The organism is Xanthobacter aminoxidans, assembly GCF_023571765.1.
Lineage (GTDB): Bacteria > Pseudomonadota > Alphaproteobacteria > Rhizobiales > Xanthobacteraceae > Xanthobacter > Xanthobacter aminoxidans.
In genome coordinates, this window is record NZ_JAMJXC010000002.1 from 507,042 (window position 1) to 561,998 (window position 54,957).

General features: G+C 68.9%; 54 protein-coding genes (2 of these 54 running past the window's edge). 26 read left to right on the forward strand and 28 right to left on the reverse strand.

Features of this window, described 5'->3' with window-relative positions; genetic code table 11:
* The 4 genes from EJ105_RS05105 to EJ105_RS05120 all read right to left on the reverse strand — a co-directional run.
* Nucleotides 1-417 carry the 5' portion of a PhoH family protein gene (locus EJ105_RS05105; protein WP_245279435.1) on the reverse strand. It extends 582 nt beyond the left edge of the window, so 417 of the gene's 999 nt are visible here — the first part of the coding sequence; the start codon lies at nt 415-417; its stop codon lies off the left edge, out of view.
* A 131-nt stretch (nt 418-548) separates the two neighbouring features.
* Entirely contained in the window at nt 549-1,937 is a 1,389-nt protein-coding gene (gene miaB, locus EJ105_RS05110) for a tRNA (N6-isopentenyl adenosine(37)-C2)-methylthiotransferase MiaB (RefSeq protein ID WP_250165510.1), read from the reverse strand.
* 137 nt (nt 1,938-2,074) lie between these two features.
* Nucleotides 2,075-3,223, reverse strand: a complete 1,149-nt coding sequence (gene queG / locus EJ105_RS05115) for a tRNA epoxyqueuosine(34) reductase QueG (RefSeq protein ID WP_250165567.1) — start codon at nt 3,221-3,223, stop codon at nt 2,075-2,077.
* Entirely contained in the window at nt 3,220-3,909 is a 690-nt protein-coding gene (locus EJ105_RS05120) for a glutathione S-transferase family protein (protein ID WP_024281411.1), read from the reverse strand. The genes queG and EJ105_RS05120 overlap by 4 nt, the downstream gene beginning before the upstream one ends.
* Nucleotides 3,910-4,261: 352 nt before the next feature.
* Between EJ105_RS05120 and EJ105_RS05125 the strand changes: the two genes are divergently transcribed.
* Nucleotides 4,262-5,068 (forward strand): undecaprenyl-diphosphate phosphatase, encoded by an 807-nt coding sequence (locus EJ105_RS05125; RefSeq protein ID WP_024281410.1) that lies wholly within the window; start codon nt 4,262-4,264, stop codon nt 5,066-5,068.
* A 7-nt stretch (nt 5,069-5,075) separates the two neighbouring features.
* On the opposite strand, the gene EJ105_RS05130 is transcribed toward EJ105_RS05125, so the two are convergent.
* The gene (locus EJ105_RS05130; RefSeq protein WP_024281409.1) at nt 5,076-5,270 is read right to left on the reverse strand and encodes a DUF1674 domain-containing protein; all 195 of its coding nucleotides are present in this window, start codon (nt 5,268-5,270) and stop codon (nt 5,076-5,078) included.
* Nucleotides 5,271-5,431: 161 nt separating this feature from the next.
* Between EJ105_RS05130 and secB the strand changes: the two genes are divergently transcribed.
* The 15 genes from secB (at nt 5,432) to EJ105_RS05200 (ending at nt 18,441) form a co-directional block, all read left to right on the forward strand.
* Nucleotides 5,432-5,911: a protein-export chaperone SecB gene (gene secB / locus EJ105_RS05135; protein ID WP_024281408.1), complete on the forward strand. Its 480-nt coding sequence runs from the start codon at nt 5,432-5,434 to the stop codon at nt 5,909-5,911.
* A 182-nt stretch (nt 5,912-6,093) separates the two neighbouring features.
* A complete protein-coding gene (locus EJ105_RS05140) occupies nt 6,094-7,704 on the forward strand; it encodes a sensor histidine kinase (protein WP_250165511.1) in 1,611 nt (536 codons plus the stop codon).
* An 85-nt stretch (nt 7,705-7,789) separates the two neighbouring features.
* Nucleotides 7,790-8,485, forward strand: coding sequence for a response regulator transcription factor (locus tag EJ105_RS05145; protein ID WP_024281406.1), 696 nt, complete (start codon nt 7,790-7,792; stop codon nt 8,483-8,485).
* 155 nt (nt 8,486-8,640) lie between these two features.
* Nucleotides 8,641-8,718, forward strand: a complete 78-nt coding sequence (gene pqqA, locus EJ105_RS28070; RefSeq protein ID WP_081437156.1) for a pyrroloquinoline quinone precursor peptide PqqA — start codon at nt 8,641-8,643, stop codon at nt 8,716-8,718.
* A 50-nt stretch (nt 8,719-8,768) separates the two neighbouring features.
* Nucleotides 8,769-9,668 (forward strand): pyrroloquinoline quinone biosynthesis protein PqqB, encoded by a 900-nt coding sequence (gene pqqB / locus EJ105_RS05150; protein WP_029556348.1) that lies wholly within the window; start codon nt 8,769-8,771, stop codon nt 9,666-9,668.
* Nucleotides 9,665-10,486 (forward strand): pyrroloquinoline-quinone synthase PqqC, encoded by an 822-nt coding sequence (gene pqqC, locus EJ105_RS05155; protein WP_250165512.1) that lies wholly within the window; start codon nt 9,665-9,667, stop codon nt 10,484-10,486. The genes pqqB and pqqC overlap by 4 nt, the downstream gene beginning before the upstream one ends.
* A gap of 1 nt (nt 10,487) precedes the next feature.
* Complete coding sequence (pqqD, locus tag EJ105_RS05160; protein WP_029556350.1) at nt 10,488-10,763, forward strand: pyrroloquinoline quinone biosynthesis peptide chaperone PqqD; 276 nt, start codon at nt 10,488-10,490, stop codon at nt 10,761-10,763.
* 17 nt (nt 10,764-10,780) lie between these two features.
* Complete coding sequence (gene pqqE / locus EJ105_RS05165) at nt 10,781-11,935, forward strand: pyrroloquinoline quinone biosynthesis protein PqqE (protein ID WP_250165568.1); 1,155 nt, start codon at nt 10,781-10,783, stop codon at nt 11,933-11,935.
* Entirely contained in the window at nt 11,932-12,654 is a 723-nt protein-coding gene (locus EJ105_RS05170; protein WP_250165513.1) for a hypothetical protein, read from the forward strand. Before pqqE ends, EJ105_RS05170 begins: the two co-directional genes overlap by 4 nt.
* On the forward strand, nt 12,635-12,988 hold the full coding sequence (locus EJ105_RS05175; RefSeq protein ID WP_024281400.1) for a hypothetical protein: 354 nt from the start codon (nt 12,635-12,637) through the stop codon (nt 12,986-12,988). Before EJ105_RS05170 ends, EJ105_RS05175 begins: the two co-directional genes overlap by 20 nt.
* A gap of 324 nt (nt 12,989-13,312) precedes the next feature.
* Complete coding sequence (locus tag EJ105_RS05180; RefSeq protein ID WP_250165514.1) at nt 13,313-14,626, forward strand: molybdopterin-binding domain-containing protein; 1,314 nt, start codon at nt 13,313-13,315, stop codon at nt 14,624-14,626.
* On the forward strand, nt 14,623-16,272 hold the full coding sequence (locus EJ105_RS05185) for a formylmethanofuran dehydrogenase subunit A (protein ID WP_029556354.1): 1,650 nt from the start codon (nt 14,623-14,625) through the stop codon (nt 16,270-16,272). The genes EJ105_RS05180 and EJ105_RS05185 overlap by 4 nt, the downstream gene beginning before the upstream one ends.
* Nucleotides 16,269-17,201 carry a formylmethanofuran--tetrahydromethanopterin N-formyltransferase gene (gene fhcD / locus EJ105_RS05190; protein WP_250165515.1) on the forward strand — a complete coding sequence of 311 codons (933 nt, stop codon included), beginning with the start codon at nt 16,269-16,271 and terminating at the stop codon, nt 17,199-17,201. The genes EJ105_RS05185 and fhcD overlap by 4 nt, the downstream gene beginning before the upstream one ends.
* 17 nt (nt 17,202-17,218) lie before the next feature.
* The gene (locus EJ105_RS05195) at nt 17,219-18,004 is read left to right on the forward strand and encodes a formylmethanofuran dehydrogenase subunit C (protein WP_250165516.1); all 786 of its coding nucleotides are present in this window, start codon (nt 17,219-17,221) and stop codon (nt 18,002-18,004) included.
* Between the two features lie 44 nt (nt 18,005-18,048).
* A complete protein-coding gene (locus EJ105_RS05200; protein WP_024281394.1) occupies nt 18,049-18,441 on the forward strand; it encodes a c-type cytochrome in 393 nt (130 codons plus the stop codon).
* A gap of 12 nt (nt 18,442-18,453) precedes the next feature.
* Here EJ105_RS05200 and EJ105_RS05205 read toward each other — a convergent pair whose 3' ends face one another.
* The 10 genes from EJ105_RS05205 to EJ105_RS05250 form a co-directional block, all read right to left on the reverse strand.
* Nucleotides 18,454-19,473 carry a hydantoinase/oxoprolinase family protein gene (locus EJ105_RS05205; protein ID WP_250165517.1) on the reverse strand — a complete coding sequence of 340 codons (1,020 nt, stop codon included), beginning with the start codon at nt 19,471-19,473 and terminating at the stop codon, nt 18,454-18,456.
* A complete protein-coding gene (locus EJ105_RS05210; RefSeq protein WP_250165518.1) occupies nt 19,470-20,420 on the reverse strand; it encodes an ATP-grasp domain-containing protein in 951 nt (316 codons plus the stop codon). The genes EJ105_RS05205 and EJ105_RS05210 overlap by 4 nt, the downstream gene beginning before the upstream one ends.
* A gap of 18 nt (nt 20,421-20,438) precedes the next feature.
* The gene (locus tag EJ105_RS05215; protein WP_250165519.1) at nt 20,439-21,335 is read right to left on the reverse strand and encodes a RimK family alpha-L-glutamate ligase; all 897 of its coding nucleotides are present in this window, start codon (nt 21,333-21,335) and stop codon (nt 20,439-20,441) included.
* A gap of 1 nt (nt 21,336) precedes the next feature.
* On the reverse strand, nt 21,337-22,329 hold the full coding sequence (gene mch / locus EJ105_RS05220) for a methenyltetrahydromethanopterin cyclohydrolase (protein WP_250165520.1): 993 nt from the start codon (nt 22,327-22,329) through the stop codon (nt 21,337-21,339).
* Between the two features lie 91 nt (nt 22,330-22,420).
* Entirely contained in the window at nt 22,421-23,323 is a 903-nt protein-coding gene (locus EJ105_RS05225) for an NAD(P)-dependent methylenetetrahydromethanopterin dehydrogenase (protein ID WP_250165521.1), read from the reverse strand.
* A gap of 341 nt (nt 23,324-23,664) precedes the next feature.
* Nucleotides 23,665-25,275 carry a malate synthase A gene (aceB, locus tag EJ105_RS05230; protein WP_250165522.1) on the reverse strand — a complete coding sequence of 537 codons (1,611 nt, stop codon included), beginning with the start codon at nt 25,273-25,275 and terminating at the stop codon, nt 23,665-23,667.
* Between the two features lie 98 nt (nt 25,276-25,373).
* The gene (gene thiE / locus EJ105_RS05235; protein ID WP_250165523.1) at nt 25,374-26,024 is read right to left on the reverse strand and encodes a thiamine phosphate synthase; all 651 of its coding nucleotides are present in this window, start codon (nt 26,022-26,024) and stop codon (nt 25,374-25,376) included.
* 146 nt (nt 26,025-26,170) lie between these two features.
* Nucleotides 26,171-27,490: a glycolate oxidase subunit GlcF gene (glcF, locus tag EJ105_RS05240; RefSeq protein ID WP_250165524.1), complete on the reverse strand. Its 1,320-nt coding sequence runs from the start codon at nt 27,488-27,490 to the stop codon at nt 26,171-26,173.
* Between the two features lie 49 nt (nt 27,491-27,539).
* A complete protein-coding gene (glcE, locus tag EJ105_RS05245; protein ID WP_250165525.1) occupies nt 27,540-28,751 on the reverse strand; it encodes a glycolate oxidase subunit GlcE in 1,212 nt (403 codons plus the stop codon).
* Nucleotides 28,752-28,784: 33 nt separating this feature from the next.
* Complete coding sequence (locus EJ105_RS05250) at nt 28,785-30,293, reverse strand: FAD-linked oxidase C-terminal domain-containing protein (RefSeq protein ID WP_250165526.1); 1,509 nt, start codon at nt 30,291-30,293, stop codon at nt 28,785-28,787.
* 154 nt (nt 30,294-30,447) lie between these two features.
* On the opposite strand from EJ105_RS05250, the gene EJ105_RS05255 reads away from it, so the two are divergent.
* The 3 genes from EJ105_RS05255 (at nt 30,448) to EJ105_RS05265 (ending at nt 32,720) form a co-directional block, all read left to right on the forward strand.
* Nucleotides 30,448-31,395 (forward strand): LysR family transcriptional regulator, encoded by a 948-nt coding sequence (locus EJ105_RS05255; RefSeq protein ID WP_029556368.1) that lies wholly within the window; start codon nt 30,448-30,450, stop codon nt 31,393-31,395.
* A 307-nt stretch (nt 31,396-31,702) separates the two neighbouring features.
* The gene (locus EJ105_RS05260) at nt 31,703-32,413 is read left to right on the forward strand and encodes an AzlC family ABC transporter permease (protein WP_029556369.1); all 711 of its coding nucleotides are present in this window, start codon (nt 31,703-31,705) and stop codon (nt 32,411-32,413) included.
* The gene (locus EJ105_RS05265; RefSeq protein WP_029556370.1) at nt 32,403-32,720 is read left to right on the forward strand and encodes an AzlD family protein; all 318 of its coding nucleotides are present in this window, start codon (nt 32,403-32,405) and stop codon (nt 32,718-32,720) included. Before EJ105_RS05260 ends, EJ105_RS05265 begins: the two co-directional genes overlap by 11 nt.
* Before the next feature lie 238 nt (nt 32,721-32,958).
* Here EJ105_RS05265 and EJ105_RS05270 read toward each other — a convergent pair whose 3' ends face one another.
* Entirely contained in the window at nt 32,959-33,648 is a 690-nt protein-coding gene (locus tag EJ105_RS05270; RefSeq protein ID WP_250165527.1) for a thioesterase domain-containing protein, read from the reverse strand.
* Between the two features lie 414 nt (nt 33,649-34,062).
* Between EJ105_RS05270 and EJ105_RS05275 the strand changes: the two genes are divergently transcribed.
* Nucleotides 34,063-34,200: a hypothetical protein gene (locus EJ105_RS05275; protein ID WP_250165528.1), complete on the forward strand. Its 138-nt coding sequence runs from the start codon at nt 34,063-34,065 to the stop codon at nt 34,198-34,200.
* A 48-nt stretch (nt 34,201-34,248) separates the two neighbouring features.
* Here EJ105_RS05275 and EJ105_RS05280 read toward each other — a convergent pair whose 3' ends face one another.
* The 4 genes from EJ105_RS05280 to EJ105_RS05295 all read right to left on the reverse strand — a co-directional run bounded on the left by EJ105_RS05280 (nt 34,249) and on the right by EJ105_RS05295 (nt 37,868).
* A complete protein-coding gene (locus tag EJ105_RS05280) occupies nt 34,249-34,932 on the reverse strand; it encodes a LutC/YkgG family protein (RefSeq protein WP_250165529.1) in 684 nt (227 codons plus the stop codon).
* Entirely contained in the window at nt 34,932-36,386 is a 1,455-nt protein-coding gene (locus EJ105_RS05285) for a LutB/LldF family L-lactate oxidation iron-sulfur protein (protein ID WP_250165530.1), read from the reverse strand. Before EJ105_RS05285 ends, EJ105_RS05280 begins: the two co-directional genes overlap by 1 nt.
* The gene (locus EJ105_RS05290; RefSeq protein WP_250165531.1) at nt 36,383-37,183 is read right to left on the reverse strand and encodes a (Fe-S)-binding protein; all 801 of its coding nucleotides are present in this window, start codon (nt 37,181-37,183) and stop codon (nt 36,383-36,385) included. Before EJ105_RS05290 ends, EJ105_RS05285 begins: the two co-directional genes overlap by 4 nt.
* Before the next feature lie 133 nt (nt 37,184-37,316).
* Complete coding sequence (locus tag EJ105_RS05295) at nt 37,317-37,868, reverse strand: L,D-transpeptidase family protein (RefSeq protein WP_250165532.1); 552 nt, start codon at nt 37,866-37,868, stop codon at nt 37,317-37,319.
* A 110-nt stretch (nt 37,869-37,978) separates the two neighbouring features.
* On the opposite strand from EJ105_RS05295, the gene EJ105_RS05300 reads away from it, so the two are divergent.
* Both EJ105_RS05300 and EJ105_RS05305 read left to right on the forward strand, forming a co-directional pair.
* On the forward strand, nt 37,979-38,665 hold the full coding sequence (locus EJ105_RS05300) for a response regulator transcription factor (RefSeq protein WP_024281375.1): 687 nt from the start codon (nt 37,979-37,981) through the stop codon (nt 38,663-38,665).
* Nucleotides 38,666-38,712: 47 nt separating this feature from the next.
* A complete protein-coding gene (locus EJ105_RS05305) occupies nt 38,713-39,192 on the forward strand; it encodes a Crp/Fnr family transcriptional regulator (protein ID WP_250165533.1) in 480 nt (159 codons plus the stop codon).
* Between the two features lie 24 nt (nt 39,193-39,216).
* On the opposite strand, the gene EJ105_RS05310 is transcribed toward EJ105_RS05305, so the two are convergent.
* From EJ105_RS05310 to EJ105_RS05320, 3 genes are all read right to left on the reverse strand, one after another.
* The gene (locus EJ105_RS05310) at nt 39,217-40,488 is read right to left on the reverse strand and encodes a methyl-accepting chemotaxis protein (protein WP_250165534.1); all 1,272 of its coding nucleotides are present in this window, start codon (nt 40,486-40,488) and stop codon (nt 39,217-39,219) included.
* Nucleotides 40,489-40,631: 143 nt separating this feature from the next.
* On the reverse strand, nt 40,632-41,891 hold the full coding sequence (gene chrA / locus EJ105_RS05315) for a chromate efflux transporter (RefSeq protein ID WP_250165535.1): 1,260 nt from the start codon (nt 41,889-41,891) through the stop codon (nt 40,632-40,634).
* Nucleotides 41,892-42,026: 135 nt separating this feature from the next.
* A complete protein-coding gene (locus EJ105_RS05320) occupies nt 42,027-43,391 on the reverse strand; it encodes a dicarboxylate/amino acid:cation symporter (protein WP_250165536.1) in 1,365 nt (454 codons plus the stop codon).
* Between the two features lie 281 nt (nt 43,392-43,672).
* Here EJ105_RS05320 and EJ105_RS05325 point away from each other — a divergent pair, with 281 nt between their 5' ends.
* Both EJ105_RS05325 and EJ105_RS05330 read left to right on the forward strand, forming a co-directional pair.
* Nucleotides 43,673-45,541, forward strand: coding sequence for a sensor histidine kinase (locus EJ105_RS05325; RefSeq protein ID WP_347881302.1), 1,869 nt, complete (start codon nt 43,673-43,675; stop codon nt 45,539-45,541).
* Nucleotides 45,538-46,896, forward strand: coding sequence for a sigma-54-dependent transcriptional regulator (locus EJ105_RS05330; protein ID WP_250165537.1), 1,359 nt, complete (start codon nt 45,538-45,540; stop codon nt 46,894-46,896). Before EJ105_RS05325 ends, EJ105_RS05330 begins: the two co-directional genes overlap by 4 nt.
* A gap of 256 nt (nt 46,897-47,152) precedes the next feature.
* Here the strand turns inward: EJ105_RS05330 and EJ105_RS05335 are convergent, their stop codons facing one another.
* The 4 genes from EJ105_RS05335 to EJ105_RS05350 form a co-directional block, all read right to left on the reverse strand.
* Nucleotides 47,153-47,938, reverse strand: a complete 786-nt coding sequence (locus tag EJ105_RS05335; RefSeq protein WP_250165538.1) for a GNAT family N-acetyltransferase — start codon at nt 47,936-47,938, stop codon at nt 47,153-47,155.
* Between the two features lie 72 nt (nt 47,939-48,010).
* A complete protein-coding gene (locus tag EJ105_RS05340; protein WP_250165539.1) occupies nt 48,011-48,754 on the reverse strand; it encodes a pyrimidine 5'-nucleotidase in 744 nt (247 codons plus the stop codon).
* A gap of 14 nt (nt 48,755-48,768) precedes the next feature.
* Complete coding sequence (locus EJ105_RS05345) at nt 48,769-49,116, reverse strand: lysozyme inhibitor LprI family protein (protein ID WP_250165540.1); 348 nt, start codon at nt 49,114-49,116, stop codon at nt 48,769-48,771.
* A 48-nt stretch (nt 49,117-49,164) separates the two neighbouring features.
* Nucleotides 49,165-49,986, reverse strand: coding sequence for an MOSC domain-containing protein (locus EJ105_RS05350; RefSeq protein ID WP_250165541.1), 822 nt, complete (start codon nt 49,984-49,986; stop codon nt 49,165-49,167).
* A 326-nt stretch (nt 49,987-50,312) separates the two neighbouring features.
* Between EJ105_RS05350 and clpB the strand changes: the two genes are divergently transcribed.
* Nucleotides 50,313-52,952, forward strand: a complete 2,640-nt coding sequence (gene clpB, locus EJ105_RS05355; RefSeq protein WP_029556386.1) for an ATP-dependent chaperone ClpB — start codon at nt 50,313-50,315, stop codon at nt 52,950-52,952.
* A gap of 227 nt (nt 52,953-53,179) precedes the next feature.
* On the opposite strand, the gene EJ105_RS05360 is transcribed toward clpB, so the two are convergent.
* Complete coding sequence (locus tag EJ105_RS05360; protein ID WP_250165542.1) at nt 53,180-54,538, reverse strand: hypothetical protein; 1,359 nt, start codon at nt 54,536-54,538, stop codon at nt 53,180-53,182.
* A 100-nt stretch (nt 54,539-54,638) separates the two neighbouring features.
* On the opposite strand from EJ105_RS05360, the gene EJ105_RS05365 reads away from it, so the two are divergent.
* Nucleotides 54,639-54,957 carry the 5' portion of a DUF2267 domain-containing protein gene (locus tag EJ105_RS05365; RefSeq protein ID WP_250165543.1) on the forward strand. 101 nt of this gene lie beyond the right edge of the window, so the window shows 319 of its 420 coding nt (coding positions 1-319); it begins with the start codon at nt 54,639-54,641; the stop codon falls past the right edge of the window.

The window sequence follows — 54,957 nt, forward strand, 5'->3', positions numbered from 1 at the left end:
CTTGCCGGTGCCGGCGGGACCGTTGCCGAACACCAAAGTGTGCCGCTTCAGGGCGCGGATATAGGCATCCTGCGCGGCGGTGCGGGCGCGCACCGGACGGCGGCGCAGATGGATCTCGTCGAACGACTGGCGCTGCTCGGCCGGGTCGAAATCGAACAGGGAGCCCTGCGAGGTGACTTCGCGGATGGCGCCGTCCACGTCGCCCTGGCTGATGTCGCGGCCCTTGCGCAGCGCCTCATAGAGGTGCTCCAGCACGGCGCGGGCCTGCTCGCAGGCATCGCGCTCGCCTTCCAGCGTCACGTGATTGCCGCGCGAATCCGCCTTCACCCCCAGCTTGCGCTCGATGAGGGCGAGGTTGCGGCCGTAATGGCCGAACAGCTGGGTGGCGAGCCGGTTGTCGTCGAAGGCCAGCACCACATGGGCCGCCGGAGGCTCGTCCGGATCGGCCCACGGGGCCGTGACCGCCGCGCGGGCGGGGCCGGGGGAAGCCTGCGGCGCTGCGGCCGCCAGGGGACGATCACGGTTGTCGCTGCCGGATCTGCGCAAGCTCAGGCCTCCATGGCCGCAAGCGGCCGGGACAAAGCGGGGGAAAGGGGCGTCTCGGCCGGAACGCCGGCGAGGCTGTTCGGGCCGACATCGGTGATGGTGACGGTGAGCAGCTCGCCGATGCCGGCGGGCGGATCGTTCACCACCACGCTCTGGAGATAGGGCGAGCGGCCGATGAGCTGGCCCGGCTGCCGGCCGGGCTTCTCCAGCAGGATGTCGAAGGTGCGGCCGCGGCAGGCGGCGTCGAAGGCCGTCTTTGAGGCTTCGAGCAGGCGATGCAGCTCCGCGAGGCGCTCGGCCATCACCTCCTCCGGCACCTGTCCCTCGTGCTCGGCGGCGGGGGTGCCGGGGCGCGCGCTGTACTTGAAGGAATAGGCGCTGGCGAAGCCGACCTCGCGCACCAGATCGAGCGTGTCCTCGAAGTCGCGGTCCGTCTCGCCGGGGAAGCCGACGATGAAGTCGGAGGAGAGGGCGAGGTCCGGCCGAGCGGTGCGCATCTTCTCGATGAGCGAGAGGAACAGGTCGCGGCCGTGCTTGCGGTTCATGGCCGCGAGGATGCGGTCGGAGCCGGACTGCACCGGCAGGTGCAGATAGGGCATCAGCTGCGGCAGGTCGCGGTGGGCGGCGATGAGGTCTTCGCCCATGTCGCGCGGATGGGAGGTGGTGTAGCGCAGGCGCGCCAGCCCCTCCATCTGAGCGAGCCGCTCCATCAGCCGGGCGAGGCTCCAGACCTTCCCGTCCGGCCCCTCGCCGTGGAAGGCGTTGACGTTCTGGCCGATGAGGGTGATCTCGCGCACGCCCTGGTCGAGGAGGCGAGCCGCCTCCTCGAGGATCTTCGTGACCGGGCGCGAGACTTCGGCGCCGCGGGTGTAGGGCACCACGCAGAAGGTGCAGAACTTGTCGCAGCCCTCCTGCACCGTCACGAACGCCGCCGGACCGCGCTTGCGGGTGGCGGCGCGGGTGGGCGCGGGCAGGTGATCGAACTTGTCGTCTGCGGGAAATTCGGTGTCCACCACCCGCTTGCCGGTCTTCGCCTCGGCGAGCAGCTCGGGCAGGCGGTGGTAGCTCTGGGGGCCGACCACCACGTCCACCACCGGCGCGCGACGCATGATCTCGGCGCCCTCGGCCTGGGCGACGCAGCCGGCGACGGCGATCATGGTGTCGGAGCCGGCTTCCTGCTTCTGCTTCCTCAGGCGCCCGAGCTCGGAATAGACCTTCTCGGCGGCCTTCTCGCGGATATGACAGGTGTTGAGGATCACAAGGTCGGCCTCGGCCGGGTCCTGCGTCTCCACATATCCCTCGCGTGCCAGCGTGTCCGCCATACGATGGGAATCGTAGACGTTCATCTGGCAGCCGAAGGACTTCACATAAAGCTTGCGGGGCTCGTGCATGTCGCCTGTTCTGTCGCCGTCGATCTTCGCGTGTGGGCGCGACGCGATCGTGACGCCAGCTCTTGTCGCCCCCTTGATGGTTCCGTGAGGCTTTGATCCTACCGGCAAACCCGGCGGATGGAAATGGGCGGCGGGTCTTAGTCGGCTGATGCGGCTGCCCTCCACTCGGCGAGGACCGCGGGATCGGTCTCCACAGGTACCCGTCGGGTGGCCTGCCGCGTGATCGCTGCGGCATCCGAAAGCCGCCCCAACGCCCACACCGCAGCACCTCTGACCAGAGCGGATTCATCCGCCAGCCGCGCTTCCACCAGCGGCAGGAGCGCGGCATCTCCTGAATTGCCGATGGCGATCAGCACGTTGCGCACGAAGCGGTCGCGGCCGATCCGTTTGATCGGGCTTTTGGGGAAGCGGGCGCGGAAGGCGGCGTCGTCCAGCGCTACCAGCTCGGCAAGCGGCGGGGCGTCGTTCTCCGCGCGGGCGGCGAGCTTCGCCTCCTGGCCCATCTGGGCGAACTTGTTCCAGGGGCAGGCGGCGAGGCAGTCGTCGCAGCCATAGATGCGGTTGCCCATGAGCGGGCGCAGCTCGGCCGGGATCGGCCCCTTGTGCTCGATGGTGAGGTAGGAGATGCAGCGGCGCGCATCGATGACGTAGGGCGCGGGAAACGCTGCGGTCGGGCAGGCATCGAGACAGGCGCGGCAGGAGCCGCAATGGTCTTTCTCCGGCGCATCGGGATGAAGCTCCAGCGTGGTGGCGATGGCGCCGAGGAACAGCCAGGAGCCGAATTCCCGCGAGACCAGATTGGTGTGCCGCCCCTGCCAGCCGAGCCCGGCTGCGGCGGCGAGCGGCTTCTCCATGAGGGGCGCGGTATCCACGAACACCTTCACGTCTGATGTGACGCCGCGCCGTCCGGCCTCCGCCAGCAGCGCGCGAGCGACGCGCTTGAGCTTCGGCTTGATGATGTCGTGATAGTCCTCGGCCCGCGCATAGACCGAGATGGCGCCGGCGCTCTTTTGTGCGAGCACCGCGCGGGGGTCTTCCGAAGGGCCGTAATTGAGGCCGAGCAGGATGACGCTGCGCATGTCCGGCCATAGCGTCAGGGGATCGGCGCGGCGGTCCAGCGTCTCGGCCATCCAGCCCATGTCGCCGTATGCGCCGTCCGCGACCCAGGCACGGAGCTTCGCTCCGGCGGGCGCGGCAGCCTCGGGCCGGGCGATGCCTACGGCATCGAACCCTTCTTCACGGGCGAGGCGGCGGACGATCTCCTCCAGGCCGCCCGCGTCCGTCAGAAATCGAGGTCCGCGTAGGTCTTGGAGGGGGGCATCCCCGGGATGCTCTCGGTGAGCAGGGCGCGGAAGGTCGGGCGCGACTTGATCCGCGCGTACCAGTCCCTCGCGTGCTCGTCCTCGTCCCACGGTACATCGCCCAGATAGTCGGCCACCGAGAGATGCGCGGCGGCGGCAAGGTCGGCCTGGCTCAGCTTCTCGCCGGCGAGCCATTTGCGCGCCTTGGCCAGCCAGCCGATGTACTTCAGATGATAGCGCAGATTGGCACGCGCCATACGCAGCGAGGTCGCGTCCGGCGAACCGCCGCCCTGCTCGCGCGTCATGTAGCGCTTGTGGATGCGCTCGCGCACCAGCGGCTCGGTCGATTCGACATACATCTTCTCGTTGAACCACTGGGTCAGCCGGCGCACCTCCACGCGGCCGGCGGGGTCCTCCGGAAGAAGCCGGTGGGTGCCGAGGGCGAGGCCCCGGGTTTCATCGAGATATTCGGCGATGATGAAGGCGCCCGGCACCGAGGCCGCCATCTCCTCCACGATCACCGGCGTCTCCCCCGACGGATTGAGCGCGAGGAATCCCGGCCGTCGCTCCCACACGCGCTCCTCCACCAGCTCCGGCTCCAGGCCGTACTCGGCGAGCAGCAGGCGGACGAATCGGGAATGTGGGCAGAAGGGATGATGATGCAGGTACATGGGCCGATTTCGCCGGGGGTCGAAGGGAGGGGGCGAGGCACCCGGCGTGTCCTATGATTAGAAGCCGAACCTTTCCGATTGGTTCCTCCCTGCTGCAGCGCGGGCCGACGCCCTGTCGCTGTCGCATTTCGCATTTCGATCATGGTAAGCGGATCGCTAACGACGCGGTGCAGGCAGCAATCCCTTGCCGTGAGGTTATTTGCCGGGCTGTTGCGACGCGGCCACAGCTTGGCCTGAAAAGCGCCGGCGGCCTCGGCCCTCCCCTTCCGTTGCGGCGCACCACGTTGCACCCGCGAAGGCAAGCGGAGAGGATGGCGCCCGTCTCGTTCCCGCCTCCCGGATTTTCTCACCCATGACTCTCGGCGACATGCTCGAAGCGCTCGTTCTCGGCCTGCTGGAAGGGCTGACGGAATTCATCCCCGTCTCTTCCACCGCCCACATCCTGCTGGCGGGGCATTTCCTCGGCTTCGAGAGCAATGGCCACACGTTCGAGGTGCTGATCCAGCTCGGCGCGGTGCTTGCCATCCTCACCGTCTATTTCCAGCGCTTCCTGCGCGTCGCCCAGCAGCTGCCCACAAATCCGGGGGCGCGGCGCTTCGTCATCGGCGTCCTCATCGCCTTCCTGCCGGCGGCCGTGATCGGCGCGGCGGCGCACGGCTTCATCAAGAGCGTACTGTTCGAGACGCCGGTGCTGATCTGCGGCACGCTGATCTTCGGCGGCATCATCCTCCTGTTCATCGACAAGGTGGTGCCGGCGCCGCGCTACAACAACGCCATGGGCCTGCCCTGGCACATCGCGCTCATCATCGGCTTCTTCCAGTGCCTGGCCATGATCCCGGGCATGTCGCGCTCCGGCTCGACCATCGTCGGCGCCATGCTGATGGGCGTGGACAAGCGGGCGGCGGCGGAATTCTCGTTCTTCCTCGCCTTGCCCACCATGTTCGGCGCGTTCGCCTACGACCTCTACAAGAACCGCGGCAACCTCTCGATGGACGATGGCCTGCTCATCGTCATCGGCTTCGTGGCGGCGTTCTGCGCGGCGGTGGTGGTGGTGAAGTCGCTGCTCGATTTCGTGTCGAAGCACGGCTATGCGCCATTCGGCTGGTGGCGCATCGCGGTGGGCATCGCCGGCCTCATCGGCCTCGCGCTGGTCGGCTGAGGCGGCCTCAGAAGTCGGTGGCGATGCCGCCGACTTCCCAGTCGCCGTAACGCACGGGCTCCGGGCCGTCGCGGCCGTTGATCTCCTTCGGCCGGTCCTTCTGCGCCGCGTCGATGGCCGCACGACGGGCCTCGGCCTCCGCCAGCGCGCGCTTGGCCGCCTCGCTCAGGGGCTTGCGCGGCTCCGTCTTGTCCTCGTCCATGGTCCCGTCTCCAAACACGGCGCGAGGCATCCTTCCGGTTGAGGATCGGCCTACCTCACCCGTTCGCAACCTTGCACCCACCGCGGAAAGCATGCTAGCAGCGCCGCGCTTTCCGGTCGTGCCCGCGGGGCCGACCCAACACCCCACGGATGGAGATGCGCATGGCCTCGCAGAATGGCGGCCCCAACCCGAATGCGGCGCCGTCGCTGAATGTGCTCGCGCAATATATCAAGGATTTCTCCTTCGAGAATCCCAATGCGCCGCGCTCCCTCGCCGCTCCTCCGAGCCAGCCCGACGTCAACATCCAGATCCACGTCAACGCCAAGCCGGGCGGCAATGGCGAGTTTGAGGTCGAGCTGAAGATCGACGGCGGCGCCAGCATCGAAGGCAACACCCTGTTCGCCTTCGAGCTGGTCTATGCCGGCGTGTTCCGCATCCTCAACATTCCGGAGCAGAGCCTGCAGCCGGTGGTGCTCATCGAGTGCCCGCGCCTGCTCTTCCCGTTTGCCCGCCAGATCATCGCCGACGCGGTGCGCAACGGCGGCTTCCCGCCCCTGATGATCGATCCGGTCGACTTCGCCGCGCTCTACCAGCAGCGTCTGCAGGCGGAAGCCGAGCGTCTCCAGGCCGGCCAGGCCTGAGCCTCGCCCCGTCCTGATCTTCGACAGAGCCCGCCGCCGCAGCGCCAGACGCCTGCGGCGGCGGGCTTTTTCGTGCGGTCCTTTTCCTTTTGCCCGCGCCCGTCATTGTGGCAGGCTCCGCCGCGCCGGAGCGGCGCCAGTGGTGGCGCCGCGGGGGCGCGGGAGGCATTCCGGGCGCGGCGATGCGATCCATCCGTTTCAAGCTGGCCGCGCTGGCGGGCGCCACGGCGATTCTCGCGGTGCTTGCGGGCTTCAGCGTGCTCATCGCCCTGCGTGCCGTGGACGGGGCGCTGGAGGCGGCGGTGTCGGCCCAGCAGCGGCTCGATGTGCTGACCGAGATTTCCGCCCGCCTCTCCGAGTACGGCCTTGCCGCCATTGCCGCCACCGAAAGCCCCACCGCGGGCGCCGGCCGGCTTGAGGACGCGCGTTCGCGCGTTTCGGCCCTGCTTGAGGCCTCGACCGTGAAGGCGGTCCAGGCGGCGCCCGACGCGTCGAGCGGCCTCAGGCCGCAGGAACGCCTGCTGGCCCGTCTCAGGGCGGATTTCATTTCCCTCGACCGGCAGATCACCGCCGCGACCCGTGATCCGGATACCGTGCGCCGGGGCGACCGGGTGCGCGGCTCCCTTAACGCCTTCGCCGCCTCGGCCGGGCCGACGCTCTCCCTGCTGGTGGAAAGCGAGCGTCGCGGCGTCACGGCTGCGCGGGAGGAGGCGGTGGCGCTGGCGGATCGGCTGCGGATCGGCGCGGTGGCCATTGCGCTGGCCGTGTTCGCCGCGGCGCTGGTGCTGTATCGCGCGCTGGCCCAGCCGCTGCTCGGCCGGCTCAAGGAGATCGACCGCGCGGCCGCCGCCATCGGCCGCGGCGATCTCTCCGCCCGCCTCGCCATCGGCCAGCGGGACGAACTGGGCGTGCTGATGGCCCGCTTCAACCGCATGGCCGCCCTCCTGGCGCGCCGCGAGCGAAAGGTGGCGCAGGACCGGGCGGGACTGGAGAAGACGGTGGCGGACCGCACCGCGGACCTCACCGAGGCAAACGCCCGTCTTGGCGCCATCGATGCGTCCCGGCGCCGCTTCTTCACCGATGTGAGCCATGAATTGCGCACGCCGCTCACCGTCATCATCGGCGAATGCGACGTGACCCAGCGGGCGCCGGCCATCCCGGAGTCGGTGAGCCGCGCGGTGCTCACCACCATCCGCAAGCGCGCCGGCATGCTTCACCGCCGGGTGGAGGATCTGCTGCGGGTCGCCCGTTCCGAGAGCGGGGAGATCGAGCTGGTGTTCCAGGACACCCCCCTCGCGCCCCTTCTTACCGATGCCGTGGCGGGGCTGGAGCCGGTGGCGCGGCGGCAGGGCGTCGCGCTGGTGCTTCACGCGCCGGAGCCGGGCCTCGTCGTGCATGCGGATCGCGAATGGCTCCGGCAGGTGGTGGAAGGCCTGATCGACAACGCCCTGCGTCACGGTCGCCCCCTCACCCGCGTCACCGTTTCGGTCGGGCACGGGGCCGATGCGGAGGGGCATGCGGTCGACATCATCGGCATCACGGACGATGGATGCGGCATTCCGCCCGAGGCCCGTGCCCGGCTGTTCGAGCGTTTCGCGCGCGGCGGCCGGCTCGGCGATGCCTCTGGCTTCGGCCTGGGGCTGGCCCTCGCCGATTGGGTGGTGACGCGGCACGGCGGACGTATCACACTGGAGGACGGCGAGGCGGGAGGCACCCGGGTGGTGATCGCATTGCCGCAGGCCGCAGCGGCCGGGGCGAGCGAACCCGCGGCAGAGCCCGGCCCCGCGATCTGACCGGCAACCCAACGCCGGCATTTCCGACAGGGCCTGCGGGCCGCGCACGCGGTCCGGGACAGCCCGAACGGGCACAGGAGGAACCATGAACATCCTGGTGGTGGAAGACGACAGCGACATCGGCGCCATGCTGAGCCGCGGCCTCTCCGCCGAGGGGTTCGACGTGACCGTCGTGGGACGGGCCGACGAGGCCCTCGAGACGGCGCGCCAGTACAATCCCTGCGCCGTGGTGCTCGACATGATGCTGCCGGACGGCTCCGGCATCGACGTGTGCCGGGCGCTGCGCGGCGCCGGCCATTCCGGCCCGATCCTGTTCCTCAGCGCCAAGGACGAGGTGCACGATCGCGCGGAAGGCCTCGGCGCCGGGGCGGACGACTACATCGTCAAGCCGTTCGTCTTCGGCGAGCTGGTGGCGCGGCTGCGCACCCATCTTCTGCACCGCCTCGGCGAAAGCCATTCCGACCGCGTCATGGCGGGGCGGCTGGTGCTCGACCCCTCCACCCGCACCGCGAAGTTCGGCGAGGTGCATGTGCGGCTCACCGAGCGCGAGGCCGATCTCCTGGCCCTGCTCATGGCCAGCCCGAATCGTCCCATCGCCCGGGGCGAGATCTTCGACCGGCTCTGGGCCAGCCAGGGCGGCGCCTCGCTCAACGTGGTGGACGTCTATGTGGGCTACCTGCGCACCAAGCTCGCGCCGGTCGGCCGAGCCGGCGGCCCCCAGGTGGCGACCGTGCGGGGGCGCGGCTTCATGCTCGACCTCTCCGCACCGTCAGCTCATTGATGAGCTCTAGAAGTATTGCAATGCAGCAAAAGATTTCACTTGCGGGAACCGATTCGGCTGCCAATATTTGACTCCGTTGTAGCGAAAAACCTCGTTACTTCAATTTCTTATGATCTTCTTATGAAGGTCGTGAGAGAACTCAGGAGGAAAGCATCATGCGCTGGAACAAGCCCCAGGTTTGCGAAGTCTGCGTCGGCATGGAAGTCACCGCTTACCTGCCGGCCGATTTCTGATCGACGGAGGTCGGGAGCCGCGAACGATTGGCAGGAGCGTCCGTCGCGTCATGCAGGTGATCGTTCTCGGTTCAGCGGCCGGCGGCGGCGTTCCCCAGTGGAACTGCCGCTGTCCGGTGTGCCAACTGGCTTGGAAGGGTGATCCACGGGTCACGCCCCGAACCCAGTCGAGCATCGCCGTCTCGGAGGACGGCGCCTCGTGGGTGCTCCTCAACGCTTCGCCCGATCTTCGGGCCCAGATCGCCGCGACCCGGTCACTTCAGCCCCGGGTGGATGGCCGCGACAGCCCCATTCGCGCCGTCGTCCTCACCAATGGTGACGTGGACCACATAGCCGGTTTGCTGACGCTGCGGGAGCAGCAGGCGTTCGAGGTGTACGGCACGGCCGACACGCTCGCGCTGATCGAACAGAATCAGGTCTTCGACGTGGTTTCCAAGGCGCTGGTGCGCCGGGAGCCGGTTTCGTTCGAAGTCCCGTTCTCGCCGGTTCCGGGGCTGACCATGGAATTCTTCACCGTGCCCGGCAAGGTGCCGCTCTGGCGCGAGGATGCCTCCCTCGTCATCGGCGAGGAGTCCGGCTCAACGGTGGGCGTGACGATCACCTCGGCCGGCAGCCGCCTCGTCTACGTGCCCGGCTGCGCCGCCGTGACGGACGCGCTGCGTCAGCGCATCTCCGGCGCCGACCTGCTGTTCTTCGACGGCACGCTCTATCGCGACGACGAGATGATCGCGGCCGGGATCGGCACCAAGACGGGCGCCCGCATGGGGCACCTGTCCATGTCCGGCGCGGACGGCACGGTGGCGCTGCTCGCCGACCTGCCTGTGGCGCGCCGGGTGTTCATCCATATCAACAACACCAATCCCGCGCTGATCGATGGCTCCGAGGAGCACCGCGCCGTGGAAGCGGCTGGCTGGACGGTCGCCCGGGACGGAATGGAGTTCTCCCTATGAGCGCGCAAGCCGCCGTCCGGGTGCTGGCCGAGGCCGCCGATCTTCCCACCGATTTCCCTGCCCTGCCCTCGCCGCAGGAGCCCCTGTCGCCCGAAGGTCTGGAGGCCGCGCTGCGCGCGGTGGGCGCGACGCGCTATCACAACCTGCATCCCTTCCATAAGCTGCTGCATTCCGGCCGGCTGAACCGGGATCAGGTGCGCGCCTGGGCGCTCAACCGCTACTGCTACCAATCCGCGATCCCCCGCAAGGATGCGGCGCTGATGGCGCGCTGCGACGACCGCGAGCTGCGCCGGGAATGGCTGCACCGCATCACCGACCACGACGGTTTCGGCGAGGATACGGGCGGCATCGAGCGCTGGCTGGTACTCACCGACGGCCTCGGCCTCAACCGGGCCTACGTGGTCTCGAAGGAAGGGGCGTTGCCTGCCACCAAGTTCGCGGTGGAGGCCTATGTGCGCTTCGTCGCCGAGAATACGCTGCTGGAGGCGGTGGCTTCTTCCCTCACCGAGCTGTTCGCGCCGGGCATCCATGCCGAGCGCATCTCCGGCATGCTGGAGCACTACGACTTCATCAACGAGAAAGTCGTCGCCTATTTCCGCCGCCGCCTCGATCAGGCGCCGAAGGATGCCGATTTCGCCCTCGAATATGTGAAACAGCACGCCCGCACGGCCGCCGAGCAGCGCGCCGTCATCCGCGCCCTCACCTTCAAGACCGAGGTGCTGTGGGCGCAGCTCGACGCGCTCTATCTCGCCTATGTGGCGCCGGGCTGGCCCGCGCCGGGTGCCTGGCGACCGGGCGTCGCCATCGTCGGGGAATGAGATGCGCGCCGAGGAAACCGACGTCCCGCGCCTGCCGCGGGGCGTGAAGCTCAAATACGATCAGGTGCGCGCCCGCCATGTGCTGCTGGCGCCGGAGCGGGCGTTCGACATCGACGAGACCGCCGCCGCCGTGCTGGAACTGGTGGACGGAAAGCGCACCTGCGCCGAGATCGTGGACGCCCTCGCCGCCCGTTACGACGAGAAACGCGAGGTCATCGCCGATGACGTCAAGGATATGATCGGCGGCCTGATCGCGCGCCGGGTGATCGAGACATGAACGAGACCGTGGCCGAGATGGAGACGAGGCAGTCCCCGCAGCCCGTGGCGACGCCTCCGGTCGGCCATCCCATCGGCATCCTCGCCGAGCTGACCCATCGCTGCCCGCTCCGCTGCCCCTATTGCTCGAATCCGCTGGAGCTGGAGCGCCGCGAGACGGAGCTCGACACCGCCACCTGGAAGCGGGTGCTGAGCGAGGCCGCCGCGCTGGGCATTCTCCACGTCCATCTCTCCGGCGGTGAACCGACCGCCCGGCCGGACCTCGTGGAGTTGACCGCCCATTGCGCCGCCGAGGGGCTCTACACCAATCTCATCACCTCCGGCATCGGCCGCGCCTCCGGCATGATCGACGCGCTGTCGGAGGCCGGGCTCGATCACGTCCAGCTCTCCGTGCAGGGCGCGAGTGCCGAGACCGGGGATCGCATCGGCGGCTACAAGGGCGGCCATGCGGCGAAGCTGGAATTTGCCCGGAAGGTCACGGACCTCGGCCTGCCGCTGACGCTCAATGCCGTCATCCATCGCGGCAACATCCATGAGGTGGAGGACATCATTGCCCTCGCCGTGGCGCTGAAGGCCCGCCGGCTGGAGGTGGCGCACACCCAGTATTACGGCTGGGCCTATGTGAACCGCGCCGCGCTGATGCCCGCCCGTCCCGACGTGGATCGCTCGGTGGCGCTGGTGGAGGAGGCGCGCCGGAGCCTTGAGGGCATCCTCGTCATCGACATGGTGATCCCGGATTATTACGCCCGTTATCCCAAGCCCTGCTCCGGCGGCTGGGGCCGTCGCACGCTGAATGTCACCCCCACCGGCCGGGTGCTGCCCTGCCATGCGGCGGAGAGCATCCCGAACCTCGAATTCTGGTCCGTGCGCGACCGCGCCCTGGGCGACATCTGGCGGTCTTCGCCGGCGTTCAACGCCTTCCGCGGCACCGACTGGATGCGCGAGCCCTGCCGCAGCTGCGACCGGCGCGAGATGGATTTCGGCGGCTGCCGCTGCCAGGCCATGGCGCTGGCTGGCGACGCGGCAGCGACCGACCCGGCCTGCTCGCTCTCGCCCTTCCATGCCCGCGTCGAGGCGCTGGCGACGGAGGAGGCCGCGGCGGTTGCGCCGGACTACATCTATCGCACCATCGGCGGAGCGCCCGGGAAGGCGTCCGAAGGAGCCGCATCGTGAGCCTGCGTCACGCGTTGGGCCTCTGGCTCGTCCTCATGGCCGCCCTGTTCTCGGGCGGCGCCCTCGTCATGCCCCAGGCGGCGAGCGCGGCCGAGGCGCCGGCCGCATCCCAGCCAGCCACCCCGGATGCGGCGACGCTGCTGTTCGAGGCCCCGCAGCTGGCCAACACCAATGCGGGCCAGACGCTCACCTACAAATATTCCCGCAAGGTGGCCGATCCGGAACTCGGCGCGAGCTTTGAGGATCGCGTGGTGCTGATGATCGCGGCGAGCGCCAGCAGCAGCGGCGACGCCCGCGACGTCAGGGTCGATTTCTTCACGCCCGAGCGCCACCACGCCGCTGGCCCGTTCGAGGGCGTGACGACCAATCCCATGCTGCTTTTGTTCCTGGAGAACCACCTCGGGGACCTTGCCGGTCGGCTCAAGGGCAATCCGCGCTATTTCAAGACCGCCATCCGCACCGCCTTGCGCGACGCCGCCACCGTGACCGCAGCTGATCTCACCGTCGGCGGCCAGACGGTGAAGGGCTGGCGCGTCACGGTGACGCCGTTCAAGGGCGATCCCAATGCCGTGCGGATGCGGGGGCTCGATACCCTCGCCTATACGTTCGAGGTGTCGCCGGACGTGCCGGGCCAGATCGTGCGCATGGACATCAAGGCCGACGCGCCAGGGGGCACCCTGTGGGAGGAGAGCATCGCCTATGATCCGACGAGCCATTGAGGCCGGCGCCCTGCTGCTCGCCCTCGGCGGGGCGGCGGCTGCGGCGACTGCAAGCGACAACGATTACCCCACCTCCGCCCGCGTCGATTACGTGTTCGGCTGCATGGCGGCCAACGGCCAGACCCGGGAGGCCATGGCCCGCTGTTCCTGCTCCGTGGACACCCTCGCCTCGATCCTGCCGTACGATCACTATGTCGCGGCCGAGACGATCCTTTCCATGCGGCAGGGCGTGGGGCAGGCGGCCAATATCTTCCGCAACACGCCCCAATATGACGACACGATTGCAGAACTGCGCCGGGCGCAGGCAGAAGCAGAAATCACCTGCTTCAAGTAGAGCGATTTCGCGTCGCACAAATCATTCTCGCAGGCGCCGCACATGTGACGGGTTTTCGGCCCCGCTTCACTGTGTTAGCTTCCCCGCCAAGAACAGACGCATGGCGCACGGATTTTTCCGAAGCGCACTGCAACGACAAGCGGGCAACCGCCGCGGCGTCTTGATTGGGTCCGTCAATCCCCAAGGCAAAGCCATGGCCAGTTACCGCTTGAGTTCCGTTCTCTCTCCACTTGTCCCACGTTCTGGAGCCGGCTTCGCGCCGCCGCGCGCCCTTTGTCTGCCGGCCTTGCCGCGCGGCCTCTCTTCCGCGCAGGGGTGAGCCTCATGTCATCGGGTGAAACGACCGAAGCCGGTGCTGCCCGCATCGTGCGAGACGTGGTGTGTGGCTTCTGCGGCCTCGGCTGCGACGACATCGAGGTGTCCGTCGCCGGCCGCGTGGTGACACCACGCAAGGCCTGCGCCGATGCCGCCCGCCTGCTGGCGCGTGGCGATGCGCCTCCGCCCTCTCCCCGCGTCAATGGCGCGCCGGCCAGCCTCGCCGAGGCGGCCTCCGCCGCGGCCGCCCATCTGAAGGCGGCGCGGTCCTCCGTTTTCTCCGGCCTCGGCGCCGATCTCGAAGGGCTGCGGCGGCTCTACGATATCGCCATGGTGGCGGGGGCGAGCATCGACCATTCCGCCTCGGGCGGCCTGTTCGCCAATCTCGACCGCCTCGCCCGCCGCGGCTGGATCGCCGCGACCCTCGCCGAGGTGCGCAACCGCTGCGACCTGCTGGTGGTGTTCGGCGACGACCCTGCCGCGAGCTTCCACCGCCTGTTCGAGCGCATCATGCCGGTGCGTACGGGGGAGGGCGGCGACGCCGCCCCCCTGTTCGCGCCCTCCGGCCGGCGTGTGGTGATGATCGGAGCGCCGTTCTCAGACGCTTCGCGCAAGGTCCTCGCCGGCCACGAGCTGAGCGAGATCCTGCTGCCGCCCGAACAGGTTGCCACCGCCGCCGCGCTGCTGGCGTCGGCCCTGGCCGGCCGCGATATCGGTGCCGTGGACGTGCTGTCCGGCACGGCTGGTGCCTCGCTGGCGGAGCTTGCCGACCTGCTCCGCGCCGCGCGCTACAGCGTTTTCACCTGGAACGCCGCAACCCTGCCGCAGGCGGATGCCGCTGCCGTCGCCAGCTCGGCCTCGGAGGCCGTGGACCTGCTGTCGCCGACCACCCGCGCGGCGGTGTTGCCGCTGGGCGGCCGCGACAACGTCACCGGCGCGCACCAGCTCGCGCTCTGGCGCTTCGGCTATCCCCTGCGCACGGCGATCGGTGCCGGAACCGCACGCCATGCGCCCGATCTCTACGCCACGGCCGCGGCCCTGAAGGACGGCGACCTGCTGCTCCATGCCAGCGCCTTCCGGCCTGATCCAGCGCCCGAATTCAGCGCCGGTCCGGTGATCGCCCTCGCCCATCCCGACACGTCGTTTGCCCGCGAGCCGGACGTGTTCATCCCCGTCGGAACGCCCGGCGTCGATCATCCAGGGCATGTCTTCCGCATGGATTCCGTTGTCTGCCTGCCGCTCCAGGGCCTTCGCCCGGCCGAGCTTCCGAGCCTCGCCGAGGCGGCTTCCGCCATCCTCGCCAATCTCGGGAGGGGCGCATGAGAAAGCGCGTCACCGGCGGGCGGGTGTTCGATCCCGCCAACGGCATCATCGATCAGGTCCGCGACGTGGTGCTTGAGGATGGGCGCATCATCGCCGATCCGGGGCCGGGCGGCAGCGAGGAGGTGGTGAACGCCTCCGGCTGCATCGTGCTCGCCGGCGGCATCGACCTGCACAGCCACATCGCCGGCGGCAAGGTGAACCTCGGCCGTCTCCTCATGAACGAGGACCGGGCGCTGTTCCCCGAGCCGTTCGGCGATTTCTGCGGCTGCGGCGGCGGGCGCGCGGCGCCGACCACCCACGCCACCGGCTGTCGCTATTCGCAGATGGGCTACACGGCGGTGTTCGAGCCTGCGGTCGTGGGCGCCAATGCCCGCCATGCGCATCTCGAGATGGCGGACATCCCGAACATCGACACCGGCGGCTTTCTGGTGCTCGGCAACGACGACTTCCTGCTGCGCCTGATCGCCATGGGCGAAGGCCAGCAGGCGATCAACGATTATGTGGCCTGGATGCTCAAGGCGACCCAGAGCTGCGCCATCAAGATCGTCAATCCCGGCGGCATCAACGCCTTCAAGTTCAACGGCCGCAACCTCGATCTGGACGAGGCCGGCCCGTTCTACGAGCTGACGCCCCGACGCATCCTCAACACGCTGCAGCGGGCGGTGACGGAGCTGGGCGTGCCCCACCCCATCCACCTGCACGGCTGCAACCTCGGCATTCCCGGCAACGTGAAGACCACGCTCGCCACCATGGGCGCCACGGAGGGCTTCCCCCTCCACCTCACCCACATCCAGTTCCACTCCTATGGCACCGAGGGTGACCGGCACTTCTCCTCCGGCGCGGCCGAGATCGCGGAGGCGGTGAACGCCATGCCGCACATCTCGGTGGACGTGGGGCAGATCATGTTCGGCCAGACCGTGACCGCCTCGGCCGACCTCATGTCGCAGTACCGCAACCACTCTATCGCCGATCCCAAGAAGTGGATCGGCATGGATATCGAGATGGACGCGGCCTGCGGCGTGGTGCCGTTCAACTATCGCGACACGTCCTTCGTGAACGCGCTGCAATGGGCCATCGGGCTGGAGCTGTTCCTGCTCATCGAGGACCCGTGGCGGGTCTATCTCACCACGGACCATCCCAACGGCGGCCCCTTTACCTCCTACCCGCACCTCATCCGCCTGTTGATGGACAAGCCCTTCCGGGACCATCACTTGCGCCAGATTCACAAGGCGGCGCGGTCCCATACCCGGCTCGAAAGCATCTCCCGCGAGTACACGCTGGAGGAGATCGCCGTCGTCACCCGCGCCGCGCCGGCCCGCACCCTCGGCCTCAAGGATCGCGGCCACCTCGGCCCCGGCGCGCGGGCGGATGTGGTGCTTTATGAGGATCAGCCGGACCGGGAAGCCATGTTCGCCCACCCGCGCATCGTGATGAAGGACGGCGAGGTGGTGGTGGTGAACGGCGAGATCGTCGCCCTCACCGAGGGGCGGACCTATGCGGTGCATCCCCCCTCCGACCCCTTGATGGACAAGAGGCTGGAGCGCTGGTTCGACGAGGCGGTGGGCCTGAAATCCAGCCATTACCAGATCGCCGACGGGGAAATCCGTGGCGGCCAAGGCCCTGAAATCGTGGAGCTGAAGCCGTGAGCGCACCAGCCCCCCTTCTCATCAACGGCGTCGAAATCCGCGACAGCTTCGCCGAAGCGTTTCCCATGGCGGGAACGCGCCTCATCATCACCGCCGATACGCCGCGCTGGGCGCACACCGCTGCGGCGAGCCTCACCGGGTTTGCCACCTCGGTGATCGGCTGTGGTTGTGAGGCGGCTATCGAACGCGAAATCCCCGCCGCCGAAACCCCGGACGGCCGGCCCGGCTATGCCGTGCTCATCTTCGCCATGTCGCTGAAGGACCTGAAGAAGATCGTGCCGCTCCGTGCCGGGCAATGCGTGCTCACCTCGCCCACCTCGGCGCTCTATTCCGGCCTGGAAGGCGGCTCCGCCGTCCCGCTCGGAAAGGCGCTGCGCTATTTCGGCGATGGCCACCAGATGTCGAAAAACCTTGGCGGCAGCAGGATCTGGCGCATTCCCGTGATGGAAGGCGAGTTCGTCTGCGACGAGATCGTCGGCTCCACGACGGCAGCGGTAGGCGGCGGCAATTTCCTGATCCTCGCCCGCTCGCGTCCTGCGGCGCTGGCGGCGGCGGAAGCGGCGGTCGCGGCCATGGGGCAGGTGCGCGGGGCCATCATGCCCTTCCCGGGCGGGGTGGTGCGGTCCGGCTCCAAGGTTGGCTCCAAATATGCCGGCCTGATCGCCTCCTCCAATGACGCCTACTGCCCGACGCTGCGGGGCATTGCCAAAACTGCTTTGCCGGCTGAAGTCGAGAGCGTGCTGGAAATCGTCATCGACGGACTCAGTGAGGGCGAGGTGGCGGACAGCATGCGCGCGGGCATCACGGCGGTGTGCGGCCTTGGCGCCGCGGGAGGAGTGGTGGCGGTGGATGCCGGCAATTACGGCGGCAACCTCGGGCCCTTCCATTTCAAGCTGCATCAACTGATGGCGCAGGAGGCGGGACGATGAATGGCATCCGCCTGACATTGAAGGCCCCGCTCACCGCGCGGGTTGATGCGTCGAACCTTCTGCCTGCTGCATTTGCAGGTGCGAGCGCAGCCGAGGTCGCCGCGCGCACGGTTCCCTTCGGCACGGGCGTCGCTCTGGTGGGGGACCTCTTTGAAGTCGCCGCCAGCGAAGGCGATGCGCTGGTTCTTTCCGGTGACCCCCGGCTCGACTATGTGGGCGCGGGCCTTGCCGCTGGCGAGATCCGCGTGGAAGGCAGCGTCGGCGCGGCCGCCGGGTCGGGCATGAGCGGTGGGCGTCTGGTGATCTCCGGCGATGCCGGCGACGGGCTGGCGGCTGGCCTAACCGGCGGACGGATCCAGGTTTTCGGCAATGCCGGCAAGAATGTCGGCGGTCCGAGGCCGGGTGAGCGTCAGGGCATGCGGGGCGGGGTCGTCTCCATTGCCGGCCGGGTGGGGGATGGCCTCGGCGCGCGGTTGCGCGGTGGCCTGATCCTGGTGGCCGGCGATGCCGGGGCGGGTGCGGCGGATGGTCTGTTAGCCGGCACACTTGCCGTGGCGGGTCGGCTCGGTCCCGGCGCCGGACGTGGCATGAAGCGCGGCTCCATCCTCGTTTCCTCGGCGCCGGAGGCTCTGGCCCCTGGCTTTGCCGAGGCGGGACCGCAGGATTTCGTGGCCTTGAGGCTGCTGGCGCGGCGCGTGCCGGAGCTGGCCGCGCTGTTCGGAGGAGAACTGTCCGGCCGGGCCGTGCGCCTTGTCGGCAACCGGTTGGCCGGCGGGGAAGGCGAAATTCTCGTCCTGAGCTAAGCCGGCGAAATATCAGATCAAGAAACCAGAAGAGGAACGCCCCGATGCGCACATTGTTCGTTTCCGCTCTCCTCCTCGCCGCCGCAACCGGCTCGGCCTATGCCGATCCGGACGTGGCCAAGGGCGAGACCGTTTTCAAGAAATGCATGGCCTGCCATGCTATTGGCCCGGATGCCAAGGTGAAGGTCGGCCCGCCGCTGAACGGCATCGTCGGCGCCAAGTGGGGGCATTTCGAGGGCTATGCCTATTCCCAGGACATCAAGGACGGCGCCGCCGCCGGCAAGGTCTGGGACGTGGCCACCCTCAACGACTATATCGAGAACCCCAAGCATCTGGCCCCGAAGGGGAAAATGGCCTTCGCGGGGGTCAAGAGCGAGTCGGAGCGGGCGGACCTCATTGCCTTCCTCGCCCAGTTCAAGCCCGACGGCAGCAAATGACGATATAGCCGGCTAATTGAATGCGAGACGCGCCACGGCCACGGCCGGGGCGCAGTCGGCCGCTAGGCCCGCGAGGCGGGTGTCGCCGGCGAGCAGCAGTCCGGCATGACGGTAGGGGCGCCCCGTTCGTTGCGCCAGCCGGCCCACCAGGAAACGACCCACACCGGCCCCGATCAGAGGGGCATCGGGCGCGACACCTCCGGCGGACGAGACCTGGGCCAGAGCCATGTGGAGGCGGTGCATCTGCACCTCCGCCGCCGCCGCCGCGAGGGCCTTTGCTTCCTCCATGGTTGAGGGTCCGAGATCGCGCCCCACCATCCGCAAAAGCCGGCGGGCACTGGCGTCGTACGTCTTGTCGCCGCCATCGGCGGCGGGGTGGAGATCGGCCCCATCGGGCAATTCACCGGTCAGTCGATGCACGTCCGCCGTGGTGGCGAAATACTCCGCCATGAGGGGCACGAGCCGCCCGCGAAACGGCAGGGCCTGCGCCAGCGCCATCACCGGTGTGCGGGCTGCGCCTGTATAGACCAGCTCCCCGGTCTCCAGCCGCGCGGCATCCGAATAGCCGCGAAAGCAAAGTTGCGAGCCGGCAAATGGAATGAGATCGGTGGTGGTCGAGCCGATGTCCGCGAGGATCCCGTCACCCGCAACGGCGGCCAGCGCCGCGGCGGTGGCGTGCCAGTTGGCGGAAGCGATGTTCGTGGTATTCAGATGGGCTTCGGAGAGACTGACAAAGCCGGCTCTGCCCGCATAAATGCGGGTGTCAGGCCCCAGTAACCCCCCCAGTTCGGTGGCAATATCGATGACGCCAGTTGCCCTGTCAGGCCACAGGTCGACAAGTTCGCCCGTCATCGTCACCACGGAGCGACCCGACGTGGGGGGCATGGTCGCCATCGCCTCCCGCAGTCGGTCGAGACCCTGCCAGAGGGCACAGGGCGCCAGGTGGATGGATACCAGCGCGCCGTCCGGTCCCAGGACTGCCCGCTTGAGATGGGCGCCGCCCACGTCCCAGCCGATCAGGAGGTCGCTCATGCCAGGGCCAGCTCCACGGGCGCGGGATGAAGGGGCGCCTCGCCGGCCCCTGCCGCAAGGGCGGGGAGGAGGGTGGCGGGGTTGACGCCCAGCGCCTGCCGGAGGCCGGCATAGGCGGTGGTGAGGCGGGGATTGATCTCCACCACCACCGGTCCCTCTTCGGTCAGGATGATGTCGATGCCGATGAAGCCGTCGAGGCCGGGGCAGGCGGCGACCACAGCCCGCGCCAAGGAAGCAAGCCGTCCGTCATCCGCCTGCGCGCCCACGGTGAGGCCGGAGAGGGAGAGGCGGCCGTCGCGCACGGTGATGTGCTGGCGGTTCACGCAGAGGAGGCGCGCCTCGCCCGCCACGACGAGAACGGTGAGGCTCGCCGCCTCGCCCGCCACATAAGGCTGGATCACCACGCCCTCCGTCGCCTCCGGGGTGGCGGGCACGCCGGCGGGCCAGAGGAAGGTGGCGTCGCAGCCGGCGCCGTCGTCCGGCTTGGTGATTCGGGCGCCGGGAATCTCGGGGGCGTCGGCCAGCGGATAGGTGGGGATATGCGGCACGCCCGCCAGCGCCAGGCGGCGGGCGGTTTCCAGCTTGCTGGTGGCGATGAGGATGGCCTCGGGGGTGGAGGCCAGCACCGGCTTGCCGGTTGCCGCCAGCATGCGCACGAGATCGGCGAGGATGCCCCCCGTCTCCGGCGCCACCGGCCAGATGAGGTCGGCGTCGTCGGCCAGCGTCCGCCACAGCACCCAGGCGCTGGCGTGGAGCCCCACCGGGATCGCGCCCTCAAGGGGGAGGCGCTCATCGCAGGTGGTGAGAATCTCGGGCGGCGACGGCAGCGCGGCGAGGTCGGCCAGCATGGCGTCGCGGATCAGCGCCGCCTCGGCCGCGAGGCTCGGCGACAGCGCCTCGCGGCGCATGCCGCCGCCGGTCACATACTCCAGCACCAGAACGCGCATGTCGGTCTCCGGCGCCGGTCAGGCGCTCACCGTCTCGCCCACGAGGCAGGCGGCCAGCGGCTCGGCCATGTTGCGGCCGGTGGCGTCGAACAGGCCGTGCCAGGCCGGCATGGAATTCACCTCCAGCACCTTCAGCCGCCCCTCCGCGTCGCGGATGAGGTCGACCCCGGCATAGCTGGCGCCCACGGCCGTCGCCGCGCGCACCGCATAATCCGCCAGAAGCCCCTCGGCCGCCACTTCGGCGCCGGTGGCGCCCTGGTGGATGTTGGTGATCCAGCCCTTGGCCCGGCGCGCCATGGCCGCCTCGGCGCGGTTGCCCACCACGAACACGCGGAAATCCTCGTGGATTGCATCCGGCCCGCCCTGGGCCGGCGCCGCCACGAAATCCTGCAGGTAATAGACCCCGCCTACCGCCTCGGGCTCCGGCAGCGCGCCCTTGGGGGGAATGCGCTCCAGCCCGCGACCCTGCGCGCCGAAGAGCGGCTTCAGCACGCTGTCGCCGGGGGCTGAGTCCACCAGCATGCGCGCAGTGGCGGCCTCTTCCAGCACGAGGGTGCGCGGGGTGGGCAGGCCGGCATGGGCGAGCAGGAAGGTGGTGGCGCTCTTGTCCACGCAGCGCTCGATGGCGCGGGCATCGTTCATCACCCGCACCCCCAGCGCGGCCAGCGCGTGCAGCACGCCGAGCCGGTGGGTGATCTGCTCCAGCGTGCCGGCGGGCACCGAGCGCACGAAGCAGGCCTCCGGCAGATCGTCGCCGAAGCCGGGCAGCAGCAGGCCGTGCGCCGTCTCGCCCACGGCGAAGCCGCAGGCGCGCAGCGAGACGATGCGGGGCTTCACACCCCGCGCCTTCAGGGCAGCCACCAGCGAGCGGGTGTGCCAGTCCACCCGCTCGGCAAAGATCACGAAGCCGGCCACCTCACACCCCGAAGGAGCGGGCGATGAGGTTGGCGTCGAAGCCGCCGGCGGTGAAGCTCGTGCCCTGCTCCATGGCCGTCACGGTCACGCGGGCCGGGGAGAACAGCAGCGGGTCCACCTTGTAGAAGTCGCAGTCATAGCCCGCGAAGATCTCGCCGAACGGTCGGCCATAATCGCGCGAGGCGAGCGAGGGCAGGCGCTTGGCGAGATCCTGCGCGGCCTCGGACGACCCGCGCACGAAGAGCTGCACGTCGCCGCCATAGAGCACCGCATCGTTGGTGCGGCCCATGGCGGTGAGAAAATCCGGCGAGGGCGGCGCCACAGGGGCGGAGCCGATGCCGTCCACGATGTGCTCCAGCGGGAAGTGGAGCGCGTGCGCCTTGTGCAGCGCCACTTCCAGCACGCGGGCGACGATCTGCACCGTGCCGGCCAGCGAGGAGGTGGGGGTGAGGATGAAGGTGACGGCCGTGGGCGCCACGCCGCAGCGGCTGGCCACCTCCTGCACCACCTCGGCGGGCGGGGCGACGCTGGTCTCCAGCACCAAGGCGACATGATCGCCATGGTCGCGGCAGCCCAGCTCCGCGAACAGCGGCTCCACCGCCGCCATGGCCCGGCCGGGGCCGGAGCCGAGGGCGAAGAAGTCGCCGTGGGCGAGGCTCCAGCCGGCATACTGGCTGGCAAGGCACGCGGTGACGGGATCGGTGGTGGTGACGCTCACCAAAGTGTCGAAGGGCGAGAAGCGCCCGCCGGGCACGAGGGCCACCTTGCCGAGGCCGCCGAGGCAGATTTCGGCGATGCGGCGTCCAGCCTCCAGCGAGCCGGGCACGGCGATGCCGGCATCGACGATGCGGCAGCCCAGCGGGCCGGTGGAGACAGCGAGCCGCAGCTGCGTGGCGTCGGCCACCAGCGCCTCCACGAGGGGCGCGACCTGATGGGCGAGGCTGATGCCGCCGGGAAGGGGCATCTCGGCGGCGAGGGCGTGAGATTTTGTCATGGCCGCACCTCTCGCGCGGGGCAAACGGCGGCGATCCCCGCGCAGCAGGCGCGGAGCCGGCGGGGAGAAGAGATGATCGTGCGCATGGGGCTCAGGCGTCCAGGGTTCTCGCCAGCTCGAACACCACCGGAAGGTCGATGAAGAGCGGGGTGGTGGTCTCGCACATGCGCTTCAGCAGGGTGTGCTGGACCGCGTATTTGAGATTGCCGATGGCGAGCGCGCCGATGCCGATGCCGTGGGGCAGTTGGGCCGCCGCATCGTGGGCGCCGATGCCGGCGATGCCGGCGGGGGGCACGGCGTTCACATCCGCCGCGACGATGAGGTTCTTCGCCGCTTCGAGGTGCGCGGCGTTGAGGATCTGCACGCCCGCCTTGCCGGTGGCGAGGATGACTTCGGCGGAGGGCACCAGCGCCGCCTTGTCCGCATCCGTCACGGCGGCGGTGCAGGAGACGTCCAGGCCGAAGCGGGTCTTGATGTCCCGCGCCTTCTCTTCCACCGCTGCGACCTCGCGATGGCTGACGAGGGTCACGTCCGCGCCCGCGCTGGCGGCGATCACCGCGGCCACCGAGCCGACCACGCCGGTGGCGCCGTAGATCTGCACCTTGGCGCCCTTGAGGCCGTCGGCGCGGACCTTCACCAGCGCCTGCTCCACCTTGGCGATCATGGCGGCGGCGGTGGTGAAGGAGCCGGCCGGATCGGGGAAGATGGAAATCTCGAAGGGCGGGAAAATGGAGGCCTTCGCCTCATTGGCCATGTCGAAGGCGAGCGCGGCATCCTTGCCGCCGATGAACAGGCCGGTGCGCGGCGCCGCCTGCGGGGCGCGCGAGAACATCATGTCCTGCGTCAGGTCGCGGACTTCCTCCGGCTTCACCCGCGAGTATTGCGCGATGGTGAGATAGCCGGCGTCGGCCGCCATGTTCACGTCGAACGGGCTCACATGCGCGAGCGGCGTGATGATGTGGAGAATGGGGGGAATAGAGGCGGAATCCGCCATGGGTCAGCTCCGTGCCAAAGGGAAACATAAGCGGGTGGCTTCGCCCCTAAGCTTCAGAGGAAGCTCAGGGAACGCCGCGGTTGTTTCCCCGCACGCAAGTCAATGGAGGGATTGTTTAATCATGTGGAGGGACGGCGCAAGCCCTGCCGTTTCCCGCGCAGCAGGAATCGTTGCTGCAATGCGGAACGGGTTTTGCGCGGGAGGGCGCGGCGCGGCGGCTTGCGCGTCGTTGCGCTGCGATGGCCTGCGACACGGACGCGCGGATGTGGGGGAGTACGCAAGTGTCATCGCCCGCACGAGGCGGGCGATGACAGTGGTGTGGGTGCCGGAAGGGAAAGCCCTCAGGCGATCAGGCGGTAGGCGGGCAGCGTGAGGAATTCCTCGAAGCTGTCGGCCAGCGTCATGTCGGAGAACAGCTTGATGGCCTCGGGGAAGCGGCCGGAATCGTAGACCTCCGGGCCGAGCACCGAGCGCAGGTTCGCCATCTCGTCGTCCAGCAAAGCGCGGAACAGCTCGGGCGTCACCGCCCGGCCGTCGTCCAGCGTGGCGCCGAGATGGATCCACTGCCACACCTGCGCACGGCTGATCTCGGCGGTGGCCGCATCCTCCATGAGGTTGTACAGCGGCACCGCGCCACGGCCGCGCAGCCACGCCTCGATGTACTGCACGCCGACGCGGATGTTCTCGCGCAGGCCGGCTTCCGAGCGGGTGCCCTGATGCACTTCGAGCAGGTCGTCGCGGCTCACCGGAACGTCGCTCGGCTTGGCATCGCGCTGGTTGGCGGCGGGCATCAGGCGGTTGAACACCTCCATGGCCACCGGCACGAGGTCCGGATGGGCCACCCAGGTGCCGTCGCAGCCGGAATTGGCTTCGCGCTCCTTGTCGGCCTTCACCTTGGCGAAGGCGGCGGCGTTGGCTTCCGCATCGCCCTTCACCGGGATCTGCGCGGCCATGCCGCCCATGGCGAAGGCGTTGCGGCGGTGGCAGGTGCGCACGAGGAGGATGCCGTAGGCCTTCAGGAAAGCCTCGCTCATCACCATGCGGCTGCGGTCCGGGGTGAGGAAGCGGTCGTTCTTCCCGAGGCGCTTGATGAAGGAGAAGATGTAGTCCCAGCGGCCGAGATTGAGACCGGCGATGTGGTCCTTCATCTCGAACAGGATTTCGTCCATCTCGAACACCGCGGGCAGCGTCTCGATGAGGACGGTGGCCTTGATGGTGCCGACGGGGAGCCCCAGCGCCTTCTGGGCGGCGACGAACACCTCGTTCCACAGCCGGGCCTCAAGATGGCTCTCGGTCTTCGGCAGGTAGAAATAGGGGCCGGAGCCCTGCGCCAGCGCCGCCTTGGCGTTGTGGAACACGTAGAGGCCGAAGTCGAACAGCGACCCGGAAATCTCCTCGCCGTCCACCAGCACATGGGCTTCCGGCAGGTGCCAGCCGCGCGGGCGGATGATGAGCACGGCCGGGGTGGCGCCGAGCTTGTAGGACTTGCCGTTGTTGGCGTCGACGAAGTCGATGGCGCCGGCCCAGCGGTCCTTCAGATTGATCTGGCCCTCGATCATGTTCTCCCACACCGGGGAGGAGGCATCCTCGAAGTCCGCCATGAACACCTTGGCGCCGGAGTTCAGCGCGTTGACGATCATCTTGCGGTCCACCGGCCCGGTGATCTCGACGCGACGGTCGAGCAAATCGGCGGGCAGGTCCGCGATGGTCCAGTCGCCGTCACGGACGGCCTTGGTCTCGGGCAGGAAGTCGGGCAGCGTGCCGGCGTCGAACGCCACCTGCCGCTCGGTGCGGCGGGCGAGCAGGGCCTTGCGGGTGGGGTTGAAGGCGCGGTGCAGGTCGGCGACGAAGGCCAGCGCCTCGGGGGTCAGGATCTCGTCGAAGCGGGGGCCGAGCGCGCCGGTGATCTCGATGCCCGCGACGGGGGCAGTCTTCAGGGCAGGGGACGACATGATGTCGGGTCTCCTTGAGAGGAGCCTGAAGCGCGTGGCGTCGCCGCAGGCGGGAACCGTCCCGAGGCCGTGGCAGCCCCGGGGCGGGATGGAATGCGTCAGCGCGCGGCCGTGACGGCCGAAAGAAGTGCGCGCGCAGCGTGTTCGGGATCGGGGGCGGCGCAGATGGCGGACACCACCGCCACCCCGTCCGCTCCGGCCCGGATGACCTCGGCGGCGAGCGCGCCGTCGATGCCGCCGATGCCGACGATGGGCAGGCGGGTGAGCGCCCGCACCGCCGCGACGCCCGACGCGCCGATGGCGGCGCCGGCATCCTTCTTGGTGCCGGTGGCCTTCACCGGACCGACGCCGAGATAATCCACGACGCCGATGTCGGAAGAGGCGAATTCCGCCGGATTGCCCACGGAGAGGCCGAGGATGCGCTCCGGCCCCAGAAGGGCGCGGGCGTCGGCGGGGGCCATGTCATCCTGGCCGAGATGCACGCCGTCGGCGTCCGCCGCTACCGCCACGTCCACCCGGTCGTTGATGATGAGCGGGATGGCGAGCGGCGCCAGCAGCGCCTTCAGCGCGCGCGCCTGCTCCACCAGCGCGCGGCCATGGGCGTCGGGATCGCGCAATTGCACGATGGTGGCGCCGCCCTTCACTGCCGCCTCCACCGTCGCCACGAGACCCCGCAGACCTTCGCCATGGATTTGGACGAGGCGCGGGTCGGTGACGAGGTACAGGGTCAGGTCGAAGGGACGGGACATCTTTGGCTCACGGGTGCGGGCGTGCTGCGGCGCAGCGTAAGCCGCCCCGCTCCCTTATCTCAATGCGCTTCGGTGCGAAACGTCGCATGCGACGAAGGTCTATTGACCGCATCGCACAAGCGTCTTTGCCATTCCGGCAACAATCCTCAGGCCGCTTTCGCCCGTCCGGCCAAAGCGGCGGGGGCGGGGCCGCCGGTGGCCCAGTCCAGCAGCTCCACCGTGTGGACGATGGGAATGCCGGTGCCGGAGCCGATCTGCGTCATGCAGCCGATGTTGCCGGCGGCGATCACGTCGGGGGCCAGCGCCTCCAGCGTCGCCACCTTGCGGGACTTGAGCTGCCCGGCAATCTCGCTCTGGAGCATGTTGTAGGTGCCGGCCGAGCCGCAGCACAGATGCGGATCAAACGGCTCCACCACCTCGAAGCCGACCCGGCGCAGCAGGTCCATGGGCGGCGTCTTCACCTTCTGCCCGTGCTGGAGCGAGCAGGCGGAATGGTAGGCGACGCGCATGCCGCGCGGCGTCTCCGCCTTCGGCAGATCGAGGGTGGGCAGAAACTCGCTGATGTCCCGCGTGATGGCCGAGACCCGCGCCGCCTTCTCCGCATAGGCGGGGTCGAGGCGCAGCATGTAGCCATAGTCCTTGATGGGCGTGCCGCAGCCGGAGGTGGTGACGAGGATGGCGTCGAGCCCCTCGGTCTCCATCTCCCTGATCCAAACGTCCACATTGTTGCGGGCGAAAGCGAGCGCCTCTTCCTCCCGGCCCATGTGATGGACCAGCGCGCCGCAGCAGCCCTCGCCCTTCACCCGCACCACGTCCACCCCCTGCCGGGTGAGGAGGCGGATGGCGGCCTCGTCGATGCCGGGGTTCAGCACCGGCTGGGCGCAGCCCTTGAGCAGGGCGACCCGCGCCCGGCGCGTGCCGTGGGCGGGATGCACGCCGCCGGTGTCATCCGCCGCGCGGCCATGGGGCAGGCCGGGGGCGAGGCGCAGCATGGCGGCGAGCGGCTTCAGCGCTGGCACCTTGGCGATCAGGCCGGCGAACGGTTTGCCGGCGAGCGCGCCCATGAGGGCGAGGCGGAAGCGGTCGGGATAGGGCAGCACCCTGGCCAGCACTTCCCGGATCATCCGGTCGGCGGTGGGGCGCGAATAGGTCTTCTCGATATGGACGCGGGCGGTGTCCACGAGGTGCATGTAGTTCACGCCCGAGGGGCAGGTGGACATGCAGGAGAGGCAGGAGAGGCAGCGGTCGATGTGCTTCACCTCCTCCTGCGTCGCCGGCCGGTCGTTCTCCAGCATGTCCTTGATGAGGTAGATGCGCCCGCGCGGGCTATCCAGCTCGTCTCCCAGGAGTACGTAGGTCGGGCAGGTGGCGGTGCAGAAGCCGCAATGCACGCACTTGCGCAGGATGGAATTGGCCGCCTCCACATGCGGATCGGCGAGCTGGGCGAGGGTGAAGTTGGTCTGCATGGGCGCTCAGCCGTGACGGAGGAACGAGGGGACGGGGGTGCGGGCCATCTCACATCCCCGCATGCATGCGGCCGGGATTGAGCACCAGGCCGGGGTCGAAGCTCTCCTTCACCCGCTTGGTCAGCGCCGCCAGCGCCCCGTCGAGGGGCTGGAACACCGCGGTGCGGGCGCGCTCGGCCGCGCTGGCGCGAATGAGCGTCGCGTGACCGCCGAAGGGGGCGAGGGCGGCACGCACGTCGTCCGCATGGGAGGCTTCGCCCGGCAGGCAGAGCCAGATGAGGCCGCCGGCCCAGTCGCAATAGGCCTCGCCACCGAGGTCGGCCGCGAGCGTCGCCGCCAGCTCCGGCCCCGCCTTGGGCTGGGTGGAGAGGCGCCAGACCGCCCGCTCGCCCGCGCCGGCGAAGGGGATCACGTCGCGCACCGCCTGCCACAGGGGGCGGGAGGTCTCGGTCTCCAGCACCTCGGCCCGGCCGATGCCGGCCAGCACCTTGAGCAGCATGGCGCGCCGCGCGGAGACGGAGGGCGGCACGCCCTCCATGCGCAGGGCGACCAGCGCCGGGGAGCCGGACAGCCCGGGCAGGCGTCCCGCCACGCCTTCGGGCAGGAAGGCGGCGCCGGACACCTCGCAGGACGAGCCCATGGCGGCGGAGAGCGCCGCCGCCGCCTCGGCCGGCGAGGCGACGCGGGCGATGACGGTCTCCTCCATAAGCGGACGCGGCAGCACCTTGAGCGTGATCTCGGTGGCGATGCACAGCGTGCCGAAGGCCCCGGCCATCAGGCGGGGCAGGTCGTAGCCGGTGACGTTCTTCACCACCCGCCCGCCGGACTTGAACGGCTCGCCGCGCCCGGACACCGCCTTGATGCCGAGGGCATGATCGCGCACCGCGCCGTGGCTGATGCGGCGGGGGCCGGCAAGGTTCACCGCGAACATGCCGCCGATCGTGCCCCGACCGGCGGTGCCGCCGAGCAGCGGCCCGGTGTCCATGGGCTCGAAGGCCAGCATCTGCCCGCGCGCCGCCACCATCTCCTCGATGTCGGCGCGGGGCGTGCCGGCGCGGGCGGAGAGCACCAGCTCCTCCGGCTCGTAGAGGGTGACGCCCGAGAGGGCGGAGAGGTCGAGGGTGAGGTCGGTCTGGCTCGGCCGGCCGAGGGCCTGCTGGGAGCCGTGGCCGCGCACTTCCAGCGTCTTGCCGGCGCCGAGGGCGGTGCGGGCCGCCTCCGCGACCTCCTGCTCGTCGCGCGCTGCGATGATGTCGCTCATGATCTGGGCCCTGGATAGGTGAAGGCGCGCGCTCTAAAAGCGCGGCAGGTCCGGGAACGGCAGCGCGCCGCCCGACACGTGCATGCGGCCCATTTCGGCGCAGCGGTGCAGGGTGGGGAACACCTTTCCGGGGTTCAGCAGGCTCTTGTCGTCGAAGGCGCATTTCAGGCGCAGCTGCTGGGCGAGATCGACCTCGTTGAACATGGTCGGCATGAGGTCGCGCTTCTCCACGCCCACGCCGTGCTCGCCGGTGAGCACGCCGCCCACCTCCACGCACAGCCTGAGGATGTCGGCGCCGAAATTCTCCGCCGCCTCCAGCTCGCCCGGCGCGTTCGCATCATAGAGGATGAGCGGGTGCAGGTTGCCGTCGCCCGCGTGGAACACGTTGGCGACGCGCAGGCCGTACTGCACCGAGAGTTCGCGCATGCGCGAGAGCACATAAGGCAATTGGCGGCGCGGGATGGTGCCGTCCATACAGAGATAATCCGGCGAGAGCCGCCCCACCGCCGGGAAGGCGGCCTTGCGGCCGGCCCAGAAGCCGAGCCGCTCCGCTTCGCTGGTGGAGACGCGCAGCGTCACTGAATTGCAGCCTTCGGCGATGCGCGTCACCTCCTCCAGAAGGTGGGCGCACTCAGCCTCCGGGCCGTCCAGCTCGACGATGAGCAGGGCTTCCACGTCGAGGGGATAGCCCACGTTCACGAAGGCCTCGGCGGCGGCGATGGCGTCGCGGTCCATCATCTCGATGGCGGCCGGGATGATGCCGCCGCCGATGATCCGCGCCACGCACTCGCCGGCATCCTCGGAGGTGGGAAAGCCCACGAGAACCGCGCGGGCGGTGTCCGGCTTCTTGAGGAGGCGAACGGTGACTTCCGTCACCACCCCCAAGAGCCCCTCGGACCCGATGATGACGGAGAGGAGATCGAGCCCGCCCGCATCGAGATGCTTGCCGCCGAAGCGCACGATCTCGCCGGTGATGAGCACCATCTCCACGCCCAGCACATTGTTGGTGGTGAGGCCGTATTTCAGGCAGTGCACGCCGCCGGAATTCTCCCCCACATTGCCGCCGATGGAGCAGGCGATCTGCGAGGAGGGGTCGGGGGCGTAATAGAAGCCGAGATGGTCCACCGCCTTGGAGATGCCGAGGTTCGTCACCCCCGGCTGGACCACGCAGGCGCGGTTGGCGGTGTCGATGTCGAGCACGCGGTTGAACTTGCCGAGCCCCAGCAGCACCGCATCCTGAAGCGGCAGGGAGCCGCCGGAGAGCGAGGTGCCCGAGCCGCGCGGCACCACACGGATCTCGTTGTCGTGGCAGTATTTGAGGACGGCGGCCACCTGCTCGGTCGTGCTCGGCAGCACCACCACGAGGGGCAGTTGGCGATAGGCGGTGAGGCCGTCGGATTCGTAGGGCCGCATCTCCCGTTCGTGGGCGATGACGCCCTCGCCGGGCACGATGGCCCGGAGCGCGGCGATGATCTCCTCCCGTCGGGCGAGCACCCGAGCATCCGCTTCCGGCAGCCTGAGGCCCGGAGTGGTTCCCGTCATGTCGGCGTCCCTTTGAGCCGTTCTTGTTGGAGGAACTATAATCGGTTCATTCGGGAAAAAACGTCGCCCATTCTTTCCCTGACGGATAAAGTCGCGGCCCGAAGACAAAACAATCGGCCGGCGCATGACCCCCGGCCAGGAGGAGCGTCGATCGATGATCGGCAATCTGGGCGACCTTGAAATCTTCGCGCGCATCGTCACCGCCGGCAGCCTTTCCGCCGCCGGGCGGGAGATGGGGCTGTCGCCGCCGGTGGTGTCCAAGCGCGTGCAGCGGTTGGAGGAGCGGCTCGGCGCCCGGCTGTTCCAGCGCACCACGCGCAAGGTGGCGCTCACCGAGGCGGGACAGGGCTTCTACGAGCGCGTCGTCACCATCCTCGCCTCCATCGAGGAGGCGGAAAGCCAGCTCGCCCGCAAATCCACCGAGGCGCGGGGCCTGCTGCGCGTGTCGGCGCCCACCTCCTTCGGCCGGCTGCACATCGCGCCGAACCTCCTGCCGCTCATGGAGGCGAACCCGGACCTCACCATCGACCTCGAACTGTCGGACAGTTTCGTGGACATCGTGGGCGAGGGCTTCGACGTGGCGGTGCGCATCGCCGACCTCGACGATTCCAGCCTCGTCGCCCGCCGCCTCGCCCCCGTCCACCGGGTGCTGTGCGCGACGCCGGACTATCTCGCCCGCGCCGGCGAGCCGAAACAGATCTCCGAACTCTCCGCCCACGTTCTCCTCGCCACCCATGGGCAGGACCCGTGGAAGCTGGAGGGGCCGGAGGGGGCGGTGACGCTGCGCGTGCATTCCCAGTTGCGCACCAATTCCAACGAGGTGGTGCGCGAGGCGGTGCTCGCCTCGGTGGGCATCGCGCTCCGCTCCACCTGGGACGTGGGGCCGGAACTGCGCTCGGGCGCGCTGAAGGTGGTGCTGCCGCGCTGGCGCGCCTCCCACCGGGTGGGGCTGTTCGCGGTCTATCCCTCGCGCCGCTTCCTGCCGCAGAAGGTGCGGGTGTTCATCGACCACCTCGCCGCCCTCTACGGCCAGGGCCACGGCGGCATCCCGCCCTGGGACGAGGGCCTCTCGCGCCTGTTCGAGCCGGAGCCGCAGGGCTGAGGTGCGGGACGGGCTGCCAAGGTGTTGTTGCGCCCAGTGAATTATCACCACCGTCATGCCCGGCCTTGTGCCGGGCATCCACGTCGGGCCGATGGCGCGATGGATGAAGACCTGACCCCGGCCCCACCACGTGGATGGCCGGGACAAGCCCGGCCATGACGGTTGTTATTGGGACACGCGCGCATCCCGGGGACACGGGAGCACTCTCCCCCCTCCTCCGACAAGCGGAAATCGGGTTGGCCTTTCCGGTGGGCGCGTTCATAAGGGCGGCATTGCCGCGACGTGACTGTTGATTGCCCCGCTCAAGATGACCAAGCCCCCTCCTGTTCCCCTCACCCTCGCCGGCATGGCGGAAGGCGCCCGCGCCATGCTGCCGCTGATGCCCGGCATCGCCGCCTTCGGCATGGCCTTCGGCGCCGCCTCCATCCAGAAGAGCTTCACCCTGCTGGAGGCGACGCTCTCCTCGGCGCTGGTGTTCGCCGGCCTCGCCCAGATGGTGGCGCTGGAAGGCTGGACCCAGCACTGGACCGCCGGCTCCCTTTTGGCGCTCGGCTTCCTCACCATGACCGTGAACATGCGCCATGTGCTGATGGGCGCCTCGCTGCGGCCCTGGCTCGGCACGCTACCGGCGTGGAAGTCCTATCCGGCGCTGATGATGATGGCCGACAACAATTGGGCCGGGGCCCTGCGCTATCGCGCCGAGGGCGGCAGCGATGCCGGCTTCTTCGTCGGCTCGGGCCTCATCACCTGGGTGGTGTGGGTGCTGGCCACCGCGGTGGGGCACCTCGTGGGCGGCGGCATTCCCGATCCGAAGGCGGTGGGAATCGACCTGGTGGTGCCCGCCTTCTTCATCGCCATGCTGCTCCCCAACTGGAAGGGCAAGCGCGAGGCGGTGGGCTGGGGCGTGGCGGCGGCGGTCTCAACCGCCGTGTCGTTCGTGCTGCCGGGCTGGTGGTTCATCGTGATCGGCGCCGTCGCGGGCGCGCTCGCAGGCGGGTTCACCGACGATGACCGTTGATGCCGGCACCCTCACCGCCATCCTGGTGATGGCGGCCGCCACCGCCTTCAACCGCGCCGGCGGCTTCTGGCTGATGCGGCTCGTGCCCGTGACGCCGCGCGTGCGCCGGGTGCTGGACTGCCTGCCCGGCGCGGTGCTGGTGGCGCTGCTGGTGCCCGGCGCCGTTCAGGGCGCGGTGAAGGGCGACATGGGCATGCTGGGCGGCCTCGCCGCCGCCCTCGTCGTCACCCGCCTGACCCGCAGCGACCTCCTCGCCGTGGTGGTGGCCATGGCGGTGGCCGCGGGGATCAGGGCGTTCTGGGGATAGGTCGGCGGCGGTCGATCTGGTCCACCCTCCCAGCCCTTGGAGCCGTCATCCCCCGGTTCATCCGGGGGATCCACCGGCCCGCGGTCCCATCTGAGACGTCAGGCACCGCTTCAGACCATCCGTGGATCGCCCGCACGAGGCGGGCGATGACGGCGCTGAAGGGGAGGGGCGCCCCAAACGAAAACGGCGGGCCGAAGCCCGCCGCTGATTCCTCATCCGATGACCTATGACCTTTGCCTCAGCCCGGCGCGCCGGGCTTCGCCGCGGCCTGGGTGCCGGGGGCGGTGGCCGGTGCGGCGGGGGTGACGGAGGGGTCCACCGGCTTGGGCTTGGGCTTCGGCCGCGGCGTGGTGATGGAGCGCACTTGGGTGATCACCTCGTCATGGAGGCGCGGCGACTTCTCGATGTTGAAGTGGTCGATGCCGCCGATGGCGTTCAGGTTGCGGTTGACGATGTTGCCACGGAAACCCGGGCCGGCCGTCAGGCGCTTACCGTAGCCGTTGTTGGACTGGTAGTAGTTGACGAAATAGCCCGCCGAGGCGCCCACCTGGGTCACGCCCACCGGATCGAAGGTCACCACCAGCTTGGGCGGGGTGCCCAGCGCGGTGAGGCGCTCGGCCATCTCCACCGCCGCATCGGCGCCGAGGGAATGGCCGACGATGATGATGGGGGAATTGCCGGTGGCCCGGCTCTCTGCGGCGGCGGCGTCGGCGAGGGACGCCCACTGGCCGTATTCGTGCACCGTCGCGGGGATGCCGCGGGCGTTCAGCTTCTTGGCAAGGTCGTCCATGCCCAGCGAGAAGACGTTGGCGAGCCCCCGCAAAAGGTAGACGTGGCCGCGGTTCTGCTGGGCCAGCGCCGGCTGGGCGACGCAGAGGACGACGACCGCTGCAAACAGCGCCCGGACGAAGCGCAAGCCAACTTTCATTGTCTCACCATTGCTGAAAAGTGACCGAGTACTGCCGCCAAAATGACGGACGGGCAATACCGGATTGCTTATCCGGCGCAGCAGGCACGGCCCGGCGGACATTTTTCCGTCACCCGTGGCGCGCCTGCATCAGGCCCTTCGCAATTGCAAAATATTCGCGTTTTGAGAGAGGTGGCGCTTTATGGCGGAGCTTAAATTGTATACCGTGAGATTGCTTCCTCAAGTCAGGGGGGGGATGGGATTGTGATCGCTTCTTTGAGTGCGGCGGGTTTAAGTGCGCACGGCAGCGCGTTTGCACCCGTTTGGCCTGTCTTGCCCAATATGGGCTTCGAAATCCGGCCGAGGGAGCGGGCCAAGCCGCACGCTCCAAAGCCCGACGTGCCGCAGGTCCGGCCACCGGGAGGAATCCTGCTCGTGGCCATTGTGTCCGCCCTCTCGGGCGCGATCATGGGTTGTGTCTTCGGCGGCTTCCTCACCGTCGCGCTGGCGATCTTCCTCGCCGTGCCGCTGGGTGTGGCGCTGGGCATCTGGGCGTCGCGCCTGACCCAATAAGCCGGCGCTCGCTGCAGCCCGTTTGCGGTTGCCGCTCCATCAACCCCCTCAGCGCGTCGGTCCGCCCACCAGCAGCACATGCAGGCTGCGCGGACCATGGGCGCCGAGCAGCAGGGTCTGCTCGATGTCGGCGGACCGCGACGGGCCGGTGATCCAGTTCACCGTGCGCGGCAGCACGCTTTCGCCATAGCGGGCGCGGATCAAGTCCCACACCGTTTCGTAGTCCCCCGCCACGTCGGCCGCGTCCACCACCACCAGATGGTGGTCGGGCAGCAGGTTGAGGGTGGAGGGGTTCTCCGGGCCGGAGAGCATCACCACCGTCCCTGATTCGGCGATGCCCGCGAAGGCGTGGGAGAGGCCGGCGAGCTGGCGCCCGTCCGAGGGGCCGATCCACACGTCGAGGGCCGGGGCGCGCTCCCACGGCAAAGCGGCGAGGCGGTCGTCCGCGCCGCGCAGGATGGTCATGGGCAGGTTGCGCGACCTGAGATAGGCGGCGATCGCCTCCGGCACCTCGGCCGTGGAGGCCAGGTGATCGATGGTCGCCGCCGCGCCGATCACCATGTCGCGGAACAGAGCGAGGCGTTCGGCCTCCGGCAACTGCCCGCGCGCCGGGATGACGCCGCGCGGATGCGAGGCGATGCGGTCGGCCACCGCCTGCCGGCGCGGTGCCTCCTGAGAGGTCACGCCCAGCGCAGCGCGGATGGAGGCGAAGACGGTGTCGCGCGAACTCATCAGTGCACCCCTCGTCCTGAAGCCGCGCGACGCTCCGCCTGCCGGGCGCGCCATTGGGCCTGGAAGGTGTCGCCCTGCGGCGCCGGGAAATCGCGATGCTGCGTCCACCCGCCGGCAAGGGGCAGGGCGGCGAAGCGCCCCTTGGTCCGCCCCAGCAGCGAAAGTGCGCCAATGGCAAGCCGCGTCGCCGGCCGGTAGAGCCAGCCGCGCCGGGCGAAGAAGCCCCACACGCCAAGGCCGAAGCGCTGGGTCGCCGGGGTCAGGTGGCGCTCGAATTCCTTCTCCCGCCAGTGCCGCATCAGCTTCGGCAGGGGGATGCGCATGGGGCACACCTCCTCGCAGCGGCCGCAGAAGGTGGAGGCGTTGGGCAGGTTGCGCCCCTTCTCCACGCCGATGAGCGCCGGGGTGAGCACCGAGCCGATGGGGCCGGGATAGACCCAGCCGTACGCATGGCCGCCCACCGCGTGATAGACCGGGCAATGGTTCATGCAGGCGCCGCACCGGATGCAGCGCAGCACTTCGCGCAGCTGCCCGCCGAGCATGGACGAGCGGCCGTTGTCGAGGATCACCACGTGATATTCGCCCGGCCCGTCCGGATCACCGGGGCGACGGGGGCCGGTGGAGAAAGTGGTGTAGACGCTCATGTCCTGCCCGGTGGCCGAGCGGGCCAGCACGCGCAGGATCTGGCTCACGTCCTCCAGCGTCGGCACCAGCTTTTCCAGCGAGGCGAGCACGATGTGCGCCTTCGGCAGGGTCTGGGTGAGATCGCCGTTGCCCTCGTTGGTGACGATGATGGAGGTGCCGGTCTCCGCCACCAGGAAATTGGCGCCGGTGATGCCCACGTCGGCCGCGAGGAATTTCTGCCGCAGCTCGCCCCGCGCCTCGGCGAGGAGCGACGTGGGCTCGGAGAGGTCGCGCTCGGGTGGAAGATGCGCGTGGACGCGGCGGAAGTCGGCTTCCACCTGATCCTTGTTGAGGTGGATGGCCGGGGCGATGATGTGGGAGGGCGCCTCGCCGCGGATCTGGATGAGATATTCGCCGAGGTCCGTCTCCACCGGCTGGATGCCGGCCGCCGCGAGATGGTCGTTGAGGCCGATCTCTTCCGAGATCATGCTCTTGCCCTTGGTCACGGTCTTCGCGCCGAGGCGCTTGCAGATGTCCGTGACGATGGCCCGCGCCTCCGCCGCATCGACGGCGAAATGCACATGGCCGCCGGCTTCCTTCGCCTTCGCCTCGAAGCGCTCGAGATAAAGGTCGAGGTGGGCCAGCGTGTGGTTCTTGATGTCGCGCGCCGAGTCCCGCAGGGCGTCGAACTCCGGCAGCTTCTCGGCCGCCGCCGCGCGCTTGCCGATGAAACCGGGGCCGACCTTGGAGAGCGCGCCCTGCAGCGGCAGGTCGGCCAGCGCCTTCTTCGCATTGTCCTTGAAGCGGGGGGTGGTGATCTCGACGCTCATCGTTTCGCCTCCCGGGCGGCCGGCTCGCCGATGGCGGGCGCGTTGCCCATGCCGGCGAGCACTTCGGCGACGTGGAGGGCGCGCACCGCATGGCCCTCGCGCTGGAGCTTGCCGGCCATGTTCATGAGGCAGCCGAGATCGCCGGCCAGCAGCGTGTCCGCCCCGGTGGCGGCGATGTTGGCGGACTTCTTCTCCACGATGGCGTTGGAGACATCGGGATATTTCACGCAGAAGGTGCCGCCGAAGCCGCAGCAGGTGTCGGCATCCTTCATCTCCTCCAGCGCCAGCCCCTCCACCGAGGAGAGCAGGAGGCGCGGCTGCGCCTTCACTCCCAGCTCGCGCAGGCCCGAGCAGCTGTCGTGATAGGTGACGGTGCCGTCATAGGCGGCTTCGACGCAGGTGACGCCGCGCACGTCCACGAGGAAGGACGTCAGCTCGAACACCTTGGCGCAGAAGCGCTCCACCCGCCCGGCCCAGTCCGGCTCGCCGGTGAACAGCTCGGGATAGTGGGTCTTGATCATGCCGGCGCAGGAGCCGGAGGGGGCGACCACATAATCGAAGGTCTCGAACGCCGTGATCATCTCTTCCGCCAGCGCGCGGGTGGTGGCGCGGTCGCCGGAATTGAAGGCGGGCTGGCCGCAGCAGGTCTGCGGCGGCACGGCCACCTCGCAGCCGGCATCTTCCAGCAGCTTGGCGGCTGCGAAGCCCACCGAGGGGCGGATGGTGTCCACGAGGCAGGTGCAGAACAGGCCCACCCGCGGGTGGCGCGCCCCATCGGGCGAAGTGTGCGCGGTCATGATGCCCCGTGCGTTGGATCGGGCGCGGGAGCGCCCGCCGCTGATTGGAACGGCTCTATAGCACCGCGACCGGGGCGGTGAAATGACGGCCCGGAGCAAAGGCCCGTGCGCGATCCGCCTCGCACCCCGCCCGTCACGCGATGTCGATGACCGCCCCCGGCTTCAGCCGCGCCAGCAGGCGCGTCATGTCCGACCGGCGCAGCGCGACGCAGCCCTCCGTCGCCTTGAATCCCGGCCGGGCGAGATGCACGAACACGGCAGAGCCGCGCCCGGCGACGCGGGGGCGCTGGTTGTGATCGATCACCAGCACCAGGTCGTACAGGGCATCGTCGCGCCACATCTTCTCGTGCGACACCTTGCGCGCCCCGCCGAGCGGCAGCGTGACGGGGCAATTGTAGCGCCGGTCCGCCCGGTCGTCGCACCAGCCGTCGGTGGGGCGGAGGGGACGGGTGGGAAGGCGGGAGACGGGGTGCGGACCATGGTCGGGCCGGTAGAGAAGGGCGAGGATGCGCCAGCGGCCGGCCGGGGTGCGCCCGTCGCCCTCGCGCTTGTCGGCGCCGATGCCGGAGCGCCCCAGCGCCACCGGGATCGACAGTCCGCCCGCCCGCAGGATCCCCTGATGGCGGGTGCCGGGGCGGCGGCTGACGGCGATGCGGGAGATGCCCACAGGATTAGCCTGCCTCATGACTTAGTGTGATACCTCTCCACAGCTGTCCCCGGATGGAAATTTGCGCAGAGCCATGTCCATGCTCTACTTGCGCGATTCGCGCGTCCGCAAGGGCGCAGGAGGAATTGATGCCCAATGCGTGGAAAATCCTGGTGGTCGAGGACGACCCGGAGCTGCGCGATGCGCTGATCGAGCAGCTCGCGCTCCAGGACGAATTCGAGCCCGTGGGCGCGGACACCGCCGGCGGCGCCGTCGAGCAGGCGAAGAACGGGGCCATCGACCTCGTGATCATGGACGTGGGCCTGCCCGACATGGACGGGCGCGACGCCGTGCGCCAGATGCGCCGCAACGGCTTCAAGGCGCCCATCCTGATGCTGACCGGCCACGACACCGACAGCGACACCATCATGGGGCTGGAGGCCGGCGCCAACGACTATATCGTGAAGCCGTTCCGCTTCGCGGTGCTGCTGGCGCGCCTGCGCGCCCAGATGCGCTCGCACGAGGCGAGCGAGGACGCGGTGTTCGCCATCGGTCCCTATTCCTTCCGGCCGGGGGCGAAGCTCCTCCTCACCGAGCGCGGTTCCAAGATCCGCCTCACCGAGAAGGAGACGGCCATCCTGCGCTATCTCTACCGGGCCGGGAAAAATCCGGTGCCGCGGGAAACGCTGCTGCAGGAAGTGTGGGGCTATAATTCCGGCGTCACCACGCATACTCTGGAAACCCACATCTACCGCCTGCGCCAGAAGATCGAGCCAGATCCCTCCAATCCCACCCTTCTTGCGACCCAGGCCGGGGGCTACAAGCTCGTGCCCTGACGGCCGGGCCGGAACATCATGCACAGCCAGTTGAGGAACCTCCTTCCGTGAGCATCGACAGGGACATCGCGCTGCTCCGGGGGATCGCCACCTTCGATCTGCTCAGCGACGGCGCCGTGCGCCTGCTCGCCCAGGGCGCCGAGGAAATGCGGCTCGCCGAGGGTGACGTGCTGTTCCGGATGAACGAGACATCCGACGGCGCCTTCGTGGTGGTGTCGGGCCGGCTGAAGATGATGGACGAACGGCTGCCCGGCGCTCCCCGCCTGCTGAAGGACGTCACCGCCGGCGCCCTCGTCGGCGAGACCGCCCTCATCATCGCCACCCCGCGGCCCGCGACGGCCGTGGCGGGGGAGGAGACGGTGGTGATTCGCCTGCCGCGCGAAGTGTTCACGCGGGTGCTGGAGCGTTACCCCGAGGTCACCGCCAAGTTCCGCCGCGCCATCGCCCGCCGGCTGGAAGGCACGCTTCGCGCCCTCGACGGGGTGCGGGTGAAGCTGGAAGAGCACCGCCAGCGCCGCCGGCGCTGACGGGTCCGGCCCGAGGCCGCCGCTTCAGGCCGCGGCGGATACGCCCTTTGATCGGCGGGGCGTAAAGCGCGCCATCTGCGTCAGGGCGTCGGCCGAGAGGGCATCCATGGTCATGTAGGCGTCGATGGCCGCGCCCATGTCGCCGCTTGCCGTGCCCGCGACGATCCGCTCGCCGCAGGCCGCGAGTTGCCGGCCGAGCGCCGCCAGCTGGGACAGCATGGCCGGATCTTCGACCGCCGCCTCGTCAATCCCGGCAAAGCCGGCCCCGAGCGGGGCGTTGCGCGCCTGGAATCCGCGGAGATCGGCGGCGGTCACGCCGGCGAGGCATTCGGCGAGGCTCCGCTTCCACGCCATGTGATCGGACTTGAGGCGGCGGACCGCCGCGGCGGCGCCGGCCCCGGCCGAGGCGCGGGAGATGAGATCGCCGGCGATGGCATCGGCGCGGCCGAGGAGGCCGGCGGCGGTGGCGGAATCGGTCTCGTTCTGGTTGGCGAGCCGGGCGATCTCGCCGAGCCGGTCGGAAAGGTCGCGCAAGGCCGCGCGCCGCTCGCCCAGCATCACGGCGATGCGTCCCACCCCGTCGGTGGAGGCGCTGACGCGGGTCTCGATGCCGTCCATGTCGGTCATCACCGATTCGACGATGGCGCGCCCCTCCTCGACCCGGGTGGCGCCGGCGCCCATGGCGTCCAGCATGTCCTTCACCACCACGGACAAGGCCTGGAGCTGGTCGCGGATGAGGTCGGTGGTGCGCGAGGCCTCCTCGGACAGGGCCTTGACCTCGGCCGCGACCACCGCGAACCCCCGTCCCGCCTCGCCGGCCCGTGCCGCCTCGATGGTGGCGTTCAGCGCGAGCAGCTTGGTCTGCCGCGAGATGGAGCCGATGGAGGTGGCGAAGCCGCCGATGGACTGGGTGGCGGAATTCAGGTGGGCGAGCCGCGCCTCCAGCTCGCCGAACGCTTCGGCGATGCCGCTCATGGCCTGCCCGGCGGTGCGCGTCTTGGCCGCGCCGGAGGTGACGAGCCGCAGGGCGTCCCCCGTCTCCCTCCCCGCATCGGCACCGAGCTGGGCGATGGTCTCGATGGTGGCGGCGATCTGCGCCACGGCGGAGGAGGCCGAGGTGGTCTCGCCGGCGAGCTTGCGCGCATTGCCGTTGGACCAGGCCATCAGGCACAGGATTTCGTTGAGGTTGGCCGAGATGTCCACGGCCGGCCCGAGCGCTTCCATATCGCGCAGGCCGCTGACGGATGCGGGCGGCCCCGCGACGGAGGACGTCGGTGCCGTGCTGGATGTCGCCATGGGTGCCTTGCTTCCTCCGGGCGTCCCCTGCCGCGGATGCGCATGGCGCTCCGTCTTGTACGCGGATCGGGGACGTCGCCGCAGCATGCCGGGCGAGGCTTGCGCGAGCCTGAGGTCGGCGCGGGTGCCGATGCGCGAAGGCCCTAATAGAGCCCGGTCAGGAACGGGCCGAGCACGGCCAGCACCACCACCACCGCCAGCGGCGGCACCTTCCACACCGTCAGCAGCAGGAAGCCGGTGATGGCGGCGGCGAAGTCCATCGGCCGCTGCACGGCACCGGTGAAGACCGGGGTGTAGAGCGCCGCGCCGAGGATGCCCACCACCGCCGCGTTGGCCCCGCGCATGGCGGCCTGCGCCAGCGGCAGCCCGCGCAGCGTGCTCCAGAAGGGCAGCATGCCCGTCACCAGCAGCAGGCCAGGCAGGAACACCGCCACCAGCGCCACCACCGCGCCTGTCACCCCGCCGGCCGGCGGGGCCATCACCGCGCCGAGCCAGGCGGCGAAGGTGAAGAGCGGGCCGGGCACCGCCTGGGCGAGGCCGTAGCCGGCGAGGAACTGGCCGGGCAGCACCCAGCCGGTGGTCACCACTTCCGCCTGCAGCAGCGGCAGCACCACATGGCCGCCACCGAACACGAGGGCGCCGGAGCGATAGAAGGACTCGAACACGCCGATGTAGGGCGACGCGGCCTTGAAGACCGGCGGCAGCACCAGCAGCAAGGCGAAGACCGCGAGCAGGATCGCCCCCGTCCGCCGCTTGAAGGGCACCGGCAGGTGGCTGACGGCGGGCGTTGCAGTTGCGCTCCCGGCCTGCGGGTTCTCGTCCTGACACAGGAACAGCCCGGCGATCGCGCCCATGGCGATGGCCGCCACCTGACCGAAGCTGCCGGCCGCCAGCGTGACCATGACGATGGCGCTCAGCGCGATGCCGGCGCGCGGCTGGTCGGGGGTCAGCGTCCGCGCCATGCCCCACACCGCCTGCGCCACCACGGCGACGGCGACGAGCTTCAGCCCGTGGAGGATGCCGCCGATGACGCCGCCATAGAGGGCGGCGGTGCCCACATAGGAGGAGAGCAGGCCAAGGGCGGCGAGCAGGATGGCCGAGGGCAGGGTGAAGCCGGCCCAGGCCGCGAGCCCGCCGAGAAAGCCGCCGCCCCGAATGATCCCGAGGGCGAAGCCGAGCTGGCTGGAGGCGGGGCCGGGCAGGAACTGGCACAGCGCCACGAGGTCCGCATAGCCGGCGTCGTCGATCCAGCGGCGGCGTTCCACCAGTTCGGCGCGGAAATAGCCGAGATGGGCGATGGGGCCGCCGAAGGACATGAGCCCCAGCTTCAGGAAGGCGCGGAACACCTCGCCGACAGAGCCCGCCGACTTCTCTTCCGGCGTTTCGACCGCTTCATCCGCCATGGTCAGCTCCTGATCCTCAGGGTCTGGATGTCATCGCCGCTCCGGCCGGTCAAGCGCGGCGCGGCAAACAAAAAAGCCCGCCTCTGGAGAGGCGGGCAGCTGGGGAGGACCGGTGTCGCGCCGCGCGCGGTGGCCTCAGGCGACGGCCTTCACGCCGGGGGCGGTGGAGATGAGGCCCTCGTCGAACTCGTCTTCCAGCGAGATGGGCTCGCCGTCGAGCACGCGCAGGAGCTTCGCCTTGTCCAGCTCGCCTTCCCAGCGGGCGACGACGATGGTGGCCACCGCGTTGCCGACGAAGTTGGTGAGCGCGCGGCACTCGGACATGAAGCGGTCGATGCCGAGGATGAGGGCGAGGCCCGCCACCGGAACCGACGGCACCACCGAGAGCGTCGCGGCCAGGGTGATGAAGCCCGCGCCGGTGATGCCCGCCGCGCCCTTGGACGACAGCATGGCGACCAGCAGCAGCAGGACCTGCTCTTCCAGCGAGAGGTGGATGCCGGTGGCCTGGGCGATGAACAGGGCCGCCAGCGTCATGTAGATGTTGGTGCCGTCGAGGTTGAACGAATAGCCCGTGGGGATCACGAGGCCGACCACCGACTTGGCGCAGCCGGCGCGCTCCATCTTCAGCATCAGGCCGGGCAGGGCCGCTTCCGAGGAGGAGGTGCCGAGCACGAGGAGCAGTTCCTCGCGGATGTAGCGCAGCAGCTTCCACAGGGAGAAGCCGTTGTAGCGCGCCACGAGGCCCAGCACGATGAACACGAACAGCGCCGCCGTGAGGTAGAAGGTGAAGATCAGGAAGGCGAGGTTCTTCACCGAGCCGATGCCGTACTTGCCGATGGTGAAGGCCATGGCGCCGAACGCGCCGATGGGCGCCGCCTTCATCACGATGGCCACCAGCCGGAACATGGCGTGCGAGGCCGAGGTGAGCACCTTGAGCACCGGGGTGCCGAGATCGCCCACGCCGCCGAGCGCGATGCCGAACAGCACGGCGAAGAACAGCACCTGCAGGATGTCGCCATTGGCCATGGCCGACACCGGCGTCGCCGGGATGATGTCCATCAGGAAGCCGATGATGGAGGCGTCATGCGCCTTCGCCGCATAGGTGGCGACGGCCTTGGGGTCGAGGGTCTTGGGATCGATGTCGAGCCCGGCGCCGGGCTGCACCACGTTCGCCACGATGAGGCCGATGACGAGGGCCAGCGTGGAGAAGGTGAGGAAGTAGATCATGGCCTTGCCGGCCACGCGGCCGACCTTGCCCATGTCGCGCATGCCGGCGATGCCGGTGACGACGGTGAGGAAGATGACGGGGGCGATGACCATCTTCACCAGCTTGATGAAAGCATCGCCCAGCGGCTTCAGGCTGGCGCCGAAGTCCGGATAGAAATGGCCGAGCAGCGAGCCGGCGATGATCGCCACGATCACCTGGAAATAGAGGTGGTGGTAGAACTTGCGCGGATAATGGTGATGGGGCGCGGGATGCGCCGGTATAGCGTGGGCCATCTCAGGACCTTCCTCCGCCGGGCCGTTGGTGCCTCTTGCGGCCGCTCTGGCCTGGGCACTTCAGGATCGGATGCTTCGTTAAGGGCCGGCGCAGCGCGCCGTTCGACGCTTCCCCCTGCGCAAGGCGCATGCCAGTTCAGAGCGGGACGCGGAGCACGCGCAACACGTTGATTCTCAAGGTTTTTTCCGCGAGGCCCCGCCGCCCCTCTCGACTCAGCGTGCGGTGAGGCGCACATTGCCGGCAAAACCTGTGCGGAAATCCGCACATCAGGAGAGCCTCCGTGGCCGAGCCGGGCGTCCCGCCGAGCCCTGAACGCCCCTCCCGCCGCCGCCTGCTGACGGCGGGCGGCACGGCGCTGGCTGCGCTGGCGCTGATGGTCGCGCTGGACCGGGTGGCGGACTATGCGGCCCGCCGCTGGGCGGTGGCGCAGGTGGCGGCTTCCGCCGAAACGGCGGCGGCGCTGCGCGTCGCGGTGCTGCGGAGCGAGATCGACAAGCAGCGCTCCCTGCCGGTGGTGCTGGCGCAGGACCCGGAGGTGCGCGGCGCGCTGGAGGCGCCGGACCCGGCTCGCCTCGATGCCCTCGACCGGCGGCTCGATGCCCTCGCGGAGGGGGTGCGCACCGGCGTCATCTATCTCATCGATGCCGAGGGCCACACGGTCGCGGCCAGCAACTACCGGACCCCGGAGAGCTTCCTCGGCTCCGACTACGGCTTTCGCCCCTATTTCCGCGTGGCGCTGGCCGAGGGGCGGGCGGAGCATTTCGCCTTCGGCACGGTCAGCCGCAAGCCGGGCCTCTATCTGGCGCAGCGGGTGGAGGCGCAGGGCCGGGTGCTCGGCGTGCTCGTGCTCAAGGCCGAGTTCGACGCGCTGGAGGCCGCATGGCGGCGCTTCGCCGAGCCGACCTTCGTCACCGACGAGCGGCACATCGTGCTCATCGCCTCGGAGCCCGCCTTCCGCTTCCGCACCACCGTGGCGCTCGATCCGGTGGAGCGCGACGCCATCCGCGAAAGCCTGCAATTCGGCGATTCCCCCCTCACCCGGCTCGATCTCGGCCCCTCGCCGGAGGAAGGTGGCGTGCTGCGCCTGCGCCTGCCCGGACGCAGCACAACGCAGGATTTCGTCGCGGTGGACATGCCCGTGCCTTCCACCTCGTGGACGCTCACCGTGCTCGCCCCCACATCAGCCACCACGCGGCTCGCCACCACGGCGGCCCGTGCCTCGGCGGCGCTGGCCGGCGTCGTCGGCCTCGGCTCGGCCGGGGTGTGGTGGACCCGGCGCCGCCGCCGCGCCCGGGCGCTGGCGCGGGAAGCGGAGGCGCGCCGCGCGCTGGAGGCCCGTGTCGTCGAGCGGACGGCGGAGCTTTCCGCCGCCAATGCGCAATTGGTGACGGAGATGGAGGAGCGCCGCCGCGCCCGCCTCGCCTTCGACGCCTTGCAGGACGAGCTGGTGCAGGCCTCCAAGCTCGCCGTGCTCGGCCAGATTGCCGCCGGGGTTGCCCATGAGGTGAACCAGCCGGTGGCGGCCATCCGCACCTTCGCGGAGAATTCCCGCGCCTTCCTCGATCGCGGCGAGCCGGCGGCCGCCGCCGCCAATCTCGACACCATCGCGGCGCTCACCGAGCGCATCGGCGCCATCACCGGAGAGCTGCGCGCCTTCGCCCGCAAGTCCGCCGCCCGCATCGAGCCGGTGGCGCTCGCCCCGGTCATCGACGGCGCGCTGCTCTTGATGCGCTACCGTCTCTTGCAGACCGACATTGCTCTCGCCCTCGACATCGACCGCCCGGACGTGGCGGTGACGGGCGACCGCATGCGCCTCGAGCAGGTGCTGGTGAACCTTATCCAGAACGCCGCCGAGGCCATCGGCACGCGGCGCGACGGGGAAATCCGCATCCGCGTCGAGACCCGGCCCGACACGGTGGTCGTCACCGTCGCCGACAACGGCCCCGGGCTACCGGAGGAGATGCTGGGCGCGCTCTTCCTGCCCTTCAACACCACCAAGCCGCAGGGGTTGGGGCTGGGCCTCGTCATTTCCAAGGACATCATCGCCGAGTGCGGCGGCACCCTGAAGGTGGAGAATGACGGCGGCGCCGTTTTCACCGTCACCTTGCCCCGCGCCCAGGGACTCGACACCGGAGCCGGCACGGCATGACGGAAAGCAACGCGGTGGACGTGGCCTTCATCGACGACGATCCGGCGCTGCGCGCGGCCAACGTGCAGGCGCTGATGCTCGCCGGCCTCACGGTCGCCGGCTACGGCTCGGCGCTGGAGGCGCTGGAGGTGATCGACGCGGACTTTCCCGGCGTCGTCGTCACCGACGTGCGCATGCCGCGCATCGACGGGCTGGAGCTGTTCCGCCGGCTGAGGGCGCGCGACGCGGACCTGCCGGTCATCCTGATTACCGGCCACGGCGACATCGCCATGGCGGTGGATGCCATGCGCGAGGGCGCCTACGATTTCCTCGCCAAGCCCTATGCTTCGGAACGCCTCGTCGCCAGCATCCGCCACGCCCTCGACCGCCGCCGGCTGGTGCTGGAAAACCGCGAGCTGAAGCGCGCCGTCGCCACCACGCAGGACGACCTGCCGCTGCTCGGCACCAGCGCTGTCATGGCGCGCCTCAGGCAGATGCTGCGCCAGATCGCCGATGCCGACGTGGACGTGCTGGTGGAGGGGGAGACCGGCTCCGGCAAGGAGGTGGTGGCCACCGCCCTCCACCGCTGGAGCCGCCGCGCCACCCGTCCGCTGGTGGCGGTGAATTGCGGCGCGCTGCCGGAGACGGTGATCGAGAGCGAGCTGTTCGGCTACGAGGCCGGCGCTTTCACTGGGGCGCTCAAGAAGCGGGTGGGGCGCATCGAGCATGCCCATGGTGGCACGCTCTTCCTCGACGAGATCGAGGCCATGTCGCCGGCCCTTCAGGTGAAGCTGCTGCGCGTGCTGGAGGCGCGCGAGATCGCGCCGCTGGGCACCAACGAAACGCGGCGGGTGGACATCCGCGTCGTCGCCGCTTCGAAGGTGGACCTGCCGGCGCTGGTGCGGCAGGGCAGCTTCCGCGAGGATCTCTATTACCGCCTGCACGTCGCCTCGGTGCGCATCCCGGCCCTGCGCGACCGGCGGGGCGACGTGCCGCTGCTGTTCGGCCACTTCCTCGCCCGCGCGGCGGAGCGCTTCAACCGGCCGCCGCCGGAGCTGGACGCCGGCGTGCTGCGCCATCTCGCCGAACACGACTGGCCGGGCAATGTGCGCGAGCTGGTGCATTATGCCGAACGCGTCGCGCTGGGGCTGGTGGAGCCGGAGCCGGCCTCCGTTCCGGCCGAGGCCGACGGCGGCAAGGGCACCCTGCCGGAGCGGGTGGACGCCTTCGAGGCGCAGGAAATCCGCGCCGCGCTGGAGGCGCACAAGGGCGACGTGCAGGCCACCGTGGCCGCCCTCGGCATCCCCCGCAAGACCTTCTACGACAAGCTCCGCCGCCACGGCATCGACCAGGCGTCCTATCGCGGCGGGCGGTGAGGGGGTGGCATCACGATCGTCCACCGCGGAACAGTCGCGCGCTCGAACTCCATTCACCATCATCATGCCCGGCCTTGTGCCGGGCAACCACGTGGCGCGGCCGGGAGTAGCTGCCAACCATCTTCAGAATCGGCCCGACGTGGATGGCCGGGACAAGCCCGGCCATGACGGCGGTGAGGTCAGTGGCGGGATAACGGCCCCGGCCCGTCAGCCGGCGCCCCTATGGCCGAAGTCACCGGCGGTTAAAGCGCTCCCCTCACCCCAGCTCGAACGTGGTGATGCCGAAGATGCGATCGAGCGGCAGATCCGGCCCCGAGCCGCGATACATGCGGCCGGTCTCGAACACCGGGGTGAGCCCCGCCCCTTCGGCGAGGGCGCGGGCGGCGGGATTGGGGTCGGGAATGTCGAGGAACACCTGATCGCCCGCCGCCGTGCGCGCGAGGGTGGAGAAGAGCGCGCCGGCCACCTCCGCACCGTCGGCGAAGAGCGGGCCGATCTTCCATCCCGCCCGGCAGCGGCGGATGACGCCATAGCCCTTCACCGTCCCGTCCGCGACGAAGACGCAGGCGCGACCCTGCGGCGGGGCGAGCCACGCCTTCAGGAAGTTCGGGCGGGGAAAGCCGAAGCAGGCGCGATCCAGCGCCGTGACGGCATCGAGGTGGGCGGGCGTGATGTCCACCACGCGCGGGTCGGGCGCGGCGTCCGGCGCCAGGCCTCCGAAGCGGAAATTGGCGTAGGCGCGCTTAAAGCCGTCGCGGGCGTAGGTGCCCTGCTGCTCCACCACCGCGTCGAGCCCCACCGGGCCGTCGAGCCGCTTGAAGGTGTCCTGCCACAGCGCGAGGCCATGGCCTTCGCCGCGCAGGTCCGGGCGGCAGATGTAGAAGCCGACGAAGGCGAAGCCGCCCTCATAGCGCGTCGCCGAGATCACTGCGGCCAGCGCACCATCGAGGAAGAGGCCGCGGAAGGCGTGCGTATCCTGCGCGAGGAAGGCGGCGGCGTCGGCAAGGCCGGGGTTCCAGCCCTCGCGGGCGGCCCAGTCCACGGCCGTATCCACCTCGACCGGGGTGAGGGTGCGGATGGTGCGGGTGGCGCCGGCCGTGGCGTGGTCCTCCCTCTACTCCGGATCGGCCGCCGGCGGCGGGGGCAGGTCGCGGGCCACCGTTTCGAGGAAGCCGGCGAGGTCTTCCGTGACGTGGTTCACATAGGCGTCCTCGCGGCCCTCGAACTCCCAGCTCTCGCGCGCCGCCACCGTCTGGCCGGGGGGCACCACCAGCACCGTCACCATGCCGAGGCGGTGCGGCACTTCCAGATTGCGGGCGAGGTCTTCGAACATGGCGGCGCGGGTCGCTTCCACCCCGTGCGCACGCAGGAAGCGCTCGTAGGCCTCCTCGGTGGGCTTGGGATGGAATTCGGCGGCCACGATGTCGTGCACGGCGGTGAAGTGCGCATCCATGCCGAGCTTTGCCAGCACGTTGCGCGCGTGCTGCTCGGAGCCGTTGGTATAGACCAGCTTCTGCCCCGGCAGCGCCTCGATGGCGGCGGCGAGACGGGGGGAGGCATCGAGCGTGGAGAGGTCCACGTCGTGCACATGGGCGAGGAAGGCGGCGGGTTCCACCCCGTGCTCGATCATCAGCCCGCGCAGGGAGGTGCCGTAGCGCCGGTAGTAATCCTTCTGGATGCGGAACGCCTCCTCGGGCGCGATGCCGAGGAGGTCGGAGATGTACGCCTTCATGCGGGCGTCGATCTGGCCCCAGAGGTCGTGCTGGGCGGGATAGAGGGTGTTGTCGAGGTCGAACACCCAGGTGTCGACGCGATCGAAAGCCGCCGATGAAAGCGCTGCGGGAGAAGACAAAATCATCGGCGGACCATGCCTCAGAACGGGCCGCGGGAATAGATGTCGGAGAGCATCCCCTCGATGGCGCGGATGCGGGTCTGGTAGGCATTGGAGATGCAGGCCGCGTCGGCCTTGCAGGCGGCGCGCTCCACCAGCCAGGCGCGCTGGTCGTCCTGGATCGCGCCGCGCTGGCCCATGCCCACCATCTTGGTGATGACGCCGTAGAGCGTCGCCATCTTCACGTCGAGCTGGGCGAGGTCGCAGCTCTTGCAGATGGCCACCTCGTCCGGCGCGGTGACACCGTTGCACGAGAAGCTCGCGGCGGACGCGGGAACGACGAGGGTCGCGGCGAGGGTGGCGGCGAGGACAGCGGACTTCAGGCGCATGGGTTTCTCCCTTGAGTGGCGGGATTGGTGCGTGGCGGGATTGGCGGATCAGTCGGCGGCGGGCCGCAGGGTGTCGCCCACCGCCACCCGGCCGGAGCGCACCACCTTGGCATAGATCCCGCAGTCCGCGTGGCCGTAGGCGGACACGAGGCCCTTCACCACATTGAGGTCGCGGACGGCGGTGGCGGGATTCACATTCACCGCCGCGCAGCGCTCGGTGCGCTTGAGGATGGCGATGCGCGCCGTGCCCACATCGAGCCGCGCGCCGGCCATCTCCAGCTCCGCGCCCGCCGGCCAGCCCTCCAGATGCAAATTCATGCGGAAGCGGCGGGGGTCCAGCTCTGCCTCCATCCGCGCGCTGAGGTCGCGCACGCTCGCAAGGTTGAGCAAGGAGAGGAAGCCGGAGCGCAGCGAATCCGTGAAGCGGAAGCCCTCGGGCGCGGTGAGCAGCTTCAGCGGGCCGCGCGCCTCCTTGCCCATATAGAAGGTGAGGAAGGCCTCCACCTCGGCTCGTCCTTCGGGCGCCGAAAGGTTCGCCGCCACCACCTCGTGGCCGTCGAGGGCGAGCGTCAGCGTTCCCGTCGCCGCGTCATAGCGTGAGGCGAGGGCGGCGAGGCGGGCGTCCCGCATCAGCATCAGGAAGGCAGTCTTCTGCCGGTAGGAGGGCTCGGCCGGATCGAAGCCGCTGGGGCCGTTCTCCACCGCATAGAGCCGATCGTTCGGGAAGAAGGCGCCGGCCGTCAGCTCCACGGCGTCCAGCGCCTCGGGGGAGAGGCCTTTCACCGGATGGCGGTAGAGGGCGGTGACGGTGGCGGGGGGAAGCTCTGCGGCCGGAATGGCGGAGGTCGAGGCGGCGGACGGCACAGGCATGCGGGGCGCTCCTTCAGGTCCGGAGACCCCGGGGTCCCATGCCCCGCCGGCCCGGTCAAGGGCGGGTGAATTTTCACCTGGATCAAGGCGATGGCGGCGCGCCGGACCTAGCCTTGATTGAGCGGAGGGCGGTGGCGGCGCGGTTTGGCCCGGCCGGCTTGAAATCGTGCAGTCACCCCCTTCCGTTGCAGCGGGGCCACACCCACATGAGGCACGGCGCGGGTTTGTTCCGCCTGCGCGACGGTAGCCGGGGATGCCGGGACCGTGTCCCGCCGCGCCCCCTATGCTTCTTGGAAGGTATCGGGCGCGGGAAGGAGGAGAGACAGATGAATTTTGAGATCTATACCGAGCGCGCGCGTGGCTTCGTCCAGTCCGCCCAGTCGCTGGCGGTGCGGGAGGGCAACCAGCAGTTCACGCCGGAGCACCTCCTGAAGGTGCTGATGGACGATCCCGAAGGCCTGTGCTCGGGCCTCATCCAGCGCGCGGGCGGCAATCCCACGCTGGTGCGCGCCGAGGTGGAAGCGGCGCTGAAGAAGCTGCCGAAGGTGTCGGGCGGCTCGGGGCAGGTTTACGTGTCCCAGCAGCTCGCCAAGGTGTTCGAGACCGCCGAGCAGGCGGCCAAGAAGGCGGGTGACGGCTACGTCACCGTCGAGCGGCTTCTGCTTGCCCTCGCCATCGAGAAGGACACCGACGCCGGCAAGATGCTGGCGAAGGCGGGCGTGACCCCGCAGACCCTGAACGCGGCCATCGAGGCCCTGCGCAAGGGCCGCACCGCGGACAGCGCCACCGCCGAGAACGCCTATGACGCGCTGAAGAAATATGCCCGTGACCTGACCCAGGCCGTGCGGGACGGCAAGCTCGACCCGGTGATCGGCCGTGACGAGGAGATTCGCCGCACCATCCAGGTGCTGGCGCGCCGCACCAAGAACAATCCCGTGCTCATCGGCGAGCCCGGCGTCGGCAAGACCGCCATCGTGGAGGGCCTCGCCCGCCGTATCGTGGACGGCGACGTGCCCGAGAGCCTGAAGGACAAGAGCCTGCTTTCGCTCGACATGGGCTCCCTCATCGCCGGTGCGAAATATCGCGGCGAGTTCGAGGAGCGCCTGAAGAGCGTGCTCTCCGAGGTCGAGGCGGCCGAGGGCGGCATCATCCTGTTCATCGACGAGATGCACACCCTGGTCGGCGCCGGCAAGACCGACGGCGCCATGGATGCGTCCAACCTGCTGAAGCCCGCCCTTGCCCGCGGCGAGCTGCACTGCGTCGGCGCGACCACGCTGGACGAGTATCGCAAGCACGTGGAGAAGGACGCGGCCCTGGCCCGTCGTTTCCAGCCCGTCTTCGTCTCCGAGCCCACGGTGGAGGATACCGTCTCCATCCTGCGCGGCCTGAAGGAGAAGTATGAGCTGCACCACGGCGTGCGCATCACCGACAGCGCGCTGGTGTCTGCGGCGGTTCTCTCCAACCGCTACATCACCGACCGCTTCCTGCCCGACAAGGCCATCGACCTTGTGGACGAGGCGGCCTCGCGCCTGCGCATGCAGGTGGATTCCAAGCCCGAGGAGCTGGACAGCCTCGACCGCGAGATCATGCGTCGCAAGATCGAGCAGGAGGCCCTGAAGAAGGAGACCGACAGCGCCTCCAAGGACCGCCTGAAGCGCTCCGAGAAGGAGCTGGCGGACCTTGAGGAGAAGGCCTCCGTCCTCACCTCCAAGTGGAAGTCCGAGAAGGAGAAGCTGGGCGAGGCGACCACCGTCAAGGCCAAGCTCGACCAGGCGCGGGCGGATCTCGCCTCCGCGCAGCGGCAGGGCGAATACCAGAAGGCCGGTGAGCTGACCTATTCGGTCATCCCGCAGCTGGAGAAGAAGCTCGCCGACATCGAGAAGGCGGGCGCGGCCGGCGGCATGGTGGAAGAGGCGGTGACGCCCAGCCACATCGCCGGCGTCGTCTCCCGCTGGACCGGCGTGCCGGTGGACAAGATGCTGGAAGGCGAGCGCGAGAAGCTCCTGCGCATGGAGCTGGAGCTGGCGAAGCGCGTGGTGGGCCAGTCGGAGGCGGTGGCCGCCGTCTCCACCGCCGTGCGCCGCGCCCGCGCCGGCCTTCAGGACCCGAACCGGCCCATCGGCTCGTTCCTCTTCCTCGGCCCCACGGGCGTGGGCAAGACGGAGCTGACCAAGGCTTTGGCCGAGTTCCTGTTCGACGACGAGACGGCGATGGTGCGCATCGACATGTCGGAATACATGGAGAAGCACTCCGTGAGCCGGCTGATCGGCGCGCCTCCCGGCTATGTGGGCTATGACGAGGGCGGTGCCCTCACCGAAGCCGTGCGGCGCCGGCCCTATCAGGTGGTGCTGTTCGACGAGGTGGAGAAGGCGCATCCGGACGTGTTCAACGTCCTCCTGCAGGTGCTCGACGACGGGCGCCTGACGGACGGACAGGGCCGCACGGTGGACTTCCGCAACGTGCTCATCGTCATGACCTCCAACCTCGGCGCCGAATTCCTCGCCGACCCGCGCCAGCCCATGGGCTTCAAGGTGCCGGGCCACGAGGGCGACCAGGTGGTGTCCGACGAGGAGGCCTACGACATGGTGATGGGGGCCGTGCGGCGTCACTTCCGCCCGGAATTCGTCAACCGCATCGACGAGATCGTCATGTTCCACCGCCTGAAGCGGGACCAGATGGACACCATCGTGGACATCCAGATGGGCCGGCTGCGCAAGCTGCTGGAGGATCGCAAGATCACCATCGAGATCTCGCCCGAGGCGCGGCACTTCCTCGGCGACAAGGGCTACGACCCGGCCTATGGCGCGCGCCCCCTGAAGCGCACCATCCAAAAGCTGGTGCAGGACCCCCTCGCCGAGAAGATCCTCGGCGGCGAAATCCTCGACGGCGCCAAGGTGAAAGTGGGTCTGGCCGACGGCCACCTGACCTTCACCAGCGAAGCGGCGAAGGTGGATCAGGCGGCCTGAGGGGATTGGGGTTTAGGGTGTGAGGACGGACCCCCGGCGTGCGAGCGCCGGGGGTTTTTTTGTGGGGGACGCGGAGCGAGGGCGGCAGGCTGAAGCGCGGCGCTGACGGCTTGATTGCCCAACAAAAAACCCGCTGCTGACAGAAAGGGAAGCTTCGAGGTGTGTTGATCCATTGTAGCCGAAATGATCGTCGGCACCACGTTCTAGAAATTATACCGTAAAATCTATTATTTCTGCAGACAAGCGGGATCGTCAATGTGCGGGTTCAATGATATCCAGTAAATGGAAAAAATCAGGCAGGCACGGGCAATATGTTCGGCCGTGTTGCGTAGCTCAGACCAATCTTCTCCAATTCTTTCATTGGTTCCATGAATTGTTCTGCTGCGGCCTGTGCTATATATATCGTCTATCACAGACTTGAGAGTTGGTCCGCCCTTGCGGATCGGATCTGAATCTTGGATCTTTAGCCGCGCATTTGCGAGGCGTCTGATACCGCCGGATTTGCCTCCGCTAGCAAGTGCGTCGAGGGTGGCAGAAAATTTGACAATTGCCATTAGATGAACTTCTTCGCGACACGCTTCATAAAACCAAAGTATGGCTTGTGACAATAGATTCATAATTCGAGGTCTGTGTGTCATTTTGTTTAAAGAGAGATAAAAATCTATCGCTTCGCCGATAGTTGCGAATAAATATCCGAAATCTACCAGAGCCGCTGCCCACTCAGCTGGATTTATGCCGGGGCCAAAGGGGTTGCCGACTATGTTGCTACCCGGTAAAATTCGAATTCCTGGTACAAACACTAGAGATCTCTGAAGTCGAACGCCTGGATCTGTGAGAAGACGAAACCCCTCCATAGCTCTGGATGGAGTTGCCCAAGTCAGTGCGATGGCCGTCATCGCCATGTGAGCTGCTACTTGAGCCTTGTTTCGACCGGCCTCGGAGGCGAGCCCTATTGTGCTGACGCTACACACATACTGACAGGATTTGATTGCATCAAGAATCGCTTTTTCATGATGCGCGTCAAACCCATTCTTCCGTTTCGCAACTTTCTTGCCTGCCCAAATCGTGCGAATTCGGCGTGCAGTTATTTTACTCACGCCGCCTTGTGTCTCCTTGCGGTCGAGCCAAATCAGACGTGCTTCAAACGTTACTGGCCCTATGGCAAAAGGCGCGACATCAGATCGGCTGAAAAGATTGCATCCAAATCCATGCTCAGTTGGCTTTGACGGTTTGGCCGCTGTCAACTGAGATTGGACTGATTTAAGGACTCTAATTCCATTGTGATCTGAGCTTTCCGCGAATTCGACGGTGGCCAAGGCAGATCCGAACGTCCCTCGGACGAGCCAATCCCATTCCCTGTCGGTAAATCTATTAGCAATGGATTTGTCTGCGCTCTTAAGCTCTTTTGCAATTTCCTTGATGAGGCGCTCCATCTCCCGGGATGTCGCAATCGAGCCCCCATTTCCGGTGCTGATCAGGCCGGGCAAAGAAATTTTACCCGCGATCTTTTCTGGGAGCGCCTCAGGCGCCTGGACGCGAGTAAATTCCTCTACCAAGTCTTGGATGAGCTGATTCAAGGAGGTCATGACCTGTTCCTAGGGCTCAAGGCGGGCTAATATCTCCGATACTAAATACCGGTTGCGAAGGCATTTTCAACTTATACGAGTATTATTCGTACTAAAATCGATGCCCATCCCCCTCGACCTCCAGCACGCCACCGAGCAGTTCGACCGCTTCCTCGCCGATGCGCGGGACACGGCCGGCCTTGGCACGCGCAATCAGGCCTACACCATGGTGGAGGGGGTGCTGGTCGTGTTCCGGCGGCGGCTGTCGGTGGAGGAGGCGATCCGCTTTGCGGGGATGCTGCCGCCGGTGCTGCGGGCCATCTTCGTGGCGGACTGGGACCCGGCCGAGCCGCGGCGGCCGTTCGCGGATCGGGCGGTGCTGACGGCGGAGGTGCAGGACCTGCGCCGGCACCACAATTTCGCGCCGGCCTCCGCCATCG

Excerpts from the sequence above, each read along its gene's own strand:
- EJ105_RS05225 (WP_250165521.1), bottom strand. The coding sequence starts at position 23,323 with ATGGCGGATTCCGCCTCTATTCCCCCCATTCTCCACATCATCACGCCG.
- EJ105_RS05205 (WP_250165517.1), bottom strand. The coding sequence starts at position 19,473 with ATGAGCGACCTCCTGATCGGCTGGGACGTGGGCGGCGCCCATCTCAAG.
- EJ105_RS05130 (WP_024281409.1), bottom strand. The coding sequence starts at position 5,270 with ATGGACGAGGACAAGACGGAGCCGCGCAAGCCCCTGAGCGAGGCGGCC.
- EJ105_RS05310 (WP_250165534.1), bottom strand. The coding sequence starts at position 40,488 with ATGGCGACATCCAGCACGGCACCGACGTCCTCCGTCGCGGGGCCGCCC.
- thiE (WP_250165523.1), bottom strand. The coding sequence starts at position 26,024 with ATGTCCCGTCCCTTCGACCTGACCCTGTACCTCGTCACCGACCCGCGC.
- EJ105_RS05350 (WP_250165541.1), bottom strand. The coding sequence starts at position 49,986 with ATGCCTGTGCCGTCCGCCGCCTCGACCTCCGCCATTCCGGCCGCAGAG.
- EJ105_RS05140 (WP_250165511.1), top strand. The coding sequence starts at position 6,094 with ATGCGATCCATCCGTTTCAAGCTGGCCGCGCTGGCGGGCGCCACGGCG.
- EJ105_RS05125 (WP_024281410.1), top strand. The coding sequence starts at position 4,262 with ATGACTCTCGGCGACATGCTCGAAGCGCTCGTTCTCGGCCTGCTGGAA.
- miaB (WP_250165510.1), bottom strand. The coding sequence starts at position 1,937 with ATGCACGAGCCCCGCAAGCTTTATGTGAAGTCCTTCGGCTGCCAGATG.
- secB (WP_024281408.1), top strand. The coding sequence starts at position 5,432 with ATGGCCTCGCAGAATGGCGGCCCCAACCCGAATGCGGCGCCGTCGCTG.
- EJ105_RS05210 (WP_250165518.1), bottom strand. The coding sequence starts at position 20,420 with ATGCGCGTTCTGGTGCTGGAGTATGTGACCGGCGGCGGCATGCGCCGC.
- EJ105_RS05290 (WP_250165531.1), bottom strand. The coding sequence starts at position 37,183 with ATGACCGCGCACACTTCGCCCGATGGGGCGCGCCACCCGCGGGTGGGC.
- EJ105_RS05255 (WP_029556368.1), top strand. The coding sequence starts at position 30,448 with ATGATCGGCAATCTGGGCGACCTTGAAATCTTCGCGCGCATCGTCACC.
- EJ105_RS05340 (WP_250165539.1), bottom strand. The coding sequence starts at position 48,754 with ATGATTTTGTCTTCTCCCGCAGCGCTTTCATCGGCGGCTTTCGATCGC.
- pqqD (WP_029556350.1), top strand. The coding sequence starts at position 10,488 with ATGCGCGCCGAGGAAACCGACGTCCCGCGCCTGCCGCGGGGCGTGAAG.
- EJ105_RS05120 (WP_024281411.1), bottom strand. The coding sequence starts at position 3,909 with ATGTACCTGCATCATCATCCCTTCTGCCCACATTCCCGATTCGTCCGC.
- EJ105_RS05265 (WP_029556370.1), top strand. The coding sequence starts at position 32,403 with ATGACCGTTGATGCCGGCACCCTCACCGCCATCCTGGTGATGGCGGCC.
- EJ105_RS05260 (WP_029556369.1), top strand. The coding sequence starts at position 31,703 with ATGACCAAGCCCCCTCCTGTTCCCCTCACCCTCGCCGGCATGGCGGAA.
- pqqE (WP_250165568.1), top strand. The coding sequence starts at position 10,781 with ATGGAGACGAGGCAGTCCCCGCAGCCCGTGGCGACGCCTCCGGTCGGC.
- EJ105_RS05145 (WP_024281406.1), top strand. The coding sequence starts at position 7,790 with ATGAACATCCTGGTGGTGGAAGACGACAGCGACATCGGCGCCATGCTG.
- glcE (WP_250165525.1), bottom strand. The coding sequence starts at position 28,751 with ATGAGCGACATCATCGCAGCGCGCGACGAGCAGGAGGTCGCGGAGGCG.
- EJ105_RS05280 (WP_250165529.1), bottom strand. The coding sequence starts at position 34,932 with ATGAGTTCGCGCGACACCGTCTTCGCCTCCATCCGCGCTGCGCTGGGC.
- clpB (WP_029556386.1), top strand. The coding sequence starts at position 50,313 with ATGAATTTTGAGATCTATACCGAGCGCGCGCGTGGCTTCGTCCAGTCC.
- EJ105_RS05270 (WP_250165527.1), bottom strand. The coding sequence starts at position 33,648 with ATGAAAGTTGGCTTGCGCTTCGTCCGGGCGCTGTTTGCAGCGGTCGTC.
- glcF (WP_250165524.1), bottom strand. The coding sequence starts at position 27,490 with ATGCAGACCAACTTCACCCTCGCCCAGCTCGCCGATCCGCATGTGGAG.
- chrA (WP_250165535.1), bottom strand. The coding sequence starts at position 41,891 with ATGGCGGATGAAGCGGTCGAAACGCCGGAAGAGAAGTCGGCGGGCTCT.
- mch (WP_250165520.1), bottom strand. The coding sequence starts at position 22,329 with ATGACAAAATCTCACGCCCTCGCCGCCGAGATGCCCCTTCCCGGCGGC.
- pqqB (WP_029556348.1), top strand. The coding sequence starts at position 8,769 with ATGCAGGTGATCGTTCTCGGTTCAGCGGCCGGCGGCGGCGTTCCCCAG.
- EJ105_RS05295 (WP_250165532.1), bottom strand. The coding sequence starts at position 37,868 with ATGAGGCAGGCTAATCCTGTGGGCATCTCCCGCATCGCCGTCAGCCGC.
- EJ105_RS05320 (WP_250165536.1), bottom strand. The coding sequence starts at position 43,391 with ATGGCCCACGCTATACCGGCGCATCCCGCGCCCCATCACCATTATCCG.
- aceB (WP_250165522.1), bottom strand. The coding sequence starts at position 25,275 with ATGTCGTCCCCTGCCCTGAAGACTGCCCCCGTCGCGGGCATCGAGATC.
- EJ105_RS05250 (WP_250165526.1), bottom strand. The coding sequence starts at position 30,293 with ATGACGGGAACCACTCCGGGCCTCAGGCTGCCGGAAGCGGATGCTCGG.
- EJ105_RS05175 (WP_024281400.1), top strand. The coding sequence starts at position 12,635 with ATGATCCGACGAGCCATTGAGGCCGGCGCCCTGCTGCTCGCCCTCGGC.
- EJ105_RS05185 (WP_029556354.1), top strand. The coding sequence starts at position 14,623 with ATGAGAAAGCGCGTCACCGGCGGGCGGGTGTTCGATCCCGCCAACGGC.
- pqqA (WP_081437156.1), top strand. The coding sequence starts at position 8,641 with ATGCGCTGGAACAAGCCCCAGGTTTGCGAAGTCTGCGTCGGCATGGAA.
- EJ105_RS05360 (WP_250165542.1), bottom strand. The coding sequence starts at position 54,538 with ATGACCTCCTTGAATCAGCTCATCCAAGACTTGGTAGAGGAATTTACT.
- EJ105_RS05285 (WP_250165530.1), bottom strand. The coding sequence starts at position 36,386 with ATGAGCGTCGAGATCACCACCCCCCGCTTCAAGGACAATGCGAAGAAG.
- EJ105_RS05300 (WP_024281375.1), top strand. The coding sequence starts at position 37,979 with ATGCCCAATGCGTGGAAAATCCTGGTGGTCGAGGACGACCCGGAGCTG.
- EJ105_RS05330 (WP_250165537.1), top strand. The coding sequence starts at position 45,538 with ATGACGGAAAGCAACGCGGTGGACGTGGCCTTCATCGACGACGATCCG.
- EJ105_RS05200 (WP_024281394.1), top strand. The coding sequence starts at position 18,049 with ATGCGCACATTGTTCGTTTCCGCTCTCCTCCTCGCCGCCGCAACCGGC.
- EJ105_RS05180 (WP_250165514.1), top strand. The coding sequence starts at position 13,313 with ATGTCATCGGGTGAAACGACCGAAGCCGGTGCTGCCCGCATCGTGCGA.
- pqqC (WP_250165512.1), top strand. The coding sequence starts at position 9,665 with ATGAGCGCGCAAGCCGCCGTCCGGGTGCTGGCCGAGGCCGCCGATCTT.
- EJ105_RS05345 (WP_250165540.1), bottom strand. The coding sequence starts at position 49,116 with ATGCGCCTGAAGTCCGCTGTCCTCGCCGCCACCCTCGCCGCGACCCTC.